Origin of the sequence: Flavobacterium notoginsengisoli, from assembly GCF_014207905.1 — a bacterium.
GTDB classification, from domain to species: Bacteria; Bacteroidota; Bacteroidia; order Flavobacteriales; family Flavobacteriaceae; genus Flavobacterium; species Flavobacterium notoginsengisoli_A.
The window spans coordinates 229,358-287,028 of record NZ_JACHLB010000007.1 but is presented as its reverse complement, the minus strand read 5'-3'; the positions used below and the strand labels follow the sequence as shown (position 1 = coordinate 287,028).

Sequence of the window (57,671 nt, the reverse complement as noted above, 5' to 3'; positions counted from 1 at the left end):
CGAGCCGAAGAAAGTTCGATAGCAGAACTAGATTCTCAAACCGTTTCTATTGCTTTAAGTGAGCCATTGGGAGTTGTCGCACAGATTATTCCATGGAATTTTCCAATCTTAATGGCAGTTTGGAAAATTGCGCCAGCACTTGCAGCAGGAAATACAATTGTTTTAAAACCAGCCGAAAGTACACCAATTTCCATTATGGTTTTAATGGAATTAATAGGAGATATTCTTCCTCCAGGAGTTCTAAATATTGTAAATGGTTTTGGTGCCGAATTAGGCCGTCCGTTAGTAACAAATAAAAAAGTTTCTAAAGCAGCATTTACAGGTTCAACCACTACAGGACGTTTGGTGATGCAGTATGCGACTGAAAATATTATTCCTGTGACTTTAGAATTAGGTGGAAAATCACCAAATATTTTCTTCCCATCTGTCGCAGATCACGACGATGATTTCTTTGATAAAGCAGTTGAAGGTGCAGTTTTATTTGCTTTAAATCAAGGTGAAATCTGTACTTGTCCTTCTAGATTATTGATTCACGAAGATATTTACGACAAGTTTATCAAAAAAGTAATTGAAAGAACAGAGGCAATTGTAGCCGGAAATCCGTTGGATAAATCGACTATGATTGGTGCTCAGACTTCGATTGTTCAGAAAGAAAAAATCATGTCTTATATCAAATTAGGAAAAGAAGAAGGAGCAGAATTGTTAACTGGTGGCGATGAAAACAAATTAGGTGGCGAATTAGAAGGCGGTTATTACATTAAACCAACTTTGTTTAAAGGGCATAACAAAATGAGAATTTTTCAAGAAGAGATTTTCGGACCTGTTTTGGCAGTTACGACTTTTAAAACTACAGAAGAAGCGATCGAAATTGCAAATGATACCATGTACGGTTTAGGAGCAGGAGTCTGGACTCGTGATGCACACGAAATTTATCAGGTTCCAAGAGCAATTCAGTCTGGTCGCGTCTGGATAAATCAATACCATTCTTATCCTGCAGGAGCTCCGTTTGGTGGTTACAAACAATCTGGAATTGGACGTGAAAACCATAAAATGATGTTGAGCCAATACCGTCAAACTAAAAACATGCTGATTTCTTATGATAAAAAGAAATTAGGTTTCTTCTAAAAAAGGAATATAAACCAGAGAATAGAATTTCGATAGATTTTCTATTCTCGTAAAACCATAGAATTATGCTTCCAAAAACAATGAAAGCCGCGGTCGTCAGAGAATTTGGATCTCTTTTAAAAATTGAAGAGGTCGAAGTAAAACGCCCAGGCAGAAATGAAATTCTTGTAAAAGTAATTGCAAGTGGCGTTTGCCATACCGATTTACATGCTGTTGACGGAGATTGGCCGGTTAAACCTAAAATGCCTTTAATTCCGGGACACGAAGCTGTAGGTTACGTTGCCGCAGTTGGACAGGATGTAAAAAACGTAAAAGAAGGTGATGCCGTTGGTGTGCCTTGGCTTTACAGTGCTTGCGGTGGCTGTGATCATTGCATTACAGGCTGGGAAACATTATGCGAAAGTCAGCAAAATGGAGGTTACAGCGTAGATGGCGGATTTGCAGAATTTGTTATTGCAGATGCCAGATATGTTGGGATTTTACCTTCGAATGTGAACTTTATCGAAATGGCTCCGATTTTGTGTGCAGGAGTTACAGTTTACAAAGGATTAAAAGAAACTGAGGTTAAACCTGGCGAATGGGTGGCGATTTCTGGGATTGGAGGTTTAGGTCACGTTGCAGTACAATACGCGAAAGCGATGGGAATGAATGTGGCTGCAATTGATATTGGAGACGATAAATTAGAACTGGCAAAAAAACTAGGTGCAGATTTGGTTGTAAATGCCAAAAATCAAAATCCTGGAGAATTCTTAAAGAAAGAAGTTGGCGGAATGCATGGGGCGTTGATTACCGCAGTTTCTCCAATCGCTTTCAAACAAGGGCTTGAAACATTGAGAAGAAAAGGTACAATGGCATTAAACGGACTTCCTCCAGGCAATTTTGATTTGTCGATTTTCGATACGGTTCTAAACAGAATCACGATTAGAGGTTCTATTGTTGGAACCCGAAAAGACATGAAAGAAGCAATTGAATTCGCAGCTGACGGAAAGGTTAAAGCAACCGTAACAACTTCTAAATTGGAAGATGTAAACACCGTTTTCGATAAAATGAAAAAAGGACAGATTGAAGGAAGAATTGTTCTGGATATCGCAAGTTCTTAAATAGTTGGTTATGTTCAGAGGCTGTTCAATAGTTTTGAACAGCCTTTTCTGATTAAGAAAGATTCGCTTCGGAGAAGCGAAATATTTATAGAAATCGTTTTTAATAATGAAGACAAAGCTCCGGAGGAGCGACATAATTTTATAATTCTATACTATTTCGCTCCTCTGGAGCTCTTTTGCAAAGATGTAATTTATTTTCTATAAATATTTCGCCTCGCTGAGGCTTGATGAAAGAAACAGAAAGATGTAAATGAAACAAAAGCCGTTTTATATATAATTAGATAGTTTTTTAATTTTTAAAGTTATGATTAAACGTATTGATGCCACAGAAAAGGCAATAGAACTTATAAATGTTCTAAAAGAAAAACACGGAGATTTGATGTTTTACCAAGCAGGAGGATGTTGCGAAGGAACACAACCGCAATGTTTTGAAAAAGGAGGTTATTATCAGCGTACCGGAGATGTTTGCATTGGTACAGTTGAAGACGTAGAATTTTGGGTAGACAAAGATCTGTTTGAATATTGGAAACATGCTCATTTTACATTAACTGTAATTGATGCATTTGGAGTGGGAGGTTTTTCGTTAGAAACGCCATTAAAAAAGACATTCCAAATCGAATATAGAATTTTCACTCCAGAAGAAGAAAAAGATCTAGAACCAGTTTTTAGGATTGAGTAGTTTTTTGTTTCAGGTTTCAGGTTTCAAGTTTCAAGTTTCAAGTTTTCAAAACTTAGAACCTTAGCTTCTCAGTATCTCAGCGTCTAAAAAAAACTTAGAACCTTAGCATCTTAGTATCTCAGAACCTTAATTTATATAAAGTAGCTGATACTGCTTCGGTGTAATTCCTTCGTATTTTTTGAATAATCTGATAAAGTAGTTAGCATCTTCAAAACCTGCTAAATAACAAACTTCATTAATTTGAAGCGTTGGGTTCTTCAATAAATTTTTGGCACATTTTATTTTTTCATTTAAAATATACTCAATCGGACTCATACCTAGTTCACGTTTGAAGAAACGATAGAAAGAAGTGGTGCTCATGCAAGCTTTTTCGCTAAGCGATTTTAAACTTATGTTTTCTTTCAAATTTTGTTTGATATATTCAGTAACTTCTTTTATTGGATTGTTTGTGTCCAGAAAATTCCCTTCGTCAATAGATTTTACGGTTTGTGTTTGAATAATTCGGATCAATAATTCTTTCAGCGTTAAATCGGCTAGAATATCTTTAGTTATCGAAGTACTCATGCATTCTTTGATCAATTTATTGATAGTTGCCGCCATTTCGACATTATTGTAAAAGAAATAATTCTGATAATTCAACTGCCAGAACATATTATTTCCTTCTTTAGGGTAATGTTCGTTTAAGAAGTTTAAAATCTCTGCAATTTTAGCTTGGTCAATAGCTAATGCCAGACATTGAGTTGGATTATTTTTGGAAGCTTCCGGAAAATCAATTTTCATTTCTACATTTGATGGAACAATTACAGTTTCACCAGGTAGATATTCAAATTCTGGATCATCAAAAAGATGCATTACTTTCTTTCCTCGAAGCATACTTGTAACTACCAAATCATTAAACTTTAACGGAACCATTTTAGTTGATTCGTAGGTCTCGAACAAGTTCAATTCACAATGGTTAAGATTGTAAATTGTTCTGTTCTCCACAAGAGTTTTCAATGATTTTTCTTGTGATAACTGAAGAGGATTAACTAGAAAACGCTGGTTGTTCATTGAAATTTAAGTTTTTGGTGAAGACTTTAAATTTAATGAAAAATAGAATATAAAATGGCAGATTTAACGTTTTATTAAATCAATTCTTCAACGTGTTTTTTGATATTTTCTGAGATTTTTTTGGTTGGAAGATCATTTTCATCATCTCCAAACGGATCTTCAATTTCTTCGGCAATAAGTTCCAAACTTGCCAACACATAAAAAATGAAAACTACGACTGGAGCAACCAAATAACCTAAGCTTACAGAATATCCAAAAGGCAGTGTCATAGTATAAAAGAAAATGAATTTTTTTATAAAAGCGCTGTAAGAGTAGGGAATAGGAGTGTTTTTAATACGTTCGCAAGCTCCACAGATATCTGTAAAAGCAACCAATTCATCATTTAAAGTAATCAGCTGTTCACCTGAAATTTTTCGATCATCATACAAATCGTTGACTTTATGATACATGATTCTTTTTAATTGATTCGGTTTGTGTTTATGCTGATCAATTTCTAGTTCTACATCTTCAAAAAGCTGCTTACTGGTATCTTCGTCTTTTAAATGTTTGTGTAAAATATCAGCATACATCGGAATGTATTTTCTGAAAAACTTCCTGTCATTTTCATCTTTTAAAATAGCCGAAAGTTTAATAGCAAAATTACGGCTGTTATTTACAAGTCCGCCCCAAAGTTTTCGACCTTCCCACCATCTGTCGTAAGCAGTATTTGTTCTAAAAACAAGTAATAGAGAAATCACAAAACCAAGCATTCCATGCATAATAGGAAGGCTATGGATATAATCATTTTTTGTAACTTTAAAATAATGAAGTTCTAGATAACATACAATTGCTGAGTAAATTCCAATTGCGATCATAATCGGAAAAAGTTTTCTTACCGTATCAGATTTATGAAAATGAAAAATAAAAGTAAACCAATCTTTGGTGTTGTACGTTATCATTTAAGTTTGTTTTTGAAACAAATTTAGATTAAAAAATATCTCATTTGTATAAAACTGAAAAAATATTTTAACTCAAAAAAGTATGTTTTTTTTAAGTTTTGGAATTTGTGTTTTAAAAAAAAATCTGCTAAATCTGCGAGAGAAAATTCAACTCGCAGATTTAGCAGATAATATAGTTTGAAGAAAAATTAAAAATTAATATTTCCAGCTAATTCTTTTAGTGCAATTTCAGAGAGTTTTGCTTCAAATTGTGCGTTACTGTAACGTACTTTAGCATTCACATAATTAAGCTGAGCTGTTCTAAAATCTAAAGTTGTGATAGTTCCGATTTTAAATTTGTCTAAAGTAATTTCTAAATTTTGTCTTGCAATAGCTTCGTTATCTTCTTCTACATCAATCAATTCTAAATTGGTTAAATACGTTTGAAAAGCCGTGCTTAATTGTGTGTTTAGAATCATATTTTGCTGTTCAATGGCAATTTGCGTGTTTTCAATTTGCATTTTTGCCACTTTTTCATTTCGATGCTGATTGAATCCATCAAAAATATTCATTGAAGCATTGAATCCGTAATTTAAACCACGAGAAGAATTTTCACTTGTAAAACCTAAACTAGACTGGCTTTCTGAAAAATTATAACCCGTTGTTAATCGGAGAATAGGATAGCGGTCAGCTTTTACTTGTTTCAATTGTAATTCGGCAATACGTTTATTAATAATTTGCGATTCTAAAGCAGGATTTTGCTTTTGTGCTAAATCGATCAAATCAGCCAAAACTAATTTGTTGTCAACATTAACTTCGTTCGTTACTTTAAAATCAATTTTTGGATCACGAGCTAAATATTGGTTCAATAAAATTTTAGCATTTGCATAAGATTCTTTTTGTCTCAGCATCGCTACTTGATCAGTATTTAAGTCAACTTGTGCATTTAAAACTTCCAATTTTGAAGCTTTTCCAATACTGAATCTATTTTGAGCTAAAGTTAATCTTTGTTTAGAAATTACAATTGTAGTATCTAAAGCCGCTAATTGATATTGTTGCTGCACCAAATCATAATAAGCAGAATTAACTTGACCTATTTTGACTAAAATAGTTCTTTTAAGTTCTGCGTCGCCTAATTTCTGAAGTTCCTGTAATTGATCGTATTTGGCAAACATTTTCATTCCGTCAAAAACGGTCCATCCTAAACTAACTCCATAAGACAAACTATTGTTTTTAGCATTATTTAATGTAGTTGTTGTGCCATCTTGACGAACTTGTGTAGAGTTGGTAAGGTTGTTATTGTCAACAATAGAGGCAGTTGCAGTAGGAAGCATTCCTGCATTTCCAATTGTTACATTTGTTTCACTGATTTTGGAATTATTCTTAGCAATTTTAATTTCAAAATTATTTTCTAAAGCTATGGTCATAGCTTGCTCAATAGTTAGAACTTCTTGTGCATTCGCCTGAATAATACATGCGAACAGAATCAATAAAGTGAAGTATATATTTTTGATATTCATGTTTATTATATTTTACCAGACAATCACGAATTTTATCCTGTAAAATTCGTGATTATTTAGGTTTCTATTTTATACTTTCTTTTTCGTATTCGTCAATATGATCAAATTCTGGATAATGTTTTCTCGCTTTTGACCACATTAAATAAATTGCAGGAATTACAAAAAGCGTTAAAGCTAATGAGAAAATTGTTCCTCCCACAATTACAACCCCCATACCGATTCTACTTGTTGACGCGGCACCTAAAGACATTGCAATTGGAAGTGCTCCTAAGGCAATGGCTAAACTCGTCATTAAAATTGGACGTAAACGTGCTTCCGAAGCTTCTAAAATAGCTTCTAATTTTGGTTTCCCTTGCTCTCTTAACTGATTGGCAAATTCTACAATCAAAATACCATTTTTAGTTACCAGACCAATTAGCATTACAGTACCAATCTGGCTAAAAATATTCCAAGTTTGATTGAATAGCCATAATGAAAATAATGCTCCCGCAACCGCCATTGGAACTGTTAAGATGATGATAAAAGGATCTATAAAACTTTCAAACTGTGCTGCAAGAATTAAGAAAATCAATAATAAAGCTAATCCGAAAGCGAAAGAAGTGTTAGAACTACTTTCTACGAAATCTCGAGATTCTCCAGCTAAATCAGTAGTGAAACTTTCATCCAAAACTTTAGCTTTAATTCTATCCATTTCTTTGATACCGTCTCCCATACTTTTTCCTGGCGCTAAACCAGCAGCAACTGTTGCTGACATATAACGATTGTTGTGGTATAATTGCGGCGGATTACTTTGTTCGTAAACTTTTACAACGTTATCCATCTGAATCAATTCGCCATTTTTGTTTTTAACAAACATCGATGTTAAATCCAAAGGTTTAGATCTGTCTTTTTGATCGAATTGTCCAATTACCTGATATTGTTTTCCGTTTTTAATGAAATATCCAAAACGTTGTCCACTTAAAGAAAGCTGTAAAGTTTGTGCAATATCTAAAATCGAAATTCCTAAACTTTCTGCTTTTGCACGGTCAATTGTCACATTGACCTCTGGTTTATTGAATTTTAAATTGACATCGGTAGTAGAAAAAACGTCACTTTTAGATACTTCATTCATAAAAAGCGGAATTTTTTCTCTTAATTTATCAAAGTTTGGAGCCTGAATAATGTACTGAATCGGCAAACCTCCACGTCTGTTTACTGCAATTGTAGGCTGCTGAATTACAGATATTTTAGCATCGGGATATTTTTTTGTCCATTTGTTTAATTTATCGGCAATATCTTTTTGAGATCTTTCTCTTTCTTCAGGTTCTGTGAGTGAAAGCCTTATGAAACCTGAGTTAGTTGCTGAACCTCCAGAACCTCCGGCAGTAATAACTAAGCTTACTTTTTTTTCTGGAATAGAATCATCAACCAATTGTGATATTTCCTGCATGAAGCGGTACGTATAATCGTAGGAAGAACCTTCTGGTGTAGTCATACGCATTGTTACAGAGCTTCTGTCATCATAAGGAGCAGTTTCTTTCGGAAGGATCGTGAAAAATAAATAAATGATTCCGAAACAAGCAATTAGAATAGGGAAGCTTATCCATTTTTTTGCCATAAATTTTGACAAAGCTTCAGCATAACTGCTATTCATTTTTTCAAAGAAAGGTTCAGTTTTAATGTAGAATTTAGATTTCTTTTGTTCTCCACCTTTCATCAAATAGGCATTCAGCATAGGTGTTAATGTCAATGAAACAAAGGCAGAAATTAATACCGCAGCTCCAATGACGACTCCAAATTCTCTAAATAACCTTCCGACAAATCCTTCTAAGAAAATCACAGGTAAAAATACCGCTGCAAGAGTAACTGAAATCGAAATTACGGCATAAAAAATTTCGTTAGAACCTTTAATCGCAGCTTCAATAGGCGACATTCCTTCTTCTACTTTTTTGAAAATATTTTCAGTAACCACGATTCCGTCATCTACCACCAGACCTGTTGCGAGAACAATAGCTAAAAGTGTCAATACATTAATTGAAAATCCGAAAAGCCACATAATGAAAAATGTTGCAATTAATGATACAGGAATATCAATTAAAGGTCTGAAAGCAATTGCCCAGTCTCTAAAAAACAAATAAATAATAATAATTACCAATATGATTGAAATTCCTAACGTTTCGGCAACTTCTAAAACAGATTTTTTAACAAATCTTGTATTATCAAGGGCAATGTTTAGTTTGATATCTTTTGGTAAATCTTTTTTTAAAGCTTCGAATTTTTTGTAAAATTCTGTTGAAATATCTAAGTAATTAGCTCCTGGCATTGGCACAATTGCCATACCGATCATCGGAAGTCCAGAAGACATTAAGGAAGTTTCTATGTTTTCTGGTCCTAATTCGGCACCTCCAATATCACTTAAACGAACAATTTTATCACCATCTGTACGAATGATAATATTATTGAATTCTTCTGGTTTAGAGAGATTTCCAACTGTTTTTACCGTTAATTCGGTATTGTTTCCCGTTAATTTTCCGGAAGGTAATTCAACGTTTTGTGCATTTAATGCCGTACGAACTTCTGCAACGGTACAGCCGTAAGCTGCTAATTTTGCAGGATCAATCCACAAACGCATAGCATAACGTTTTTGTCCCCAAATTTGTACAGCACTTACACCTGGAATGGTCTCTAATCGTTGTGAAATAACATTCTCAGCATAGTCACTCAATTCTAAAGAACTTCGTGTATCACTTTGTACAGTCATCGAAATAATAGATTCGCTATCTGCATCTGCTTTAGAAACTACAGGCGGCGCATCAATATCTTGTGGTAAACTTCTAACAGCTTGAGAAACTTTATCACGAACATCGTTTGCAGCTTCTTCTAAATCTTTATCAAGGTTAAATTCGATTGTAATGTTACTACTTCCTTGGTTACTAGAAGAAGTAATATTTCGGATTCCATCAATTGCATTTACCGCTTTTTCAAGAGGTTCTGTAATTTGTGATTCTATAATATCTGAATTCGCACCAGTATAATTGGTACGAATGGAAACCTGCGCAGGATCAATCGAAGGAAATTCTCGAACACCCAAAAAAGTATAACCAATAAAACCGAAAAGTATAATTAACAGATTCAGTACAATGGTTAAAACAGGTCTTTTTATACTTGTTGTAGATAAACTCATTTGTAATTTTAGATTTTAGATTGTTGATTTTAGATTTCAGATTTATTGCTAAATCCTACTAGCTAATTTTAAATCTATATTAAGTCTTGTGACTTTTGACTTTCGGCTTTATGACTATTTAACTTTTACTTTAATAGGTGCTTCATTTTTTAATGACATCACACCACTTGTTATTAAAGTGTCTCCAGCTTTCAATCCTGCTAAAATCAAAATAGAAGAGTCGGTTCTCGTTGTGGCGTCAACCATTACTTCTTTTGCTTTTCCGTGATCAGCGACAAAAACTTTTTTACCATCTTGAATCGGAATGATAGCCTGAGAAGGTACAACGATAGCATCTTTAATAGTATTTAATGGTAGTTTAATGTCTGCGAAAGTTCCAGGGAAAAGTTTTCCGTCTGTGTTATCAGCAATAGCACGAATTTGAAGTGTACGTGTAGCAACAGCAACTTCTGGTTCGATGGCATAAATTTTTGCCGAATAAGTTTTATCAGATCCAGAAACTGTAAAATCAATTACAGAACCAGATTTTACTTGAGATGCATATTTTTCAGGAATAGAAAATGTGATTTTTAGTTTGCCAGTATTTACCAATTTTGCTACTAAAACAGTTGGTGTAATATAAGTTCCAGGTGAAATAGAACGTAAACCGATTTTTCCTGAAAAAGGAGCTTTAACAGATGTTTTTGAAATCTGTGCTCTAATTAATTGGCTTTGTGCTTGGGCAGAAGCGTGATCTGCTCTTGCGATATCAGCTTCTTCTTGACTAATTGCTTCTTTTTGAAGAAGTAATTTTGCTCTTCTTTCGTTTTCTGCTGCGAGACCTTCTTTGGTAACAGCTTGTCTTAATTGAGCTTTTAACTCAATATCGTTTACTTTAAAAAGAACTTGTCCTTTGTTTACAAAAGTACCTTCATTAAAAAATATTCCTTCTACAATTCCAGAAACTTCACTATGGATTTCTATTTGTTCGTTTGCTTCAATAGATCCTGTAAGTGATAAATTATTGTCAAAAGTGGCTGTTTTGATTACGATTCCATTAACAGTTGTTGGAGAATCTTTATCATTAAATTTTTTAGAGTCGTCATTTTTACTCTTATTTGATATAATTCTGTAACTGATAAAACCACCAATTGCAATAATTAAAAGGGTGTAAATAAGGTGTTTTAGTTTCATAAAATTGAGGTGAATATAGATTTTAGGTTTGTATTTTTAGTAAGCTGACAAATTTAACTTTTTGTTGTGAAATCTAAAGCTGTTAGCTTTTATTTAACATTTGTATGTACAAAGGTTTGCTTTTAGACTTTAAAAGTGCACAAAGGTTTAATTAATCTTTAAATTTTTTTTAGAAATATCAAGGCTTGTAAGATTATTTCTCTATTGCAATTTGAGAAATAAGAGGTTGTAGAAGTGAGAGTTTTTCTATCCTAAAATAAAAATAATGCATTTTGTCTGATTTTTTTTGCACTTTATCGATTTTATTTGTAACATTGATATGTTAAACAAAAATACAGATTTAAGCAGAAATACTGGTGTTTGTGATTGGTGTTTATGTTAAATTGTAAGAATGGAAATTGTTTTTTAGAGTTTTTAATGAATTTGTTGATTTTTTATGTTAACAAATGTTTATTCTTTAGGTGTTTTAAATAATTAAAAAATGATTTATGAAGAAAACATTACTTTTAAGTTTATGGTTTACATTATTAGTTCTTGCAATTGGGTATTTGTTTTGGCAGAATGAATTTAAGTATAGTCTTCCAACGCCAATTCCTAAAGATTATCACGCTATAGCAATGGGTTCAAAAGTAGAATTAGGACCATGTTGCGCATTTGATAATAAACCTGTTTTTGTACATTTCTTCAACCCGGATTGTCCTTGTTCACGTTTTAATGTTCCTCATGTAAGCGATTTGATAAAAAAATATGGCGATCAAATCAATTTTAAAATCGTGGTTTTAAATAAACAAAAGAATTTTACAATAGCAGAAATTCAGGAAAAGTTTGATGCAAAAGTTCCGGTTTATTTTGATGAAGCTATTGCTAAAAAATGCGGTGTTTTCTCTACGCCACAAGCAGTTTTACTAGATCCTTCGCATAATTTATATTATCGTGGAAACTACAATAAAACAAGATATTGCACAGATGCTAAAAGCAATTACGCTGAAATGGCAATAGATTCTTTATTGAGAAATAAAACAGCCCCTACTTTTAATGCTTTGGCTCTTAAAGCCTACGGATGTTCGTTACCAAAATGCACTAAATAAATCTATCCAAAACCCAAAAACTTAAATCTATGAAACCAAAAGCTAGTTTAAACGAACAGGATTACCTGCACAGTTTTATGTCTACAATGACGCAAAAATCGGACACAATTATCAATTATGTTCTTGCTATTTATTTCCTTCTCGGAATAGGATTGTCTTTTAAATATGACACTTTCGAGATTGGTGTCGGAGTTGGAACGCTAAATCTTCTGGCGTATTATTCGGCTAAATTTTTCATGAAAAACTCCAAGTTTTATCAATATGTTCTGTCTGTTGTGCTTGCTATTTTTATGGCGCAGTACATTTACCAGATGCACGGAATGTTCGAAATGCATTTTACAGTGTTTATTGCCAGCACCATTTTGATTATCTATCAAAACTGGAAACTTCAAATTCCTCTGACTTTGCTAGTTGTCCTGCATCACGCAGGATTGGCTTACTTGCAAAATTACATTTATAATGATGCTAACGGACTTCAAGTATACTTTTCGCAAGTCAATTTTGATATTGAAACTCTTGCTATTCATACTGTTTTGGCTGCGGTTGTCTTTTTTATGAACGGTTATTGGGCTTATTATTTTAAAGAACACAGCGAAAATCACATTTCTAAAATTTCAGATGAATATGAATTAGAAAATATGAAATTGGCTTCAGCAAAATACAGTTCAATGTCAGCTACAAAAGATTATAACGATTTTATCCATAGAACAACTTTAGATCTTAAACTTCCAGTCAATTCAGTTTTAAAGCTTATAGATGTTTCAAAAGGGCATACAGACAATGATAAACTGCTGTCTTACCTTGAAATGATGAGAGAAAGCGCTAAGAAAATTGATGATTTGGTCAATGATATTCATGTAAAATCTACAAACAGCAGAAATTCAATTTAAAAAACTTCCAAACTAACATTAATTTTTAAACCTGCTGTATGTTTAAATATGATTTTCCAACTGCAGTGCCAACACTGCATAATTTGAAAAGAACTATTGATGATTTTTTAAGAGAAAGCATAACTTTAAATTCAATAGACAAAATTGGTGCAGAAACTGAATTTGCTAAAGAAGTTGCTGAAATTCTAAAAGGTCATAGAAATAATTCTCAAGTACAAAATCTAGATTTTCAATATAAAAAGTTAATTCAGATAACGAGCGATATTCACCGTCTTGATTTATTAGAAGACAATGAAATACCAGAATGGCTTGAAAATGAGTTAGAATCTGTTTTTCATAAAATCAGAAATATTCTACTCGTTTTAGAAATCGAATTAAACTAAAATATGTGTTATTGAATTGTGTATTAACTTAAATACAAAAATTTATGGATACCAGATTAAATCGTCCAACACCTTCTGATAGAGAAGTAGATTGGAATAAGAATAAAGTACTGCTTAGTAAAACCGACAAAAAAGGAACTATTTTATATGCCAATGAAGACTTTATAGATGTTTCTGGTTATGACGAATTTGAACTTATAGGTCAGCCGCATAATATTGTCAGACATCCTGATATGCCGAAAGTTATTTTTAAATTTCTTTGGGACAGTATTAAATCGAGTGAAAACATTCATGTAATTATAAAAAATATGGCTAAAACAGGCCGTTATTACTGGGTTGTAACCGATTTTAAAATTGTTGCTGATACAGATGGAGAAATAGTTGGTTTTTTCGGAACTAGAAAATCTGTTCCAAACGAAATTATTGTAAAATTTATAGAACCGTTATACAAAAAATTATTGCAAATTGAAGAAACGAGCGGTATTCAAGCCTCTGAAGAATATCTCGTTGGGTTTCTCGAAGAGCGAAAAAAAACTTATATGGAATACATTGATCATTTAATTGCTACAGGAAAAGATGATAAAAATAAAATAAGCAAAGGTTTATTTAGTGGTCTTTTTGAAAAGAAAAATGATTCCAAAAAGTAAATAGAAATAACTTCATTGTGTCAGTTGATATTCACCCCCTTAAATTTGCCCCCCAACAAATCTAAATCACCTGAATAAAACTTAAAAATGTTTGAGTCTGATGCAGTGAAGTTTTTTTTTAAGATGCTAAGTTACTAAGATGCTAAGGTTCTAAGTTTTTTTATATTGAAACTGTTCAAAATCTATTTAACTGTAAATTTTATTTGTACTCATATTTTTTGACCTCGTCAAAAAAAACACAAAGCAGAACCTCAGAACCTCAGAACCTCAGAACCTCAGAACCTCAGAACCTCAGAACCTCAGAACCTCAGAACCTCAGAACCTCAGAACCTCAGAACCTCAGAAATTAAGAAATATAATTCCAAATATTTTTCTTCTTAGTCAATTCTATAAAAATAGCTCTTAAAATAGCGTTTTCTGGTTTTTGAAGCGCAGAATCTTCTTTTAAGATTTTCATAGCATAATTACGGGCTAAAGACAAGATCTCTCTATCTTTTACGATATCAGCAATTTGAAGGTTTAGAACACCACTTTGCTGCGTTCCCATTAAATCTCCTGGACCGCGAAGTTTAAGATCTACTTCTGCAATCTCAAAACCATCATTAGTTTGCACCATAGTTTCCATTCTGGTTTTGCTGTCTGAGCTTAATTTATGTCCAGTCATTAAAATGCAATAACTCTGTTCGGCGCCACGTCCAACGCGCCCGCGTAATTGGTGTAATTGAGAAAGACCAAATCTTTCAGCGCTTTCAATAATCATCACACTGGCATTTGGTACATTTACTCCAACTTCAATTACTGTCGTGGCAACCATAATATTGGTTTTTCCTTCCGAAAAACGCTTCATTTCAGAATCTTTATCGGCTGGTTTCATTTTTCCGTGAAGAATAGAAATAGCATATTGCGGAAGCGGAAAATCACGAGAGATACTTTCGTAACCGTCCATTAAATCTTTATAATCCATTTTTTCGGATTCTTGAATTAACGGATAAACGATATAAATTTGCCTGCCTTTTGCAATTTCATCGCGAAGAAATTTCCACACTTTCAAACGATTCGTATCATAACGATGAACGGTTTGAATTGGTTTTCTTCCTGGAGGTAATTCATCAATTACAGAAATATCTAAATCACCATATAAACTCATTGCCAAAGTTCTCGGAATTGGCGTTGCAGTCATAACCAAAACGTGTGGCGGAATATCGTTCTTTTTCCACAATTTTGAGCGCTGTTCTACACCGAAACGGTGCTGCTCATCAATTACTGCTAGACCTAAATTCTGAAATTGCACTTTATCTTCAAGTAAAGCGTGCGTACCAATTAGAATTTTTAGTTCACCGCTTTCTAATTCTTCATGAATAATCTTTCTTTCTGAAGTTTTAGTAGAACCAGTGAGAATTCTAATATTGATGTTTAAAGTTTTAGCAAATTCAGACAAACCCAAAAAATGCTGATTAGCCAGAATTTCGGTTGGTGCCATCAAACAAGCTTGAAAACCATTATCAATCGCAAGCAACATACTCATAAAGGCAACAATGGTTTTTCCAGAACCAACATCACCTTGCAAAAGACGATTCATTTGGGCATTACTACCCATATCTGTTCGGATTTCTTTGATTACTCTTTTTTGAGCATTTGTCAAATCAAATGGCAAATGATTTTTATAGAATTCATTAAAAAGTTCTCCAACTTTCGTAAATGGATGCCCTTTTATTTTATGTTTTCGAATAAGATTTTTGGTAATTAATTGAAGTTGAATGAAAAACAATTCTTCAAACTTTAATCGAAATTGTGCTTTCGCTAAAATATCGGCGCTTTTTGGAAAATGAATATTAAATAAAGCCGCTTTTTTCGGAATCAGTTTTAATTCTTCAATCAAAAAAGGCGGAAAAGTTTCTGTAAACAAAGCTTGTGTTTCTAAAAAAAGCTGTTCCATTATTTTATTAATGGTTCGATTAGAAATACCTTTATTTGCCAAAGCCTCAGTTGAAGGATATACTGGCTGCATTGCAGAACGAAGACTTCTTTCGTGCTCGCTCAATAATTCAATTTCAGGATGTGCCATGCTAAATTGGCTTCCATAAAGGGAACATTTCCCAAAGATTACTATCGTTTCGTTGAGTTTTAAACTTTCTCGAATCCATTTATGACCTTGAAACCAGTTTAGATCAATTTGACCTGTATCATCTACAAAAGTAGCAACAAGACGTTTTTTGTTTTTAGCAAATTCGACCGTCTTTATATGAATTATTTTTCCAATAATCTGAACCTCAGAACCTGTATTCTGCAATTCATTAATCTTATAATAGCGTGTTCTGTCAATGTATCTATTCGGAAAAAAATTCACCAAATCTCCATATTTATGAATACCCAATTCCTTACGAAGAAGCTGACCACGAGTCGGACCAACACCTTTTAAGTATTCTATTGGAGTTTCGAGAAGATTATTAGACATTCGAAGTTTTAGATTTTATAGAGCTAAGATTAAAAGAGACAAGAAGAAAGAAAAAAGACAACGCATTATCTTTTTTCTTTCTTCTATATTCTTTTTTCTTTAGAAAGCGAAGATAGATTTTAATTGGGAAATTTGAAAATGAATTATAGTTTCAGGCATTTGAAATTTTCTGAAGTTAAATTTTAATTTTTGACGCAACCATTTTAGAAAAACAGAATCTTTACAACGAATATTATTTTAAACAATGCTTACTAATTCAAATTGTTTAAGGCTCCGTCGGTTTTCTGGCGGAGTTTTTTTTATTAATTTGAAATTTAAAAGCATTTTCAACTGCTTGAATATTATCTTATTGTTAAGTCGCAATAAGATAACGCAACTATTTTAAGGAAGTAAAATCTTAATAATAAACGAACCCTTAAAACTAGTAAAAATGAAAAAAATTGGACTTTTAATTATGTTGCTTATTTCGCTTGCTTCTTGTTCTAATGATGATGAAAATAGAACAAAAGAAGCTTATCATGGGAAATGGAACCTTACATATATGAGTAGAAATAAAAATCCTGCAGCAAATTCAATAGATATTATGGAATGGCAGGAAAGCTATATTTTTAGTTCTAGCGGTAAGTTTGCTAAAACAAGAATTAAAGACAATAAAAAATCTACTGTTTTTGGCACTTATTCTGTTGTTGAAACTTCAGAACAAACTCAATTTACTTTAGTTTATGGTGCGCAAAACGATATAATAGGAACGTGTACAGGAAATTTAACAGAAAATTTATACATCATTAAAACTATTGGAAAACTTTATAGCGCTTGGGGAGCTTGTGATGGACCATTGCTTAGTTATGATAAATCAAAATAATATTTGTAAATGTTTACTAATTGAAATTATTTGACTCCGTTGGTTTACTGACGGAGTTTTTGTTTTAAAGAAATTGATTGGATTTTAATAGATTTTGAGAAGGAAGAATAGTCGTGTAAATTAAATGAATTTTTATCTTTGGATAAAATTAAAAAAATGAAAACACACTTAGCGCTTTTACGCGGAATTAACGTTTCGGGACATAATATGATGAAAATGGAGGCTTTGAAAACAATGTTGGAAAATATTGGATTTCAAAATGTTCGCACCTATCTACAATCTGGAAATGTTTTTATTGATAGTGAAGAAGAAGCTTCCAAAGTGGGTTTTATGATAAAACAGGAAATTTTTAAAGTTTTCGGGCACGAAGTTCCTGTAGTTATGATTACCAAAGAAAATCTGGAATCTTGTTTTGCTAATAATCCGTTTTTGAAAGAAAAAGATATAGATACAAAGAGGTTATATGTAGCTTTTGTTTCTACTAATTTAAAAAAAGAAAATATAAACGATTTAAAAATAAGTCAGTTTAAGCCAGATGAAGCAAGTATTGATGAGAATAGAATTTTTATTAAATATGCTGTCGGAGCAGGAAAAACCCGTTTTGATCAAAAATATATTGAGAAAAAATTGAATGTAATTGCCACAATCAGAAACTGGAATACAGTCACTAATTTGCTTAAAATATATTCAGAATAATGAAGAAATTAATCGTGTTATTTGGCTTATTTCTTTTTGTTAATCCAATTCTTTCTCAAACTAAAACTGCGGTAATTGATGAAAGTTTTAGTTCATTTTTAAAGAAATTCACCTCAGATAAAAGCTTTCATTTAAGTAGAATTAATTTTCCATTGACTGTAAAACTAAACAATGATGATTTTGAATTAATTAATTACATAATCGTTAAAAATGACTACGTTCCGATTCAATTAAATGATAAAGGAAGCAGTTATCAGCATCAAAATAATCCCAAAAACAACACTTATATCATTAAAAGAAGAGGGGTTGATAATGGAATTTTTGTAGATTACATTTTTACAAAAAGAAAAGGATTATGGTACTTAAAAACTTGGATTGACGAATCGACTTAATTTATTTTTTGATCAAATCACAATACCAAAAGCCAAAATCAAAAGCAGTTTCGTCATTATTGTCACAAGCAGAATTCGTTGATTCTGTTTTTGGTTTTTCATATTTTCGATACACAATTTCGCCAATTTCAAAATCAATTGGTTTTGAAAATATCGGGCCGTCAAAAGCAAAGGTGTGAAATTCGCCATTTTCGCCACAGACATCTACATTTTCAGGCAAATCATTTATAAAATCTTGATCGATTATTCTGCCCACAAAACTCTTGTCTAGATATTTTTCATTTACACAAACCACAATTGTTTTGAATCCTAATGAAATAAATTCCTGAATTAAATCTTTGGTCGGAATTTTCCAAATCGGAAAAACACCTTTAAAATCAATTTTGGCTAATTGATTTTCGCGATATTGTCGTAAATCTTCCAAGAAAATATCACCAAAAACAGAATGTGTTACGCCGTTGTTTTTTAATTGAGACAATGTTTCAGTCATTACATTTTCATAAACTTCCATCGTTGGCATTTCTGGAATTTCCATTATTTTTAGTGGAATTCCAATGCTTTCTGCCTGCGCTTTCAATAATTCAACGCGAACACCATGCATCGAAATTCGCTCATGCTTTTGGTTTACGCTAGTTAATAAACATTCAATTTTATAATCTGGATTCTGAAGTATTTTATATAAGGTAAGTGCAGAATCTTTTCCGCTACTCCAATTAAATAAGGCTTTTTTAGGTGTAGACACAATTTGGTGTTTTAATGCGGTAAACTTACAAATTTCATTCTAATTGTTGGGGAAAGGTTTGTAACTTTGGAATTTCGCCTTCAAAATTGATTTCAATGAAATACCTATTTTTATTATTTACCAGTTTTCTTTTTGCTCAGCAAACCCAATATGTCGATTTTAAATCGGTTTCAGGACAATTGTCTTTGAATTCAAAAGAAAAAACAATTTCGGGTGCTGTTGATTTTCAATTTGAAGTTTTAAAAGATTGCGATACGATTTCTCTTGATGCAAAAAACATGGAATTTTCGAATGTAAAAATCAACGATAGAGAGATTGTTTTTATAAATACAACCAAACAATTAAAGATAATTTTCCCGTTTAAAAAAGGGCAAAATAATTTGACTTTTAATTATAAAGCAAAACCAAAACAAGCTTTGTATTTTGTTGATATTGAAAATAATGAAGTGCAAATATGGACACAAGGGCAGGGCAGATATACCAGCAATTGGTTTCCTAGTTTTGATGATGTAAATGAAAAACTAATTTTTAATCTAGGAATTTCGTACGACAAGGAATATCAAGTTGTTTCGAACGGGCTTCTAAAAGAAAAAACAACAAAAGGAAACGAAATTTTTTGGCAATATCAAATGCAGAAACCGATGAGTTCTTATTTGCTAATGCTCGCAATTGGAAAATTTGATAAAAAAGAGTTTAAGTCAAAAACCAAAATTCCGTTAGAATATTATTATGAACCTAAAGATTCAAATCGTTTTGAACCGACATATCGCTATTCTAAACGAATTTTTGACTTTTTAGAGAAAGAAATCGGCGTAAAATATCCTTGGCAAATTAATAGACAGCTTCCTGTTAGAGATTTTTTATATGCCGGAATGGAAAATACTACAGCGACACTTTTTGCGACTCGTTACGTTGTAGACTCTATCGGATTTTGCGATCGAAATTATACCAATGTCGATGCACACGAATTGGCACATCATTGGTTCGGAGATTTAATTACGGCAGAAAGCAGTACGCATCATTGGCTTCAGGAAGGTTTTGCAACTTATTTTGCTTTGCTTGCAGAAAAAGACATTTATGGCGAAGATTATTTTTACTCCAAATTATACGATACGGCACAACAAATAAAATTTGCATCAAGAACCGATACGATTCCGGTTTTAAATGCTAAGGCAAGTTCGCTTACTTTCTATGAAAAAGGTGCGTGGACGTTATTTGTCCTTCACCAATCAATTGGCGATAAAGCATTTAAAAAAGCTATTAAGAGTTATTTAAATAAATATGCTTATCAAACAGTAAACACTCAAAATTTCTTTGATGAAATAAAAAAAGTTTCAGATTTTGATGTGGAGCAATTTCAAAAAACTTGGTTAGAATCTACAGCTTTTGATACTCCAACAGCCAATGCGTTATTGAGTAAAAATAAAACGATTCAGAAACGATTAGAAATCGATAAATTGAAAAAAACACCTTTGGCAGAAAAAATAGATGTTTTGCGAAGTGTTTTAGAATCTGATTTTTATGAATCTGTAAAACAATCTGTTGTTGATCAGTTGGAGAATGAAAAATACGAAGCTAAGAAACCTCTTTTGCTTCTAGCTTTAGCAACTAATAATATCAAAGTTCGTCAGAATGTGGCAGAAACAATGGCTAAAATTCCAGAAGATTTTAGACAGAATTACGAAACTTTATTGGATGATAAATCCTATCAGACACAAGAAATTGCTTTGTATTGGCTCTGGAGAAATTTTCCAGATCATAGAACAGAATATCTAAATAAATCGAAAAACTGGATTGGATTTAACGATTATAATTTGAGAACTTTATGGCTTTCTTTGGCGCTCTCAACAACAAATTATAGCAATGATTCTGAGTCTTTAATAAATGAATTAATAGCGTTTTCGTCTACAAAATATGAAGCCACTACAAGACAAAACGCATTAGAGAAATTGATTGCTTTTAAAATTATTAACGATCAGGTTTTGACCAATTTAGTTAGCGCTACAACGCATCATATGTGGCAGTTTTCTAAGTTTGGAAGAGATACAATTCGACTTCTTTTAAAAAATCCTGAAATGCGTGCTTCATTTAATAGAATTTTGCCTAATTTGACACCCGATGAACAATTTCAATTAGATCGTTTGTTGAAAGAGTAATATGAAGATGGAAGAAGCAAGAAGAAAGATTGTTATTTAAGATTTAGTCTTGTTTCTTGCTTCTCACATCTTTCCTCTTAAAATAAAAATCCAAAAACAAAACCTACATTATAATTTATGAGAGCATTGGTTATTTCAGGTGGTGGTAGTAAAGGCGCTTTTGCCGGCGGTGTTGCCCAGTATTTAATAGAAGAAAAAAAGCACGAATACGATTTGTTTTTAGGAACTTCAACAGGTAGTCTTTTAATTCCGCATTTGGCTCTCGGACACATCAAGAAAATTCATTCAGTTTATACCAATGTGACCATGGCAAGTATTTTTAATATTTGCCCTTTTGTGGTTAAAAATAAAGATGGAGTTGATATTGTCACAATAAATCACTTTAATGTTTTGCGTCAGTTTTTTAAGGGAAAGCGAACTTTTGGAGAAAGCAAAGGATTAAAGAAATATATCCAGAATAACTTTTCACTTTCTGATTTCAATAAACTTAAAAAATTGAAGACAGATGTTATCGTTACAGTGACTAATTTCACTAAAAACGAATCAGAGTATAAATCGGTTAAAGATTGCACTTACGAGGAGTTTTGTGAATGGTCTTGGATATCAAGTAACTATGTTCCGTTTATGAGTTTGGTAGAAAAAAACAATTGCGAATACGGCGACGGGGGATTTTCAAGTTTGGTTCCAATTCGTGAAGCAATTAACAGAGGCGCTACAGAAATTGATGTAATTGTTTTAGAAACAGAGGTAAATACAACCAAAACTGTAATTGGAAAAAACCCATTTTCACTAATGATAGATTTGTTTAGAATCGCATTAGATCAAGTCGAAAAACATGATATTGCTATAGGAAAACTTATGGCAAGCAATAAGAATGTTAAACTTAACTTATATTACACTCCCATAAAATTGACTGATAATGCCTTGATTTTCAATAAAGATGTTATGAAAGAATGGTGGGAACAAGGTTATGAATATGCCCAGAATAAATCGGAAGTTATGAGTGATAATAAAATTTTAATTTAAGATTCAAGCTTCTCCCATTCTATTAATCTTTTTAAAACTAGAATACAGATTGCGTAGAAAACTAGAATAAAACCGAATTCGTATCTAGCGTTTAAAAGTTTTAAATGATTAAATTCTGTTTCGGTAATCTTTCTAATAATTTCGCCTCTGTATTTTAGAACAAACTCATTGTTTATAAAAACCGGATCTCCACTCTCCATATTGAACATAAAAGCTGCACTGCTTGCTGTTCCAATAAAACTAACAAAGAGTATTGCCAAGAGCCAATTAGGGCAATTTTCAATAAATGGAATTAATGAAATTGAGTTTGAATTAAAAAAGGTATCACTATTGTTTTCGTTGTATTCTACGATGTGAGAATTGTTTTTGGCTAAAAAAAAGGATGGGATAAAAACCGCAAAAACTGCTGGAAGTAAAATCAAGAGAAAAGGCATCGTTTTCAACAAATTAATATTTAGAAAACTTAAGGCAACTATAATAATGCATAGTGACCAACCAATAATTGAGATTAAGAAAAGCGTTTTTTTCATTTTTGTTTAATACCAAAGATCAGCAACTTCATTTTTAATAAAACTCAAAGCGGCATTACTTGGAGATTGTTTTTCTAATAAATCGTTCAGAATAACTTCACGTAATTTATCAGCATTGTCAACTTTGTCGCTCATGGCAGCTTTACGAATCATTTGTATTGTGGCATTTTTAGCCGTTGTAATGATCGTCCAGCATTCATCAGACATATAGATCTGCTGTGTTAAATTGTGCTCGAATTCTTGTTCGATTTGATCGATTACATAATTTTCGTAATCGTGTTTATTTTGTGAAATAGGAGAAACTCTAATTAATAGTTTAGTCAAATTGATGCGTTCCAAAAATAAAGTCATACGCTCGTAAGCTTGTAAACGCACCGGAAGAGATTCTTTATGTGCCTGTTTGTTTAATAGAAAAGCACGTTTTTTATCATTGTTTTTTATATGTAGTTCGAAAAAACGATATGCTACAACTCCTGTAACTAATGCTGGTAAAGTATAACTTGCAAGCTCGATAATCTTGTTGAAATCCATTTGAATAATTTTTAAGCAAAAATATACTTTTTGCTGAGAAATCCACTTTAAATTTATACTAATAAACAAAAAGGAAACTGTACTTTTGCGACTTGTTTTTTATTATGATTGAAATTTATTTTAATGGACTTGTATATCATATTTTTTCTTTGTTTAGCGGCTTTTGCAGCCGGATTTATTGATGCTATTGTTGGCGGTGGCGGTTTAATCCAAACTCCTATGGGATTAATTTTATTGCCTAATCTTCCGGTTTCGACGGTTATTGGAACTTTAAAAATTCCTGCTTTTAGCGGTACAGCTTTTGCGGCTTTTCAGTATTTGAAGAAAGTCGTAATTCAATGGAAATTGTTGATTATAATGATGTGTTTGGCAGTTCCTTCTGCATTTTTAGGTTCAACAATTTTAACGCTTGTTAGTAATGATTTTATGAAACCTCTATTATTAGTTGTCTTATCATTATTGTTTATTTATACCTATGCCAAGAAAAATTTTGGACAACATGTGGCTAAAGATCATTCAGAAACAACTCAAATTATTTATGCCGTTGTAATTAGTATAATCGTTGGCTTTTATGACGGATTTATCGGTCCAGGAACTGGAAGTTTTTTTGTAGTTGCTTTTATTGCGCTTTTAGGGTTTGATTTTCTTCATGCTTCCGCGAATGCTAAAATGGTCAATTTGGCAACAAATTTTGGTTCAATTTGTCTTTTTATGATTAAAGGGAAAATCATTTGGACAATTGCAATTCCAATGGCAATTAGTAACGGACTTGGCGGTTGGATTGGCGCTAAACTGGCAATTAATAAAGGAAATGGTTTTATTCGAATTTTCTTTTTAGTTGTTGTAGTTGGGACTTTGATTCGATTTGCTTATGATGTGTTTTATAAATGAAGACGCTAAGTTGCTAAGATACTCAGGTTCTAAGTTTTCTTTTTTGAAATTATGAGCTAACGTTGTTTTTTTGTTGCTATAAAATGATTATTTTTGTATCATTATTTGAGAATTAAAGTTTTGTGTAATGATAGAAATAGTTGAAAATTATGAAAAGTATATTAATTCATTGCCAGAATTAATTAATAAATCTTATTATAAAGCCGAATTCTTTATTCAAAAATTAGGTTTAAAACATGCAACCTATTATAGAAAATTAAAATCAAATAGTTTTACACATCAAGAAGTGAAGCTTATCACTTCTTTATTATTTCCAGAAGAAATTTTGATGCAGGAATTACAAAAAAGTGAAGAAGACATCAAGGCTGGGAGAACAATCAATTTTGAGGATTTTAAGCAAAAATTAAGAGCTAAGTATAACATCTAGTTCTAAAGGGTTTCTTTTATTGTCCCAGAATGTGATAATATATATAGTTTGTTTTTCGATTTTATAAAATAAATATACTTGATTTGATACTAGAAACTTTCGAAAGGAAGTTTTTTTATATTTTGAACCAATATAATTGTTTTGAAGAATCATTTCGATTGTGCTGATAGTTTGATTTGAAAACTTAGCGGCTTTGAAATCACTATATTTATTTATTATTTGAGAAAACGTTTTTTCAGCATTTTCAGTTAATTTGACATTCATTTATGTTAAAATAGAATTACGCAAATATAAGACAAATTTAAAGAATTTTCTTTCATTTTTTTTAAAGCCAATTTTTTGTTTCTTAGCCCCGATTGAGGCGGTATCCTTGCAGCGGAGCGGAGAGATAAAGCCGAAAGCGGGAACCCATGCTTATAAAATGCCTATTGCTTGGCTTCAAAAAAAAAACTTAGAACCTTAGCGTCTTAGTATCTTAGAACCTTTCAAAAGCATCTTAGGAACTTTCTTTTTTAATTCTTATTTTTGCATAAAAGGAGAAAAATTACATGCAGAAATATATTGACCAGCTCAACGAAGCGCAGAGAGCGCCTGTTTTAAAGAAAGACGGGCCAATGATTATTATTGCTGGTGCAGGTTCGGGAAAGACCCGTGTTTTAACAATTAGAATTGCTTATTTGATGCATCAAGGAATTGATGCGTTTAATATTTTATCGCTGACTTTTACTAATAAAGCGGCGAGAGAAATGAAACACAGAATCTCTGATATTGTGGGAGCATCTGAAGCAAAGAATCTTTGGATGGGAACTTTTCACTCTATTTTTGCGCGTATTCTTCGTGCAGAATCTGATCATTTGGGATATCCTTCCAATTTTACTATTTACGATTCGCAAGATTCGGCGAGACTGATTTCTTCTATTATTAAAGAAATGCAGTTAGACCGCGATATTTACAAGCCAAAACAGATTTTAGGCCGTATTTCGAGTTATAAAAACAGCTTGATTACGGTAAAAGCGTATTTCAATAATCCAGAATTAGTTGAAGCCGATGCAATGGCGAAAAGACCAAGATTGGGAGAAATTTATCAGCAATATGTTGAGCGTTGTTTTAAAGCTGGTGCAATGGATTTTGACGATTTATTGCTGAAAACCAATGAATTGTTAACTCGTTTTCCTGAAGTTTTAGCGAAGTATCAAAATCGTTTCCGTTACATTTTGGTTGATGAGTACCAAGATACAAATCACTCTCAATATCTGATTGTTAGAGCTTTGTCTGATAAGTTTCAGAATATTTGCGTGGTGGGTGATGATGCGCAGAGTATTTATGCTTTCCGTGGTGCGAATATTAATAATATTTTGAACTTTCAAAAGGATTATGAGGGAGTTGTAATGTTTCGTTTGGAGCAAAATTATCGTTCAACACGAAATATTGTAGAGGCGGCCAATACTGTTATGGACCATAATAAAACGAAACTGGATAAAGTAGTTTGGACAGCAAACGAATTTGGTCCAAGAATTAAAGTCCACCGAAGTTTGACAGATGCAGAAGAAGGACGTTTTGTGGCGAGCACCATTTTTGAGCAGAAAATGCAAAACCAATTACATAATGGTTCTTTTGCTATTTTGTATCGTACCAATGCGCAATCACGTGCTATGGAGGATGCTTTGAGAAAAAGAGATATTCCGTATAGAATTTATGGAGGTTTGTCTTTTTATCAGCGTAAAGAAATTAAAGATGTTTTATGCTATTTGCGTTTGGTTTTAAATCCGAAAGATGAAGAAGCTTTGATTCGTGTAATCAATTATCCAGCACGTGGAATTGGAGATACAACAATAGAAAAACTTACCATAGCAGCCAATCATTACAAACGCTCTATCTGGGAAGTAATGGTTAATATCGATAAAATTGACTTGAAATTAAATGCTGGTACTAAAAATAAGCTGAAAGATTTTGTAACAATGATTCAGAGTTTTCAGGTTATTGATCAGAATCAAGATGCGTTTTATATTACAGATCACGTTGCGAAGAAAACTGGTTTAGTTCAGGAATTAAAAAAAGATGCTACTCCAGAAGGAATGGCAAAAATCCAGAATATCGAAGAACTTTTAAACGGTATTAAAGATTTTACAGAAGGACAGAGGGAGATTGACGGAGCGAGAGGAGCACTTTCTGAATTTATGGAAGATGTTGCTTTGGCTACAGACTTGGATAAAGATACGAATGATGAAGATCGCGTTGCTTTAATGACTATTCACTTAGCAAAAGGATTAGAGTTTCCTCACGTTTTTGTGGTTGGTATGGAAGAAGATCTGTTTCCTTCTGCTATGAGTATGAGTACTAGAAGTGAATTGGAAGAGGAACGACGTTTGTTTTATGTGGCTTTGACTCGTGCGGAACATCAGGCGTATTTAACTTATGCGCAATCTCGTTATCGTTGGGGTAAATTGACAGATAGCGAACCATCTCGTTTTATTGAGGAAATCGATGGTCAATATTTAGAATATTTAACGCCTTCTGAAACTAATTACCGATACAAATCACCAATTGATGGTGATATTTTTGGAGATGTAGATAAATCTAAATTAAGATTATCTAAGCCAGTTGGTGGAACTCCTCCAAAACATATTACGGACAATAGTCCGAAACCAGATTTGAATATTAGAAAATTAAAACCTGTTGCAGGAACTAATCCAAATGCAAGCGCACCAAACCTGTTTGATGGTAAATTGACAATTGGAAATATTGTCATGCACGAACGTTTTGGGAAAGGTGAAGTTATTAATATGGAAGGTGTTGGTCCAGATAGAAAAGCAGAAATTAAATTTGAAGTTGGCGGAATCAAGAAATTGTTGTTGAGATTTGCTAAATTGGATGTTATAGGTTAGTCTGAAATAGTAGGATTATGAGAAATATATTTTGTATCTTAATGTATTCAATTTTATTAAATTCTTATGGTCAATCTGATAATTTAAAAAAAAATGATAAAATTCTGCTAGGTTTCTGGAAAGGTGCAGAATTTGATGAAGTAACACTTGATATAAAAAAGCATTGGCTAATTAATAGATTAGAGAATGGCACTTATATTATTTTAGGCACATCATTAGACAATTGCAAGGTCAAGTTCTCTAATGAAAAAGGTACTTGGTGGACTGATAATGGAAAACTTTATCAATTAAATGATAATTCAAAAGTTTTAAAAATTTTTAATTATAGGACAACAGACCTAGGTAGTGTTGAGATTTTTTTTTCAGAAAACCCATGTAAACATATAAAAGATTGCGGTAAATTTTTTTATGAAAATAAATGGGAATAAAAAAAGTTAATTTGAAATCTAAAGCGTAAAAATGGCTGAATTTATAAAAATATATCCCGATAAACCTAGTGAAGCGGCAATTGCTAAAGTGGTAAAAGTGCTTCAAAATGGAGGTTTGGTAATTTATCCGACAGATACTGTCTACGGTTTAGGTTGCGATATTACCAATTCTCGTGCATTAGAAAAAATTGCTAAAATAAAGGGAGTAAAATTGGAGAAAGCAAATTTCTCATTTATTTGTCACGATTTGAGTAATTTATCAGATTATGTGCGTCAGATTGATACTTCGACTTTTAAGATTTTGAAGAGAGCGTTGCCAGGGCCTTATACTTTTATTTTGCCAGGTAACAATAATTTGCCAAAGGAGTTTAAAAAGAAAACAACGGTTGGTATTCGTGTACCTGATAATAATATCATTTTGGAAATTGTTCGTCAGTTAGGAAATCCTGTAGTTTCTACTTCTATTCGTGATGAAGACGATGTAATCGAGTATACTACAGATCCAGAATTAATTTTTGAGAAATGGCAAAACCTTGTAGACTTGGTAATCGATGGAGGATATGGTGATAATGTTGGTTCAACAATTATTGATCTTTCTGAACATGAACCTGTAATTGTCAGAGAAGGAAAAGGGGATGTGGATATTTTGTAAAAAAATACTTTAATTGTATTACAGTTTAAAAATTATGCCTAACTTTATTATAGTTAAAATTTAGTTAGTTAATTTAAAATAATGTTATTCTTGATTTGTATTTAATTGGTTATTAAAAGGAGAATTAAGAATACAAAAAAAGCAGGTCAACCGACCTGCTTTTCTGTTTTTAATGCTATTTAAAAACAAGAATTATTTAGCTTGTTTTTTCATTTCTTTTTCAATCATATCATAGAATTGATCGATTTTTGGCATAACTACGATACGAGTTCTTCTGTTACGAGCTTTATCCTCAGCAGTATCATTAGCAACTAATGGCACGTAAGAGCTTCTACCTGCAGCAATTAATTTAGCTGGGTTAACACCAAGATCGTTTGTTAATACACGAACGATAGAAGTAGAACGTTTAACACTTAAATCCCAGTTGTCTAAGATAATTCCGTTGCTTTTGTAAGGTACGTTATCTGTGTGACCTTCAACCATACATTCGAAATCTGGTTTATCGTTTACAACTTTAGCAACTTTAGCTAAAACAGTTTTAGCTTTATCACTTACGTCATAGCTTCCGCTTTTAAATAACAATTTGTCAGCGATAGAGATAAATACAACTCCTTTTTCAACATTTACTTCGATGTCTGGATCGTTAATTCCAACTGCACCTTTTAAGCTTGTAACTAATGCTAAAGTAACACTGTCTTTTTTAGTTAAAGCATCTTGAAGTCTAGAGATTTTTAAATCTTTTTCTTTCAAGCTTTCAAGAGATTTTTCAAGGTTTTCAGCACCTTTAGTTGTTAAGATTGTTAAGTCTTTTGAACTGTTGATTAAGTCTTGATTATGTTGTTTGTAGCTTTCAGCAGTAGCAGCTAATCCAGCTTTTTCTTCTAAGCACGTATTTAATTTTACAGTACAAGAGTTTAACAAATCTTGAGTCTCTTTGTTTTTTGCTTCCAACTCAGCATATTTCTTTTTAGAAACACATGATGTTAGGGCCATTAATACTGATAGTGCGATAACTATTTTTCTCATAAATTTAATTTTAATTAGACTTGATTACAAATTTAGTTTTTAATATTTTGAATACTGTTAAAGATTTCTTTAAAAAAGGTCATTTTCCTTATATAGTAAAGGAAAACGATGCTTTTTACCATATAGTATTGCTGTATTTGAAAATCTTTTCTTTTTTTCAAATAACTTAAAGATAAGCAATAAAATGAAAAATGTGCCTTTAAAATGGCAAAAGTATGCCCAAATTTTCCCTGTGTAAGAAAACGGATACCTGCAATTCCGTCTAAAACCATTCTGAAGAAAATTACCCAAAACAATCCTCTTTTCGGCAGATTTTTGACAAGCATTAATAGTGAATTTCTAAAATTCAAATAGGTTTTTCTCGGATTTCCTTGTTGTAAAGTTGCTCCTCCAACATGGTAAACAACAGATTGGGAATTGTATTTTATAACGTGTCCTTCGTTAGAAGCTCTCCAGCATAAATCAATTTCTTCTTGATGCGCAAAAAAACTTTCATCAAATCCGCCAAGTTCGTGATAAACATTTTTTCTAATAAAAAAGCAAGCGCCAGAAGCCCAAAACAATTCAATATTGTCATTGTACTGTCCGTTGTCTTTTTCTATGGTTTCGAATACTCTTCCTCTACAAAAAGGAAAACCATATTTATCTATAAAACCACCTGCAGCACCAGCATATTCGAAATATTCCTTGTTTTTAAAGTCAAGAATCTTTGGTTGAATAATGGCGGTTTGTTTTTCGTTTTCGAAATTTTCTAGAATTGGTTTCAGCCAATTTTCAGTGACTTCAATATCTGAATTTACTAATGCGTAAATTTCAGCATCAATATGTTTTAAGGCGTCATTATAACCTTTTGCAAAGCCATAATTGCCTGAGTTTTTAACAATTTTAACGGTAGGGAAATTTTGATTGACAAATTCTACTGAATTATCTGTAGAATCATTATCTGCAACATAAATTGCTGCACCTTCTGAAAATTGAATAACAGATGGTAAAAACTGCTCAAGCAATTTTACTCCGTTCCAATTTAAAATGACAACTGCTATCTTATCCAAAAGTATTCTTAGTTATTTATTTGTTTTTAGTGGTTTTCTTTATAGTCAGGCAGGTTTCTTAAAAACTCATATTTTTCGTTTTCAAAATCCATTTGACAATAAAAATGGTTTAGTCCGTTTGTGACATTCAAAAACCGTGCCTGCATTGTCATATTATAACGTGCAATTTGATCAAAAGTTGCTTGAGAGATTCTAACTTCGGGTGCTTTGCACTCTACCAATATATGTATAGAGCCATCTGAGTTAAAAACGACAACATCATATCTCTTTCTTAATCCATTGACTTTTAAAACTTTCTCTACATTTATTAGAGATTTTGGATATTTTTTTTCGTAAATTAAGTAATGAACAACGTGCTGACGAACCCATTCTTCGGGAGTAAGAATTATAAATTTTTTTCTTATTTCATCAAAAATAGACACTTTATTTTCGCTATTTTTGAATCGAAAACTATAAGTTGGGAAGTTAAGTTTAAGCATAAAGCAAAAATATAAAATAGTTTCAGGTTTCAAGTTTAAAGTTTCAAGTTTTGAAACAGAGCTTGAAACTTTAAACTTGAAACAAAAAGATTAATGGACGAAGTTGTAAAAATCGTTAATGATATAAAAGCTGGAAATATTAAGCCGATTTATTTTTTAATGGGGGAAGAACCTTATTATATAGATAAATTATCTGAGTATATTGAACAAAATGTGTTAGCAGAAGAAGAGAAAGGATTTAATCAAACTGTTCTTTATGGTAGAGATGTTTCTGTAGATGAAATAGTTTCAACGGCTAAACGTTATCCAATGATGGCTGACCGTCAGGTTGTTATTGTTAAGGAAGCACAAGATTTATCAAGAACAATCGATAAGATTGAATCTTATGTAGATAATCCGATGGAAACTACCGTTTTAGTTTTTTGCTATAAATACAAAACTCTCGATAAACGTAAAAAAGTTACTAAATTATTAGCACAAAAAGGAATAGTTTACGAAAGCAAAAAACTGTATGAAAATCAGGTTGGTGACTGGATTAAGCGTGTTTTAGCTGGAAAGAAATATACCATAGATCCTAAAGCAAATGCAATGTTAGTTGAATTTTTGGGGACAGATTTGAGTAAAATCAATAACGAACTTGAAAAACTCCAGATTATTTTACCGCAAGGCACAATGATTACTGCAGAACATATTGAAGAGAATATCGGTTTTAGTAAAGATTATAATGTTTTCGAACTTAGAAAAGCAATTGGAGAACGTAATCAGTTGAAAGCGTATAAAATAGCAGAAAACTTTGCTCATAATCCTAAAGAATATCCACTTGTAATGACTACGGGTTTAGTATTCGGATTCTTTGTTCAACTTTTAAAATATCATGGATTAAAGGATAAAAATCCTAAAAATGTCGCTGCTGTACTTGGTGTAAATCCGTTTTTTCTAAAAGAATATGATTTAGCTATAAAAAATTACCCAATGAGAAAGGTAAGTCAGATTGTTGGAGCGTTGAGAGATATTGATGTAAAGAGTAAAGGTGTGGGAGCCAATGCTTTGCCGCAATCAGATTTACTAAAAGAAATGCTTTATAAAATATTTAATTAAGCCGTTAAAATTCACGATATTTGCCTTTCTAAAATTTTACTACTTAAAATAATTACACAATTATGGGAATGAATAAAAATACCATTTTAGGATGGGCTACTTTTATAATGGTACTTATGGGATTGTTACTTATCGCTTTGGGAATCTTCAGATACAGTGATGTTTCTGGCTGGGGATTTGGTGCTGTTGGTGTTGGTTTTTTTGCTAATGCATGGGTATTCAATGCATTGAAGGGAAGGGTTTAATTTAGATAAAATTTAAAATTATAATAATTTAATATAATAATATAAAAATGTCAGACGATAAGAAAGTAATTTTCTCAATGCAGAAATTGAGTAAAACCTATCAAGGAGCAGACAAACCAGTACTTAAAAATATTTATTTGAGTTTCTTTTATGGAGCAAAAATTGGTATTTTAGGTCTTAACGGTTCTGGAAAATCTTCACTTTTAAAAATTATTGCAGGAGTTGATAAAAATTATCAAGGTGATGTGGTTTTTCAACCTGGTTATACAGTTGGATATTTAGAGCAAGAGCCAATTCTTGACGATTCTAAAACTGTTATCGAAATTGTACGTGAAGGTGCAGCTGAAACTATGGCAGTTTTAGAAGAATATAATCAAATTAATGATTTATTTGGTCTTGAAGAAAATTACTCAGATCCAGATAAAATGGATAAGTTGATGGATCGCCAAGCAGCTTTACAAGATAAAATTGATGCTCTTGGTGCTTGGGAAATCGATACAAAATTAGAAATTGCGATGGATGCATTGCGTACTCCAGATGGTGATACGCCAATTAAAAACCTTTCTGGTGGAGAGCGTCGTCGTGTTGCTTTATGTCGTTTGTTGTTGCAACAGCCTGATGTATTGTTACTGGATGAGCCTACCAACCACCTTGATGCTGAGTCAGTTCTTTGGTTAGAACAGCACTTAGCACAATATGCAGGAACTGTAATTGCTGTAACGCACGACCGTTATTTCTTGGATAACGTTGCGGGATGGATTTTAGAATTGGATAGAGGAGAAGGTATTCCTTGGAAAGGAAATTATTCTTCTTGGTTGGATCAAAAATCGAATCGTTTAGCTCAAGAAGAAAAAGTTGCTTCGAAAAGAAGAAAAACTTTAGAGCGTGAGTTGGAGTGGGTTCGTCAAGGAGCAAAAGGTCGTCAGACAAAACAAAAAGCTCGTTTACAGAATTACGACAAATTATTGAACGAAGATCAAAAACAATTGGACGAGAAATTAGAGATCTACATTCCAAATGGTCCTCGTTTAGGAACAAATGTTATTGAAGCTAAAAATGTTGCCAAAGCATTTGGTGATAAATTATTGTATGACAATTTGAATTTTACTTTGCCACAAGCTGGTATTGTTGGAATTATTGGACCAAACGGTGCTGGTAAATCTACTATTTTCAAAATGATCATGGGTGAACAAGCTACTGATAGCGGTGAATTTACAGTTGGTGAAACAGTAAAAATTGCTTATGTAGATCAGTCTCACGCTAATATCGATCCTAACAAATCAATCTGGGAGAACTTTGCTGATGGTCAGGAATTGATTATGATGGGAGGAAAGCAAGTAAACTCAAGAGCTTATTTATCACGTTTCAACTTTGGTGGCGGCGAGCAGAACAAAAAAGTTTCAATGTTATCAGGTGGTGAGCGTAACCGTTTGCACTTGGCAATGACTTTAAAAGAAGAAGGAAACGTACTTTTACTGGATGAGCCTACGAATGATCTTGACGTAAATACACTTCGTGCATTGGAAGAAGGTTTAGAGAATTTTGCTGGTTGTGCGGTAATTATTTCTCACGACAGATGGTTCTTAGACAGAATCTGTACGCACATCTTAGCTTTCGAAGGGGATTCTGAAGTTTATTTCTTTGAAGGAAGTTTCACAGAATACGAGGAAAATAAAAGAAAACGTCTTGGTGGTGACTTAACTCCAAAACGTATTAAATACAGAAAATTGATTAGATAAGTTTAGTTAATTTACAATTTTAAAAATCCCAAATTCCAAATTTTATCGGAGTTTGGGATTTTTTATTCTATGAAGCTTTTTGCATTGTTTGTCATTTCTCCTTCGTAGAAATGGCAAGATTACGCTAAACTGGAATTTGGAATTTAAAAATTTGGAATTTTATAAAAACTTAGCTTTCAATTCTGGAGTAGGAATCATACAGCTTTCTTTTTTGCCGTACCAATTATATCTATTTTTTGCGACATAATCATAAATTCTGTCACTAATAAAAATAGGTACAATTCTAAAGATTAAAAGTAATTTCCAAAAACCACCAAAACTTTTTGCAATTTCGATAACAGCAGAAGATTTGTAAAAATAGGCTGTTCCAGGATTATATAAAATAATGCTGTCCATTTTTGAAAAACTAATTCCAAGGTGTTTGCAAATTTTAAGACCTAATTCTGATTGTAATGCTACAAATCTGAAGACATCTTTTTTGTCATGTTTGATAATAAACTGAACCGCGGAATCACAGAGGTTACAAACTCCATCAAAAAGAATTATTTTTTTATCTTTTGGAAGACTTTCCATCAAAAACGAGATTTTAAATTTAATATTTCAAGTTTTAATACATGCAAAATGTACTAAAATGAGCGAGAAAACCGGCTTATAGAGTATTTATTTGTATTATCTATTGAATTTTAATTTTTAATAAATTTAATATATTAAAATCGGCTTCTATAAATTGATTTTAATATGTTTTTAAAAATAACCGACCTCTTTTGTTGTTCGTTTTTTTATCGTTTCTTAAATCGCTTTATTTTAATTTTGACTATTTTTTAGTTTTTTTTTAGACTAAAAATTATATCTACGACTGAAAACTTTATTTTTTAACTGCTTCCACTAATTCCAATTCGTCCAAACTTACTTTCGAAGTAAAAATACCATAATTAACAGTTGCTTTATTTTTTTCTATCGAATCAATACTTCCAACAGATCTTCCATCAAGCATTCGTACTCGGTCGCCAACTTTTAAAATTGGTTTCGGTTTTTCGACAACAGGTTTTAGTTTTTTCTCTTTTTTCTCTTTTCGAATTTCTTCTACTTTTACTTGAACTTCAGCAATAATTTCTTTTTGCTTTTCGACTTTTGCTTTGACTTCTTTTGGACTCGCTTTTTTTCGTTTAGAATTTTCGATCTCAACAATTTTCAAAAATTCACCAATCAATTCTTTTTTGTTTTTGTTGTTGAAATATTTTTCAGCAATGTCATCAATTTTTTGTCCGATGTAAATTATTTTTTGGTTGCTGTCATATAATTCCTGATAGCTCTCTAATTTCTGTTGGATTCTAGTATTGATATTTTCCATCTTTTTACTTTCTTCGCGAGCACGTGTTTCTTCTTCTTTTAAATTCAAAGAAGTTTTTTCCAGTTTCGAACGCTCTTTCTGAAGAGTTGCAATCGTTTTGTCAAAACGAACTTTTCCAACTTCAATTTTCTTTTTCGCACGATTGATCAATCCAAACGGAATTCCATTTTTCTGAGCCACTTCAAAAGTAAACGAACTACCGGCTTGACCTAAAGCCAATTTGTACATTGGTTCAAGAGATTTTTCGTCGAACATCATATTCGCATTTGTGGCGTATGGCAATTCGTTTGCTAAAATTTTCAAATTAGAATAATGTGTTGTAATAATTCCGAAAGCTTCACGATGGTAAAATTCTTCTAAGAAAATTTCTGCCAAAGCTCCTCCCAATTCAGGATCAGAACCTGTACCAAATTCGTCAATTAAAAACATGGTTTTTTTATTACATTTCTTTAAAAAGTAATTCATGTTTTTTAAACGATATGAATATGTACTTAAATGATTTTCAATAGATTGATTGTCGCCAATATCAGTTAATATTCTGTCAAACAAGAAAGTCTCACTTCTTTCGTGAACCGGAATTAAGATTCCCGATTGCAACATCAATTGTAATAAACCAACTGTTTTTAAGGAAATAGTTTTTCCTCCAGCATTTGGTCCGGAAATTACAATAATTCTATTTTCTTGTTTTAACTCAATTGTTTGCGGATAAGTAACTTCCTTTTTTTGTTTATTATTCAAATACAAAATTGGATGATATGCTTCTCTAAAGAATAATCTTCTTTCTTCGGTAATTGTCGGTAAGATTGCATTAATTCGATTTGCATATTTTGCTTTACCAGCAACAACATCGATATCACTTAAAAAATCCTGATATTCAATTAATAAAGGAAGATAAGGACGAATTACATTTGATAAGTTTTTTAGAATTCTTGTAATTTCTTCCTTTTCTTCATATTCTAGATTTGCTAATTCACGAGAATATTTTAAAGTAGCTTCTGGTTCAATGTAGGCTATGCTTCCAGTTTTAGAACTTCCTAAAATAGACCCTTTTACCTTACGACGATACATTGCTAAAACCGCCAAAACTCTACGGTTTTGAACAAAGCTTTCTTTAATATCATCTAAATATCCTAAACTATTATATTGTGTTAATGCAGAACCAAAACTCTGATTCACTTTTCCGCGAACCAAATTCATATTCTGGCGAATGCCAGCGAGGGCGGGAGAAGCATTGTCTTTTATCTCTCCGTATTTATCTACAATAGCGTCAATTGCAGAAATAATATCTTTTGTCAATTCAACGCGAGAAGCTCTTGCATTAAGATTGGGATAATAATCGTCGAATTTTCTTAAGAAATTCAGTAAGACATTTGTGGTTGCTGAAAGATTGGCAATTTTTCTAAAACTACCTACTTCAAGGAAACTGTCCTCAATTGCCAGAAATTTAATTTCATGAGAAATCGCATCAAATCCGTGATTCGGAATTGCGTTATTATTTTGAAAAGAAGATACATATTCTGATGTCTGCATTAAAGACTGCATCAACTCTTCTTTGTCTCGGATTGGTTTTATTTGTAAAGCTTTTTCTTTTCCAATATCGGTGTTACATCCATCTGAAATGGTTTCGAGAACGGTTGGAAATTGTAAGTCTTGTAATGTTTTTTCGGTAATACTGATCATTTATTCTCTTTCTGAAAGTACAGACAAAAGTACGAAAACATTCATCAATTGTGAATTGTTAATTATTAATTATGAGTTAGAAGTTAGAAATTATGAGTTTTATTATTTGCTTTCATTTTTATTTCGACTTTTGACTTTTTGATTTTTAGTATTAATTCCTGAAATTCGCAAAAAAAAAAGTTATGGACGTAAAAATGCATTCTTCTTGGAAACCAGTTTTAAATGAAGAATTTGAAAAACCATATTTTAGTGAGTTGATTGATTTTGTGAAATCGGAATACGCTACAAAAGTATGTTATCCAAAAGGGAATCAGATCTTTTCAGCTTTTGATCATTGTCATTTTGATCAGGTTAAAGTGGTTATTATTGGGCAGGATCCTTACCATGGTCCAAACCAGGCTAACGGATTGTGTTTTTCTGTAAATGACGGAATTCCATTTCCACCTTCTTTATATAATATTTTTAAAGAAATAGAAACTGATTTAGGAAAACCGCTTCCGAAAACTGGAAACTTGGAACGTTGGGCAGATCAGGGAGTTTTTCTTTTAAATGCTACTTTAACAGTAAGGCAATCTGAAGCAGGAAGTCATCAAGGAAAAGGTTGGGAAAAATTTACGGATGCGGTGATAAAGCAAATTTCTGCTGAATCTGAAAATGTTGTTTTTTTACTTTGGGGTGGTTTTGCTCAAAAGAAAGCTTCTTTAATTGATGCATCAAAACATCATATCTTAAAATCTGGTCATCCATCTCCGTTAAGCGCAAATAGAGGTTTTTGGTTTGGAAATAAACATTTTAGTCAGACAAATGATTTTTTAAGATCGAAAGGATTGAAAGAAATTGAGTGGTGATTTTTTTTAAGTTACAAAGGTTCGGAGTTGCAAAGTGACAAAGGGAAAAACTTTGTGTTTTTTCTCAATTTTGTCATTTCGACTGAAAGGAGAAATCGCACTAGAAACTCTACAAAGATTGGATTTTACTTTGCGGAAATTCTAGTGCGATTTCTCCTTTCAGTCGAAATGACAGAAATATTATTTTTTTATAATTTCTTCTAAAACAGCTTTGTTTTCGTAATTCACCACTTTTAAAATAATTGGCTGATTTTTTACAGTTTTACCTTCAATAATATAAAGTTTTCCTTTTTGGAAAGGTACATTGCTTTGATCAAAATCAACATCTCCGTAAGTTAATGTGTTTTTAATATCTGCTGTATCAACCCATTTTTCATTTAAAGTTTGAATAGCTTTTTCAGAGTATTGAAATGGTTTTGTTCTAAGATTATTTAAGACTCTGGCATTTGGAAAATAATTACAACGAGTGTCTTTTCCGCTAAAAATAGCTGCTACAACAAAACATCCCATTACAAGACCAATCAAATAATATGCAAAACGGTGTACGAACTTCATGAAATAATTTTTTTGCAAAGGTACATTAAAGTTCCCTTAAAATACAAGTAAATTAATATCGTTATCAGGTAAATCGAACCAGTCGCCAATAGCTTTATTTGTTAAGATTCCGTGATAAAGATAAATTCCATTTTTTAGTCCTTTGTTGCATCGAATAGCACTTTCGATACCACCGTCTTCAGCTATCTGATGAAGATAAGGAGTTAGTATGTTACTAATTGATAATGAAGCAGTTTTAGAATATCTTGAAGGTATATTCGGTACACAATAGTGCAAAACATTACTTTTTATAAAGGTTGGTTTTTCGTGTGTTGTAACTTCAGAAGTTTCAAAGCAACCTCCAGTATCGATGCTGACATCAACAATTACGGCTCCTTTTTTCATATGTTCCACCATAGTTTCATTAACTACGATTGGGCATCTTTCTTTTCCACGCATCGCGCCAATAGCAACATCGCAACGTCTTAAAGCTTTTAGTAAACCTTTTTGTTGAATTGTTGAAGTGAAAATTCTTTGATTTAAATTATTCTGCAAACGGCGTAATTTTGTAATCGAATTATCAAAAACTTTTACGTTTGCACCTAAGCCAATGGCAGTTTTGGCAGCAAATTCACCAACAGTTCCTGCGCCTAAAATGACAACTTCGGTAGGAGGTACGCCAGTAATGTTTCCAAATAAAAGACCTTTTCCGAATTCATCCGTTATCATTAATTCGGCTGCAATTAAGATCGATGCAGTTCCGGCTATTTCGCTCAAAGATTTGACAGCAGGATAAGACCCGTCTTCATCCTTAATATATTCAAAAGCAAGTGCTGTAATTTTTTTTTGCGCTAAAGCTTCAAAGTATTCTTTCTTTTTTGTCTTTAGCTGAATAGCAGAAATAATAACCGTTTCAGGATTTATCATTTCTATTTCTGATAATGTTGGTGGTTCTACTTTTAGTAAAAAAGGACAGCCAAAAACTCTTTTCGCATCTTTTGTTATTTCCGCACCAGCATCTGCATATTCCTTGTCAGTGTAACTTGAACTTTCTCCAGCTCCAGACTCAATCATAACGCGATGTCCAGCATAGGTAAGTGAATTTACAGCATCGGGAGTTAGGCAAATACGACGTTCTTGGTAACTAGTTTCCTTAGGGATTCCTATAAAAAGTTCTCTTTTAAAACGACCCACCTCAAGTTTTTCTTCCTGCGGTATTAATTGTTGTTTTGTAAATGGAGTTAAGGTAATTGACATGGATTGCGCAAAAAATTAAAAGTACAAATTACGTAAAAAGATTTAAATTTAGTGCAAAAATTCTGCTAATACTGCAGAGTTAAATGTTAAGAAATTCTTCTTCTTGTAAAAAAGAGACATTTTTAAACTAAAGTTAATTGTCTTTTTCCGTCTGCTAATAATTCAATATTTATGGTAGAATGTTCTTCAGGAATTAAGTTAGCAATTTTTTCAGACCACTCAATAAAACACCAATTTCCAGAATATAAGTAATCATCAACACCCATATCAAGTGCTTCTGTTTCTTTATTTAATCTATAAAAATCAAAATGATAAACTATTTGATTGTCAAGTGTGTAGTATTCATTAACTAAAGAAAAGGTTGGACTACTTGTAGCGTCCTGAACTCCAAGAGTTTTGCAGAGTTGCTTGATTAAAGTAGTTTTTCCAACTCCCATTTCTCCATTAAACAAAATGATTTTTTTGGGATTTGTAGCAATAATTTGTTCTGCAACTTCTTTGATTTGATCTAATGAAAAAACGATGTTCATTTTGTGTTTGTTTAGTTTAGTTTCAATCACAGTTTTCAGTTATTGACTGCGACTGAAAACTGTGACTTAAAACTTTATTTAGGATTAAATACCAAAAACGGAATAATCATTTCTTCTAAAGAAATTCCGCCATGCTGATAAGTATTTTTGTAATAACTCACATAATGGTTGTAATTATTCACATAAGCTAAAAAGAAATCATTTTTTGCGAAAATGAACGAACTGCTCATATTTATTGCTGGAAGGCCAATTGTTTTTGGTTCTTTAACAACATAAACATCTTTTTGCTCGTATGTTAAACTACGACCGGTTTTGTAACGCAAATTTAAGCTTGTATTTTTGTCCCCCACAACTTTTGATGGATTTTTTACATTAATTGTTCCATGATCTGTCGTTAATATTAATTTAAATCCTAAAAGTTGTGCTTGTTGAATAATTTCTAATAAAGGAGAATTCTTAAACCAACTTAAAGTTAATGAACGATATGCTTTATCATCAGAAGCTAATTCTTTAACCACTTCCATTTCTGTTTTAGCGTGTGATAGCATATCTACGAAATTGTAAACTACAGTTACCAAGTCATTGCCTTTTAATGCTTTGAAGTTTTCTGCTAATTTTTTACCTCCAGAATAATTGGTGATTTTAAAATAATCTTCCTTAATATTTAATCCTAGTCTTTTTAGTTGAGCAGTCAGGAATTCAGCTTCGTAAAGGTTTTTTCCTCCGTCTTCAACGTCGTTTTTCCAATATTGGGGAAATTGTTTTTCCATTTCAGCAGGCATTAAACCTGAGAAAATTGAATTTCTTGCATATTGTGTAGCGGTTGGAAGAATAGAATAATAAGGAACTTCTTTTTCTAATTTGTAGTAATTTGCCACGACAGATTCAAAAGATTTCCATTGATCATATCTAAGGTTGTCAATTACCACAAAAAGAATAGGTTTGTCTTTCTTCTTAATTTCAGGTATAACTAACTCTTTAAATAAAGTGTTAGATTGTATAGGTTTATCTGCTTTTGGAGCAAACCAATCTTCGTAGTTTCGTTCTATAAACTTTCCGAATTGAGAATTGGCTTCTACTTTTTGAGATTCTAGAATTTCAATCATAGCCGTATCATTGATGTCTTCAAGTTTTAATTCCCAAAAAAGCAATTTTTTGTATAATTCAATCCAATCTTCATAAGAATTAACCATCGCTAATTCCATTGCAATTTTTCTAAACTCTTTCTGATAATCTAATGTTGTTTTTTCGGTAATCAATCTAGAATCATCTAGATTTTTTTTCAGACTTAATAAAATCTGATTTGGATTTACTGGTTTGATTAGATAATCAGCGATTTTAGAACCAATGGCTTCTTCCATAATGTATTCTTCTTCGCTTTTGGTAATCATAATCATTGGGATGGCAGATTTTTTTTCTTTCATTTCAGAAAGTGTTTCCAAACCGCTCATTCCGGGCATGTTTTCATCCAAAAAAACAATATCAAAGTTGTTTTCTTCAAACAATGCGATAGCATCAAGACCATTATTGGAGGTTGTAACTTCGTAATTCTTTTTTTCTAGAAATAATATGTGGGGCTTTAAAAGATCGATTTCATCATCGACCCAAAGTATTTTTATCTTATCCATAAATCAATTATAATTTTTACTGCAATTTAAAGTTATAGAACTTAAAAAGTATTAAAAATAGTATAAAGTTCTGAAAGTGTAGCTATGATTTTATTTTAAATTTTAACATTTTTTAGTCTATTTTATTGATAATCATCATAATTTCGACTTTCATTTTTAAATAAAAAACACCAATCTCTTTATACTTATTTACTTATATTTGTTGACCTAAAAAATATCGCAATAGTGACTCAGATTAACAAACTTAAAATATTCAACGATCCCATATATGGTTTTATTACGATTCCGAATGAGCTTGTTTACGATTTAATACAACACCCGTATTTTCAGCGTCTTCGTCGAATTTCACAAATGGGATTGTCATATTTAGTGTATCCAGGAGCAAATCATACCCGTTTTCATCATGCATTAGGATGTATGCATTTGATGAAAAAAGCAATTGATACGCTTCGTTTTAAAGATGTTGTGATTTCTGATGAAGAAGAAAACGCTTTACTGATTGCGATTTTGTTACATGACATTGGACATGGACCATTTTCTCATGCAATGGAAAAGAGTATTGTAGAAGATGTTCATCATGAAGCTATTTCGTTACTGTTTATGAACCAGCTTAACGAAGAGTTTGATGGGAAGTTAAGCTTGGCAATTCAAGTATTTAAAGGTGAATACCATAGGAAATTTATGTTGCAATTGATTTCAAGTCAATTGGATATGGACCGAATGGATTATCTAAAACGAGATAGTTTTTATACTGGAGTTGCAGAAGGAAATGTAAATTCTGAACGTTTGATTCAGATGATGAATGTTGAAAATGATGTTTTAGTTATTGAAGAAAAAGGAATTTATTCTGTAGAAAAATTTCTGCTTTCAAGAAGATTGATGTATTGGCAGGCTTATTTGCATAAAACGAGTTTAGTAGCAGAATTAATTTTGATGAAAGTTCTGAAAAGAGCAAAAGAATTAACTTTAAAAGGAGTTAAATTACCTTGCAGCGAGCCACTTTCGTATTTTATGCACAATAAGATAACGCTAGAAGATTTTGATGCTGAAAAACTGGATTTGTTCTCTCAGTTAGATGATTTTGATATTATAAGCGCTCTAAAAGCTTGGCAAAAACACAATGATTTTATACTTTCCACTTTAAGTAAAATGATCATTAACAGAGATTTATTGAAAATTAAATTAAGTGCAGAAAAAATTCCGGTAGAAGAGTCACAATCTTTAAAAGAAGAATTTGCAGAAGCGCATCATATCTCGGCAGTAGATGCGGGTTATTTTATTTTTAGAGGAAAAATTAAAAATCAGGCTTATAGCAAAGAAGCGGAACCTATTCGAATTTTGAAAAAAGATAAAACAATTGAAGATGTTGTTGAAGCTTCTGACCAGCTGAATTTGAAATCGTTATCTAAATTGGTGACAAAATATTACATCTGTTTTCCAAAACAACTTATCTAAAATTAACATTTAAAACCTATTTTTTATATTTTTGTCGCGATGAAATTTACAGCAGAACAAATAGCAGGAATTTTAGAAGGAGAAGTTGTTGGGAATCCCAATGCAGAAGTTTCTAAGCTTTCCAAAATCGAAGAAGGTGAAAATGGGTCGCTTACTTTTTTGGCTAATCCCAAGTATATCAATTATATATATAGTACAAAAGCTACTGTTACAATAGTTAATGATAGCTTTGTTCCTGAGCAAGAAATTACCACTACACTTATTAAAGTAGAAGATGCTTATGCGGCGTTTTCTAAACTTTTACATTTTTATAATCAAGTTAAATTAAACAAAACTGGTATAGAGCCTCAGTCGTTTATGTCTGAAGGAACTAAATATGGAGAAAATCTTTATTTAGGAAGTTTTAGCTATATTGGCCAAAATGTTGTTTTAGGAGATAATGTAAAAATTTATCCAAATAGCTTTATTGGTGACAATGTTGTTATAGGTGATAATGTATTCATTTTTGCTGGAGCAAAAATTTATTCAGAGACCGTTATCGGGAATAATTGTACAATTCATTCTGGTGTTATAATTGGTGCGGATGGTTTTGGGTTTGCTCCAAATGAAAATGGAGAATATAGTAAAGTACCACAAATTGGAAACGTTATCTTAGAAGATAATGTTGACGTTGGTGCGAATACAACAATTGACAGAGCAACTCTTGGTTCTACGATTATAAGAAAAGGAGTGAAATTAGACAATCAGATTCAGATTGCTCATAATGTAGAAATTGGAAAAAATACCGTGATAGCTGCTCAAAGTGGCGTTGCTGGTTCTACTAAAATTGGAGAAAACTGTATGATTGGAGGGCAAGTAGGTATCGCAGGTCATTTAATTATAGGTAATAATGTTAGACTTCAGGCACAGTCAGGAGTTGCTAGAAACATAAAGGATGATGAAGTTTTACAAGGAACTCCGTCACTTGGATATACTGATTTTAATAAATCGTACGTTCATTTTAAGAATCTGCCTAAAATTGTGGCCGAAGTTGAAGAATTAAAAAAACAAATAATAAACCCAAAAAATGGAAATAATGGTTAAACAGAAGACCATCAAGAATGAAATTTCACTAACAGGAGTTGGTTTACATACTGGAAAAGAAGTTACAATGACTTTTAAACCTGCACCCGTTAATAATGGTTTCACTTTTGTAAGAGTAGATTTGCAAGGTCAACCAGTCATTGAAGCTGACGCTAATTATGTTGTTAATACTCAAAGAGGTACTAATCTTGAGAAATTAGGAGTGAAAATTCAGACTCCAGAACACGTTTTAGCTGCAGTAGTTGGATGTGATTTGGATAATATTATTATTGAATTGAATGCCTCTGAACTTCCAATTATGGATGGTTCATCAAAATATTTTGTTGAAGCTATTGAAAAAGCAGGTATTGAAGAACAAGACGCTCAACGCAACGTTTATGTAGTAAAAGAAGTTATTTCATTTACTGACGAAGCTACAGGAAGTGAAATTCTTGTTATGCCAAGTGATGAATATCAAGTTACAACAATGGTAGATTTTGGTACAAAGGTTTTAGGTACACAAAATGCTACTCTTAAAAGTTTAGCAGATTTTAAATCTGAAATTGCAAGTTCTAGAACTTTTAGTTTTCTTCATGAGTTAGAGTCTTTGTTGGAACATGGTCTAATTAAAGGTGGAGATTTAAATAATGCAATTGTTTATGTAGATAAAGAAATCTCTGAATCTACAATGGAGAATTTAAAGAAAGCATTTGGTAAAGATGAAATTTCTGTAAAACCAAATGGTGTTTTAGACAACCTAACATTACACTATCCAAATGAAGCTGCAAGACACAAATTACTTGATGTAATTGGAGATTTATCTTTAATTGGTGTTAGAATTCAAGGAAAAATTATTGCTAATAAACCAGGTCACTTTGTAAATACTCAATTTGCTAAGAAACTGGCTAAAATTATCAAAATAGAACAGAGAAATCATGTTCCTACTTATGATTTACATCAAGAACCATTGATGGATATTCATAAAATTATGGCAATGCTTCCTCACAGACCTCCATTTTTGTTAATTGATAGAATTATCGAAATGTCTGATCGTCATGTGGTTGGATTGAAAAATGTTACTATGAATGAGAATTTCTTTGTAGGACACTTTCCAGAAGCTCCAGTTATGCCGGGTGTATTAATTGTAGAAGCAATGGCACAAACAGGAGGAATTTTAGTTTTAAGCACTGTTCCAGATCCTGAAAATTATTTGACTTACTTTATGAAAATTGATAATGTTAAATTCAAGCATAAAGTATTGCCAGGTGATACTCTAATATTTAAATGTGAGTTAATTTCTCCTATCAGAAGAGGAATTTGTCATATGCAGGCAAATGCCTATGCAAACGGTAAATTAGTAACTGAAGCAGAATTAATGGCACAAATAGCAAGAAAACAATAATAATTTATCAAAATTATTGTTTAGGTTTGTTGCCTCAAATCGAAATATTTTAATTAAAAATATAAAACATACAGATGAATCAACCATTAGCATATGTTCATCCAGGCGCGAAAATCGCTAAAAATGTTGTAATAGAGCCATTTACAACAATCCACAATAATGTTGTTATTGGTGATGGTACTTGGATTGGTTCAAACGTGACCATTATGGAGGGAGCTCGAATTGGTAAAAATTGTAATATTTTTCCAGGAGCTGTAATTTCTGCAGTGCCGCAAGATTTAAAATTTGGTGGCGAAGATTCTCTTGCTATAATTGGCGATAATTGTACTATAAGAGAATGTGTAACTATCAATAGAGGTACAATTGCTTCTGGTCAAACGGTTATTGGAAACAATTGTTTAGTAATGGCTTACGCTCATATTGCACACGATTGTGAGATTGGAAATAACGCTATTATTGTAAATGGTGTTGCTTTGGCAGGTCACGTAGTTGTTGGAAATCATGCGGTTATAGGTGGTTTAGCAGCAATTCACCAATTTATTCATATTGGAGATCATGCTATGATTTCTGGTGGATCTTTGGTGAGAAAAGATGTTCCTCCTTTTACAAAAGCAGCAAAAGAGCCATTGTCTTATGTTGGAATTAACTCTGTTGGTTTAAGAAGAAGAGGGTTTAGTACTGAGAAGATTAGAGAAATTCAGGAAATCTATAGAATTTTATACCAAAAGAATTACAATACAACTCAAGCCTTAAGTATTATTGAGGCAGAAATGGAAGCGACTCCTGAAAGAGATGAAATTCTTGATTTTATCAGAAATTCTTCTAGAGGAATTATGAAAGGTTACTCAGGGAATTATTAATTATTTTAGAGTTTAGATTTCTGATTTTAGATTTCTAAACTTTGAATTAAATTTTAAATAAATAAAAAAAGATGAAGATTGATTCTTTATATAAGAATCTAAAATCAACATTCTAAAATCTAAAATAAAAAAACAAAATGGCATCTACATCAGATATTAGAAACGGATTGTGTATTAAATTTAATCACGATATCTATAAAATTATTGAGTTTCTTCACGTAAAGCCTGGAAAAGGCCCAGCTTTCGTAAGAACAAAATTGAAAAGTTTAACTTCTGGAAAAGTATTAGACAATACTTTCTCTGCAGGTCACAAAATTGACGTTATTCGTGTTGAAACACACACATTTCAATATCTATATCCAGAAGGAGATGAATTTCACTTCATGAATGCTGAGACGTTTGAGCAAATTTCTTTGAACAAAAATATTTTGGATGCTCCAGATTTATTAAAAGAAGGAACAAACGTAATGGTTCAGATTAATACTGAAACAGATTTGCCTTTATCAGTTGATATGCCTGCATCTGTAATTCTTGAAGTTACTTATGCTGAGCCAGGAGTAAAAGGAAATACTGCTACAAATGCTACAAAAAATGCAACAGTAGAAACTGGTGCAAACATCAACGTTCCTTTGTTTATCAATGAAGGAGATAAAATTAAAATTGATACAGCTTCAGGTTCTTACATGGAGCGTGTAAAAGAGTAATTTCTTAATTAAGATAAATTTGACAATGAGTCAGTTAGATAACTTGTGAATCGCATTTTTTTTGTATATTCATATTCTAATTGACTCATTTTCTAATTGACAAATTTTCTAATTATAACATATGAAATTTCAAAAGAGTCATTCTTTACAAGAAATTGCGAATTTGCTTAATTGCAAATTTATTGGTGACAAAGACTTTCAAGTTTTAGGCATGAACGAAATACATGTCGTGGAGCCTGGTGATATTGTTTTTGTTGATCATCCAAAATACTACGATAAAGCTTTACAATCTGCTGCTACGATTGTTTTAATTAACAAAGAAGTAGAATGCCCAGAAGGTAAAGCACTTTTAATCTCTGATGATCCATTCAGAGATTTTAATATTCTAACGAGACATTTTAAACCTTTTCAATTTGCAAATGTTGCAATAGCTCCTTCGGCAGAAATTGGAGAAGGAACAATTATTCAGCCAAACACTTTTGTTGGTAATCATGTTAAAATTGGAAAAAATTGTCTTATTCATTCTAATGTTTCTATTTATGATCACACTGTAATTGGTGATAATGTAATTATTCATGCAGGAACTATTTTAGGAGCGGATGCTTTTTATTATAAAAAACGTCCAGAAGGCTTTGATCAATTAATTTCGGGCGGAAGAGTTGTTATCGAAGATAATGTTGGTATTGGAGCACTTTGTACTATTGACAAAGGAGTTACGGGAGATACCACAATTGGCGCAGGAACAAAATTAGACAATCAAGTACATGTTGGCCATGATACCGTTATTGGTAAAAAATGTTTAATTGCTTCGCAAACTGGTATTGCAGGATGTGTGATCATTGAGGACGAAGTGACTATGTGGGGACAAGTTGGTACAACTAGCGGTATTACTATTGGTGCAAAAGCGGTAGTAATGGGGCAGACTGGTGTTACTAAATCTGTTGAAGGAGGAAAATCTTATTTTGGTACTCCAATTGAAGAATCTAGAGAAAAATTAAAGCAATTAGCCAATATCAAGAAGATTCCTGAAATTTTAAGTAAATTGAAGTAATATGTCTATCAAAGAGTTTGTTCAGAAATTTTATAAGTCAGATGCCTTAATCGATAGTGAAATTTTAAAAACATATCTGCATCCTGACGTTAAACTTGAGTGGAACAGCAGTAAAGGTTTCATTCAAATGGATTATGATTCTATAGTAGAAATGGCAAATGATCTGAGTCGTGCCTATGTTCGTTCTAAGGTTAGAATTAGCCATATTATTAGCGAAGATGATTTAGTATCAGTGCGTTACTCTCATTTTGTAAAAACCATTGAGAATCCAAGAGAAGAGATGCTTTTAGCACATTTTGCAACAATTTGGCAGATTAAAGATGATAAACTTTATAGAGGTTATCAGATGAGTCAATTTTCTTAATATTTTTTTGACAATAAAAGAGGCAAAATACATTACAAAACCTTATTTTTGCAACACAAATTTAAAAACTACATAAAATATATATCATGAGTGTTTTAGTTAATAAAGATTCCAAAATAATTGTTCAGGGATTTACAGGGAGCGAAGGAACTTTCCACGCTTCTCAAATGATTGAGTACGGTACTAATGTTGTTGGTGGTGTTACTCCAGGAAAAGGAGGGACTAGCCATTTAGATCGTCCAGTTTTTAATACAGTAAAAGATGCTGTTGATCAAGCTGGAGCTGATACTTCTATCATTTTTGTTCCGCCAGCTTTTGCTGCTGATGCAATTATGGAAGCTGCTGATGCTGGAATTAAAGTAATTATTGCTATTACAGAAGGAATTCCTGTAGCAGACATGATTAAAGCAAATAATTATGTTAAAGAAAGAAATTCAAGATTAATCGGTCCAAACTGTCCAGGTGTAATTACTCCAGGTGAAGCTAAAGTTGGTATTATGCCAGGTTTCGTTTTCAAAAAAGGAACTGTTGGTATCGTTTCTAAATCAGGAACTTTAACTTACGAAGCTGCTGACCAAGTTGTAAAACAAGGTTTAGGAATCACTACAGCAATCGGAATTGGTGGAGATCCAATTATTGGAACTACAACTAAAGAAGCTGTTGAATTATTAATGAACGATCCTGAAACTGAAGCTATCATTATGATTGGTGAAATTGGTGGTCAACTTGAAGCTGATGCTGCAAGATGGGTAAAAGCTGATGGTAACCGTAAGCCAGTTATTGGTTTTATCGCTGGAGAAACTGCTCCTGCTGGTAGAACAATGGGTCACGCAGGTGCTATCGTTGGTGGTTCAGATGATACAGCTGCAGCTAAAAAACAAATCATGAGAGACAACGGAATTCACGTTGTTGATTCACCAGCTGAAATTGGTAAAAAAGTAAAAGAAGTACTTGGATAATTCTTCATCCCGAAGTTTCGGGACAAAATAATAAATTCAAAAAAAAAGTCTCAATATTTGTTGAGACTTTTTTACATTTTAAAGACTGAGGCGTAAATAGAAAAAACTTAGCATCTTAGTGCCTCAGCATCTTAGAAGCTTAAAAAGAAATATGAGTAAAGATTTAGAAAAATTTAAAGTAAGCAATAGTTTTACTTTTACAATTGAGGATAGTTTAGAACAAGCTTGCAACGCTCCAGAAGGAAGTGCAGGAATTTTTGTTGTTTATGCTGTTGAAGGTGATGAAAAAGAACTAATTATGGTTGGTTCTACAGGAACTGTTCAAAACGACGGAACATTAAAAAGCAAAAATGGTGGACTTTATGATAAAATCGTAAATGGACATCAGTTTGCTAAAACAGGAAGAAAATATTCTTGGCCGGCTCAAATGAAATTAGAGAACATTTCTGAACTTGAAGTGGTTTGGTATGAAACTTTTACTGGAGATGTAAAAGCAATTCCAACTGCTGTTGAAGGGCAAGTTTTGCAAAATTTCTTAGATGAAAACGGAAAATTACCAAGATGGAATGTAGCTTTTTAGAACTACTCTAAAACTAAAAACAAAAGAAAGCCTTGCTAAATTATTAGTAAGGCTTTTTTTATTAAGTACTAGGTTTTGATTTTTTGACTTAATATATTTATGGCCCAAAAACAAAACTATAACTATGATAAAAAACTACTTGCTTTTACCACTAATTTTACTTTTTTCATCTGTAAATGCACAAGTTATAAATATACCTGATACTAAGTTAAAAGAAGCATTATTAAGATCTGATCCATACAATGCTGTTGCAAAAGACTTATCTGGAAACTCTATTAAAATTGATAAAAATAATAACGGATCTATTGAAGTAAGCGAAGCATTAAATATAAGTTATTTAGATATCAGCAATTCACAGATTACTTCATTGCAAGGAATCTCAAATTTTACCAATCTTGTAACTTTCAATTGCCAAGGTAATTTACTAACGAGTTTAGATTTGAATAGTTTAAAGAAACTTAAAACTATAAGTTGTTCCAGTAATACTATTACTACTTTGGCTATAAATGAATTAATAGGTTTAGAATCTTTTAATTGTTCTTATAATAGACTTCAAATTTTAAATTTAGATGGTTTTACAAAACTGAATACATTGTCTTGTAGCAGTAATGCCTTGACAAAATTATCTGTTGCAAATTGTGAAAGCCTTGTCAATGTGGATTTTATTTATAATCCTATTGCAGAAATGAATTTTTCAAACTGTAAAGCATTGACTAGTTTGTATTGTAATGATTTACAGTTAGAAAAACTAAATGTAAGTGGATGTTTGTCTTTAACTCTTTTAAATTGTTCAACTAATAAATTGACAAATTTAAATCTAGCAGGTTTAAATAAATTACAAAACCTCTATTGTGCAAATAATCAGATTAAAAATCTAGATGTTAGTAATTTGCCTGCTTTGCAATTAATTGATTGCCATTATAATGAAATGGAAAGTTTAACTGCTGCTAATTGCATTAATCTAAAGCAACTTAATTTTATAATTAATCCCGTAAAGACTTTAAATCTCTCTGGATGTAAATCATTAACGAGTTTTACAGGTAGCAATGGAAAAATAACCGATTTGAATATGTCAAATTGTACCGCTCTAACTAACTTGGATTGTGGCAATAATGATATCTCTGTAATTAATTTAAATGGACTAGATAATCTTTTAACTCTTAGCTGTTATAATAATAACCTAAGCAATCTTGATATTTCTAATTTGCTAAAACTTGAAACACTAGCATGTGCGGGAAACAATTTGACGTCGCTGGATTTTAGTAAATCGCTTAATTTAAAAGCTGTTGATGTTGATGGAAATTATTTTACATCATTAGAAATTAAAAATTTACCAAAGCTTGAAACATTTGATTGTACTTATAGCACTCAGCTAACAAAGTTGGAATTAAGTAATCTTCCAAAACTTAGCAATTTGTATTGTTATAAAAGCAAAATAGAAAAATTAATTTTAGATAATTTACCAGATTTATTCGGTTTGTATTGTGAAGATAATAAAATCAGAGAATTGGATCTTTCACAATACCTTAAGTTAGATCGTATATACATATCAAACAATCCAATTGAATTTTTGAATTTAAAAAACGGCAAAAAAGCTAGTGAATTAAGAGCAATGAATCTTTCTTCTGTTAAATATGTATGTATTGACGATTTTGAGATAGATTTTGTAAAATATGAATTGAATTCCGCTAAATATGAAATTAATACCTATTGCTCTTTTACTCCTGGAGGAAAATTTTACACGATTAAAGGAAATCAAAAAATCGATTTAGATAATCAAGGTTGTGCTAAATCTAATGTTGTTTATCCTAATTTAAATTTTAGTATTTCTGACGGTACCAATACAGGAAATATAATTTCTGATATTTCTGGAAATTATACTATTGCTGTGGGAGAAGGAATTCATACCGTAAAACCAATAATTGAAAACTCAAATTATTTTTCTGTTTCGCCAGAATCATTTACAGTTAATTTTCCGGTTGAAGCAAGTCCATTTACTCAAAACTTTTGTATAACACCTAAGGGAGAACATCAAGATATTGAAATTTCTATGTTAAGCATTCTTCCTGCAAGACCTGGATTTGATGCAACGTATAAAATAGTTTATAAAAATAAGGCTAACAAAACAGTTTCTGGCGATGTAACATTAGATTTTAATGATGCTATTTTGGATTATGTTTCTTCGAAACCGGAAATTGCAAGTCAAGCATCAAATAAGTTAGTTTGGCACTATGCTGATTTAAAAGCTTTTGAAACAAGAGAGATTGAATTGACTTTAAATCTCAATTCACCAACTGAAACTCCTGCAGTCAACATGGGAGATTTTTTAAGTTTTAATGCTGTAATTACTCCTTCTTTAGGAGATGAAAACCAAGCAGATAATTCTTTTGCAATGCGTCAAACTGTTGTTGGTTCGTTTGATCCAAATGACAAAACTTGTTTGGAAGGAGATGTAATAAAACCAGAATTAATAGGCGAGTATGTCCATTATTTGATTCGTTTTGAAAATACTGGGACATATCTGGCCGAAAATATTGTAGTGAAAGATATGATCGATTTGTCAAAATTCGATATTGCAACATTGGTTCCAACAAGTTCAAGTCATAATTATACAACCAAAATTTCTAATGGAAATAAAGTAGAATTTATATTCGAAAAAATAAATCTTCCATTTGATGATGCTAATAATGATGGATACATTGCTTTTAAAATTAAAACACTTCCAACTCTAAAAGTGGGAGACACTTTTACAAATGACGCTAGTATTTATTTTGATTATAATTTTCCAATTGTAACAAATAAAACAGCTTCAACCTTTAAAATCTTAGGCACTTCAGATTTTGAGTTTTCGAAATACTTTAATATTTATCCAAATCCGGTGAAAGACGTACTTAATATTAACTCAAATACTTCAGTGGAGAAAAAGTCAATATATATTTATGATGTTTTAGGGCAAATTGTAATTGCTGTACCAAATGCAGAAAATAATTCTAATATAGATGTTTCAAAACTTTCTAAAGGAAATTATATTATAAAAATTAAAACCAACTCTGGTTTTACAGCTACGAAGTTTATTAAAAACTAGAAATAATATCAAATAGATTTTTAAACTTTTTTAAATAGAAAAATAGGAAGCTTTGCCCAAAAATGGCAAAGCTTTTTTATTTGAATGAAATTTAAATTTCGAATTACAATTTTTGTAAGACTAATTTAGTAGAGTTTAAAAAGCGAAAAAATGGAATCTAAACTTTTCAGAATAGTTAATTAAAACTTAACGTATGGTAAATTTAAGATTAAGCAAAAAAAATACGGCAATTACTGATAAATTTAGAAAAAGACACTTTTTTTTAGTGCTAATTGGTTTTTTATCATTTGCTTTTCTATATTTATCACACAAAAACAAAAAATATTGTTAAAATTTGATTCGTTTTTGTATGAATTTGTAATGCTTCTAGATGTAAAAATCTTGTTTAATTTTTGTTAAATTATTGGTTGCATTTTTTAAATTCGAATCTAAAATTTTATCAGCTTTAATCTCTACTATAGTGATATTTTATTTTGAGAAAAGCATTTTTCAAATAAATTGATTTTACACCTCAAAGTTGAATTTGATATGAGCCAAATTTTAAAAAACAAGATGTTAGATGATTTTATTCTTTGGAATAATCTGAAAAATGGTGATGAACGATCTTTCTCATTGCTTTTTGAAAAATACTATCGTGATTTAATTAATTACGGTAATTCACTTTGCCCATTTGCTGAAAAGGTTCAAGATTGTATCCAAGATGTTTTTGCGGATATTTGGCTTTATCGTAATTCGTTGCAAGATAATGTTATAGTAAAAGCTTATTTGCTTTCTAGTGTTAGAAAAAGAATTGCTCGTTTGCACGAAAGAGATCATGTTTTTAGAAAAACTACAACAACAGATGTTTTAGAATTTCTATTTGATTTTTCTATAGAGAATAATTTAGTAGAAGATGAAATAACAGCAGAACGAGTTTTACATCTTAATAAATTGCTGAACGATTTACCTGGACGTCAGAAAGAAGCATTGTATTTACGTTATCATCAAGGACTAAGTGTGGATCAAATTGCGGACTTATTAGATGTTAATTATCAATCTGCAAATAACCTGTTACATCGCGGTTTATTAAGTTTACGTAAAGAATGGAAGGGAAGTATTCCGTTGTTAATCCTTATATCTTCAGGGGTTTTGTAAAATTTTAAGAAAAAATCAAAAAAAAATCTTAAATAAGTGAGTATATAATATAAAAAGTGTCCTCTATGTTTTTGTAACCTTAATAATAAGATGCAAAAACGTAACAATTATACCGAAATAGAAGACTTCTTAGCTGATGATTCGTTTCAATTATGGATTTTATCTAAAGTTGACGAGCAGGGTTGGGAAGAATGGACATTAGAAAATCTTGAAAGGGCCAAATTGGTCGAAGATGCAAGACTTTTATTGTTGGCAATGAAAGTCCCAAATTCTAAATTAACTTCAAATGATGTTCACGAAGCTCTAAAGGAGACTTGGCTGAAGATCGAACAAAGAGAATTAGTTTCTCTAAATACTTTAAAAATTAAAAAACAAAAAATTCAGCGTTACTGGATTAGTGGTATTGCTGCTGCTATTCTTGTGGGTATTTTTTCAACATGGTTTTTCAAGAGCAATATGTTACCACAAGATAATGTAGTGACCTATAAAGAACTTGTTGAAGAAGACAATGAAGGTTTGGTAGAACAAACCAATAACACTGAAAAATCTCAAATTGTGACTTTATCTGACGGAAGCTCAGTTTTGTTACAGCCAAATAGTAAATTAAGTTACCCTAAAATCTTTACCGGGAACGAAAGAAAGGTGTATTTATCCGGCGAAGGTTTCTTTGAAATTAGTAAAAATCCTAAAAAGCCTTTTTTCGTTTATGCTAACGAAATAGTAACAAGGGTTGTTGGTACAAGTTTTAGAATTAAAGCTTTTCCAGACCAGCAAAACGTGGAAGTTCTAGTTCGTACCGGTAAAGTAAGGGTAAAATCAAATGACTTAGTTGGTTCTGATAAAGGCGAAGAAATTGTTTTGCTTCCTAATCAAGCCTTGAGATTTGCTCGTAAAGAATTAGTATTTAGTAAAATAACTAATATTACTGAAGACCCTATTTTAGTTAATAGTGTTAGAAATATTGAGCAGTTAAGCTTTGAATTTACTGATATTCCAGTATCACAAATTCTAGAAACCATCGAACAGGCTTATGTAGTGGAGATAGATTATCCAAAAGACAAATTAAAAGAATGCCGATTGACCACATCTTTAAGCGATCAACCATTAGCAGAAAAGCTTAAAATTATTTGCAAAAGTATAGGTGGTGATACTAATTATGAAATGAATGGAAATCAAATTGTAATTACTACTTCTGGTTGTAATTGATTTTTGAATTCAATAAAAATAAAGAAACCAAAACCGAACTGATTGTCCAAAAAAATATGTAACTGCCTATGTAAAAAATGAATGCATAAAAAAAGTGCCGAAAATGCTGTAACATGATCGACACTTAAATAGATTAAATCACTCTCTGTAAAGGGTAATTTATGATGTTTCTTAAAATACACTCGAATAGTATTAATCAAAACAAACCAAAATTATGAAAAAACCTGTTGTCAAGCAACGATTACTTCACCAAATCATGAAAATAACGCTGTTTCAGTTTGTGTTAGCACTTGTGTTTTCAAGTGTTACATTTGCAAATAATGTAAACGGGCAGAAAAAACTAGATACCAAAGTTACAATTACAGTAGAAAATCTAACTTTAGATAATGCTTTGTCGAAAATCGAAAAATCTGCTCGTGTAAAATTTTCTTACAATTCTAGACTTCCTCAACTTGCAGAAAAAGTAAGTATAGAAGCTAATCAAGAAACTTTATCTAGTATTCTAAGCAGAATATTAGTGCCATTTAATATTACTTTTTCAGAAGTAAGCAATCAGATTGTGCTTCAAAAAAGCGCTGGTGCTTCTTTCTCAAATACAAATAATCATGATTCGTTGTTCGAATTATTGACTTTTGGTCCAATTATTAAAGGAAAAGTTACAGATCAAACAGGTAGCCCGCTTCCTGGTGCAACTGTTATGGCAAAAGGAACTAAAACTGCTGTATTGACAGACTTTGATGGAAATTTCGTTATCGAAATGCCAGCAAATGTTACACGTCTTGTAATTTCTTACGTAGGTATGGAAACCAAAGAAATTGGAATTGAAAACAATACACCAACTGTTGTTTTAACTGAAGCAGGTCAAGATCTTAAAGAGGTAGTAATTACTACTGGTTACGAAAAAACTTCAAAAAGAACATTTACTGGAGCTATCAGTAAAATTTCTGGAGCTGAATTAAAAGTAGATGGAGTAGTAGATGTTAGTAGAATGATTGAAGGTAAAGCGGCTGGGGTTACTGTACAAAACGTTACAGGATCTTTTGGTGCGACTCCAAAAATTACGGTTCGTGGATCTTCTTCTATTTTTGGAGATACAAAACCTTTATGGGTAATTGATGGTGTTGTTCAAGAAGATATCATCAATGTTACATTTGCTGATTTGGCTTCTGGTAACTCAGCAACATTGTTAAGTTCTGCTGTTGCAGGATTAAATGCAAATGATATTCAAAGTATTGAAATTCTTAAAGATGCATCTGCTACCTCAATCTATGGTTCAAGATCTTTAAATGGAGTTGTTGTTGTTACAACAAAACAAGGAAGAAGAGATTCTCCTTTAAAAATTAATTACTCTGTAGAAAATACAGTTAGAACTGTACCAAGTTATACGCAATATGATATCTTAAATTCTCAGGAATCGATGAGTGTTTTCCAAGAAATGAGAGCAAAGGGATATCTTGATCAGAGTTCTTCTTTAACAGCTAGATTTAGCGGTGTTTATGGAATTTTAGCAAAACAAATAAATCTATACGATAGTTCTAATGGTCAATTTGGTGTTAGAAATGAGCAACCTTATATCAACGAATTTCTAAAAAAATACGAATTAGGAAATACAGATTGGTTTAAAGTTTTATTCAGACCTTCTATTACTCAAAACCATTCATTAAGTTTCTCTGGAGGAGGAAAAAACAATACTTTTTATGCTTCTCTAGGTTATTATACAGATCCGGGATGGACTTTGGCAGATAATGTTAAACAATTATCATCGAATATTAAAGGTACATTCTATATCAATGATAGATTAAACATTACATTATCTACATTAGGTTCTATTCGTGATCAAGAAGCTCCTGGTACTTACGAAAGTAAAAATGATGTTGTTTTTGGTAAAATTACCAGAGATTTTGACATCAACCCATTCAATTATGTTTTAAGTA

53 protein-coding genes (2 of these 53 running past the window's edge) are annotated in these 57,671 nt (G+C 31.8%); 34 read left to right on the top strand and 19 right to left on the bottom strand.

Features of this window, described 5'->3' with window-relative positions:
• The 3 genes from HNP35_RS20450 to HNP35_RS20440 form a co-directional block, all read left to right on the top strand.
• Positions 1-1,125 carry the 3' portion of an aldehyde dehydrogenase family protein gene (locus HNP35_RS20450; protein ID WP_184165844.1) on the top strand. 381 nt of this gene lie to the left of the window's left edge, so the window shows 1,125 of its 1,506 coding nt (coding positions 382-1,506); the start codon falls outside the window, past its left edge; its stop codon occupies positions 1,123-1,125.
• Positions 1,126-1,205: 80 nt separating this feature from the next.
• A complete protein-coding gene (adhP, locus tag HNP35_RS20445) occupies positions 1,206-2,225 on the top strand; it encodes an alcohol dehydrogenase AdhP (RefSeq protein WP_240622580.1) in 1,020 nt (339 codons plus the stop codon).
• A 304-nt stretch (positions 2,226-2,529) separates the two neighbouring features.
• Positions 2,530-2,904, top strand: coding sequence for a DUF779 domain-containing protein (locus HNP35_RS20440; RefSeq protein WP_184165846.1), 375 nt, complete (start codon positions 2,530-2,532; stop codon positions 2,902-2,904).
• Between the two features lie 126 nt (positions 2,905-3,030).
• On the opposite strand, the gene HNP35_RS20435 is transcribed toward HNP35_RS20440, so the two are convergent.
• The 5 genes from HNP35_RS20435 to HNP35_RS20415 all read right to left on the bottom strand — a co-directional run bounded on the left by HNP35_RS20435 (position 3,031) and on the right by HNP35_RS20415 (position 10,727).
• On the bottom strand, positions 3,031-3,954 hold the full coding sequence (locus HNP35_RS20435) for an AraC family transcriptional regulator (protein WP_184165848.1): 924 nt from the start codon (positions 3,952-3,954) through the stop codon (positions 3,031-3,033).
• Between the two features lie 74 nt (positions 3,955-4,028).
• Positions 4,029-4,892: a bestrophin family protein gene (locus HNP35_RS20430; RefSeq protein ID WP_184165850.1), complete on the bottom strand. Its 864-nt coding sequence runs from the start codon at positions 4,890-4,892 to the stop codon at positions 4,029-4,031.
• Between the two features lie 188 nt (positions 4,893-5,080).
• Positions 5,081-6,391 (bottom strand): TolC family protein, encoded by a 1,311-nt coding sequence (locus HNP35_RS20425; protein WP_184165852.1) that lies wholly within the window; start codon positions 6,389-6,391, stop codon positions 5,081-5,083.
• 64 nt (positions 6,392-6,455) lie between these two features.
• Entirely contained in the window at positions 6,456-9,554 is a 3,099-nt protein-coding gene (locus HNP35_RS20420; RefSeq protein ID WP_184165855.1) for an efflux RND transporter permease subunit, read from the bottom strand.
• Between the two features lie 114 nt (positions 9,555-9,668).
• Positions 9,669-10,727 (bottom strand): efflux RND transporter periplasmic adaptor subunit, encoded by a 1,059-nt coding sequence (locus tag HNP35_RS20415; RefSeq protein WP_184165858.1) that lies wholly within the window; start codon positions 10,725-10,727, stop codon positions 9,669-9,671.
• A 488-nt stretch (positions 10,728-11,215) separates the two neighbouring features.
• Between HNP35_RS20415 and HNP35_RS20410 the strand changes: the two genes are divergently transcribed.
• Genes HNP35_RS20410 through HNP35_RS20395 form a run of 4 tightly spaced genes read left to right on the top strand, consistent with a single transcriptional unit; the run spans position 11,216 to position 13,735 of the window.
• On the top strand, positions 11,216-11,815 hold the full coding sequence (locus HNP35_RS20410) for a thioredoxin fold domain-containing protein (RefSeq protein WP_184165861.1): 600 nt from the start codon (positions 11,216-11,218) through the stop codon (positions 11,813-11,815).
• Between the two features lie 29 nt (positions 11,816-11,844).
• Entirely contained in the window at positions 11,845-12,705 is an 861-nt protein-coding gene (locus HNP35_RS20405) for a hypothetical protein (protein WP_184165864.1), read from the top strand.
• 38 nt (positions 12,706-12,743) lie between these two features.
• Positions 12,744-13,088 carry a hypothetical protein gene (locus tag HNP35_RS20400; protein ID WP_184165866.1) on the top strand — a complete coding sequence of 115 codons (345 nt, stop codon included), beginning with the start codon at positions 12,744-12,746 and terminating at the stop codon, positions 13,086-13,088.
• 44 nt (positions 13,089-13,132) lie between these two features.
• A complete protein-coding gene (locus HNP35_RS20395; RefSeq protein ID WP_184165869.1) occupies positions 13,133-13,735 on the top strand; it encodes a PAS domain-containing protein in 603 nt (200 codons plus the stop codon).
• Between the two features lie 346 nt (positions 13,736-14,081).
• Here HNP35_RS20395 and recG read toward each other — a convergent pair whose 3' ends face one another.
• Positions 14,082-16,190 (bottom strand): ATP-dependent DNA helicase RecG, encoded by a 2,109-nt coding sequence (recG, locus tag HNP35_RS20390; protein ID WP_184165872.1) that lies wholly within the window; start codon positions 16,188-16,190, stop codon positions 14,082-14,084.
• A gap of 430 nt (positions 16,191-16,620) precedes the next feature.
• On the opposite strand from recG, the gene HNP35_RS20385 reads away from it, so the two are divergent.
• The 3 genes from HNP35_RS20385 to HNP35_RS20375 all read left to right on the top strand — a co-directional run bounded on the left by HNP35_RS20385 (position 16,621) and on the right by HNP35_RS20375 (position 18,140).
• Positions 16,621-17,052 (top strand): hypothetical protein, encoded by a 432-nt coding sequence (locus tag HNP35_RS20385; RefSeq protein WP_184165875.1) that lies wholly within the window; start codon positions 16,621-16,623, stop codon positions 17,050-17,052.
• A 156-nt stretch (positions 17,053-17,208) separates the two neighbouring features.
• Positions 17,209-17,748 (top strand): DUF1697 domain-containing protein, encoded by a 540-nt coding sequence (locus HNP35_RS20380; protein WP_184165878.1) that lies wholly within the window; start codon positions 17,209-17,211, stop codon positions 17,746-17,748.
• Complete coding sequence (locus HNP35_RS20375) at positions 17,748-18,140, top strand: DUF4348 domain-containing protein (protein WP_184165881.1); 393 nt, start codon at positions 17,748-17,750, stop codon at positions 18,138-18,140. Before HNP35_RS20380 ends, HNP35_RS20375 begins: the two co-directional genes overlap by 1 nt.
• 1 nt (position 18,141) lies before the next feature.
• On the opposite strand, the gene HNP35_RS20370 is transcribed toward HNP35_RS20375, so the two are convergent.
• Positions 18,142-18,882, bottom strand: coding sequence for a diphthine--ammonia ligase (locus HNP35_RS20370; protein WP_184165884.1), 741 nt, complete (start codon positions 18,880-18,882; stop codon positions 18,142-18,144).
• A gap of 95 nt (positions 18,883-18,977) precedes the next feature.
• Between HNP35_RS20370 and HNP35_RS20365 the strand changes: the two genes are divergently transcribed.
• Entirely contained in the window at positions 18,978-21,038 is a 2,061-nt protein-coding gene (locus HNP35_RS20365) for a M1 family metallopeptidase (protein ID WP_184165887.1), read from the top strand.
• Positions 21,039-21,155: 117 nt separating this feature from the next.
• The gene (locus tag HNP35_RS20360) at positions 21,156-22,064 is read left to right on the top strand and encodes a patatin-like phospholipase family protein (protein WP_184165890.1); all 909 of its coding nucleotides are present in this window, start codon (positions 21,156-21,158) and stop codon (positions 22,062-22,064) included.
• On the opposite strand, the gene HNP35_RS20355 is transcribed toward HNP35_RS20360, so the two are convergent.
• Positions 22,061-22,594 (bottom strand): hypothetical protein, encoded by a 534-nt coding sequence (locus HNP35_RS20355; RefSeq protein ID WP_184165893.1) that lies wholly within the window; start codon positions 22,592-22,594, stop codon positions 22,061-22,063. The genes HNP35_RS20360 and HNP35_RS20355 overlap by 4 nt on opposite strands.
• Positions 22,595-22,600: 6 nt before the next feature.
• On the bottom strand, positions 22,601-23,125 hold the full coding sequence (locus HNP35_RS20350) for a hypothetical protein (protein ID WP_184165896.1): 525 nt from the start codon (positions 23,123-23,125) through the stop codon (positions 22,601-22,603).
• 123 nt (positions 23,126-23,248) lie between these two features.
• Here HNP35_RS20350 and HNP35_RS20345 point away from each other — a divergent pair, with 123 nt between their 5' ends.
• Entirely contained in the window at positions 23,249-24,016 is a 768-nt protein-coding gene (locus tag HNP35_RS20345; RefSeq protein ID WP_184165899.1) for a sulfite exporter TauE/SafE family protein, read from the top strand.
• Positions 24,017-24,143: 127 nt separating this feature from the next.
• Entirely contained in the window at positions 24,144-24,443 is a 300-nt protein-coding gene (locus tag HNP35_RS20340; RefSeq protein ID WP_184165902.1) for a hypothetical protein, read from the top strand.
• Here the strand turns inward: HNP35_RS20340 and HNP35_RS23980 are convergent.
• Entirely contained in the window at positions 24,420-24,707 is a 288-nt protein-coding gene (locus HNP35_RS23980; RefSeq protein WP_343069221.1) for a type II toxin-antitoxin system RelE/ParE family toxin, read from the bottom strand. The genes HNP35_RS20340 and HNP35_RS23980 overlap by 24 nt on opposite strands.
• Positions 24,708-24,991: 284 nt before the next feature.
• Between HNP35_RS23980 and HNP35_RS20335 the strand changes: the two genes are divergently transcribed.
• From HNP35_RS20335 to HNP35_RS20325, 3 genes are read left to right on the top strand one after another with little or no spacing between them, the layout of a single operon-like run.
• Positions 24,992-27,328: an ATP-dependent helicase gene (locus HNP35_RS20335; protein WP_184165905.1), complete on the top strand. Its 2,337-nt coding sequence runs from the start codon at positions 24,992-24,994 to the stop codon at positions 27,326-27,328.
• A 17-nt stretch (positions 27,329-27,345) separates the two neighbouring features.
• Positions 27,346-27,756 (top strand): hypothetical protein, encoded by a 411-nt coding sequence (locus HNP35_RS20330; RefSeq protein ID WP_184165907.1) that lies wholly within the window; start codon positions 27,346-27,348, stop codon positions 27,754-27,756.
• A 31-nt stretch (positions 27,757-27,787) separates the two neighbouring features.
• Entirely contained in the window at positions 27,788-28,408 is a 621-nt protein-coding gene (locus tag HNP35_RS20325) for an L-threonylcarbamoyladenylate synthase (RefSeq protein ID WP_184165910.1), read from the top strand.
• A gap of 192 nt (positions 28,409-28,600) precedes the next feature.
• Here HNP35_RS20325 and HNP35_RS20320 read toward each other — a convergent pair whose 3' ends face one another.
• From HNP35_RS20320 to HNP35_RS20310, 3 genes are read right to left on the bottom strand one after another with little or no spacing between them, the layout of a single operon-like run.
• Positions 28,601-29,434, bottom strand: coding sequence for an OmpA/MotB family protein (locus HNP35_RS20320; protein WP_091497649.1), 834 nt, complete (start codon positions 29,432-29,434; stop codon positions 28,601-28,603).
• Between the two features lie 32 nt (positions 29,435-29,466).
• Complete coding sequence (locus HNP35_RS20315) at positions 29,467-30,486, bottom strand: glycosyltransferase family 2 protein (protein WP_184165912.1); 1,020 nt, start codon at positions 30,484-30,486, stop codon at positions 29,467-29,469.
• Positions 30,487-30,512: 26 nt separating this feature from the next.
• Positions 30,513-30,965, bottom strand: a complete 453-nt coding sequence (locus tag HNP35_RS20310) for a type I restriction enzyme HsdR N-terminal domain-containing protein (RefSeq protein WP_184166600.1) — start codon at positions 30,963-30,965, stop codon at positions 30,513-30,515.
• A 93-nt stretch (positions 30,966-31,058) separates the two neighbouring features.
• Here HNP35_RS20310 and holA point away from each other — a divergent pair, with 93 nt between their 5' ends.
• The 3 genes from holA to ettA all read left to right on the top strand — a co-directional run bounded on the left by holA (position 31,059) and on the right by ettA (position 34,047).
• Positions 31,059-32,063 carry a DNA polymerase III subunit delta gene (gene holA / locus HNP35_RS20305; RefSeq protein WP_184165914.1) on the top strand — a complete coding sequence of 335 codons (1,005 nt, stop codon included), beginning with the start codon at positions 31,059-31,061 and terminating at the stop codon, positions 32,061-32,063.
• A gap of 62 nt (positions 32,064-32,125) precedes the next feature.
• On the top strand, positions 32,126-32,308 hold the full coding sequence (locus tag HNP35_RS20300) for a CAL67264 family membrane protein (RefSeq protein WP_184165917.1): 183 nt from the start codon (positions 32,126-32,128) through the stop codon (positions 32,306-32,308).
• A gap of 47 nt (positions 32,309-32,355) precedes the next feature.
• Positions 32,356-34,047, top strand: a complete 1,692-nt coding sequence (gene ettA / locus HNP35_RS20295; protein ID WP_184165920.1) for an energy-dependent translational throttle protein EttA — start codon at positions 32,356-32,358, stop codon at positions 34,045-34,047.
• Positions 34,048-34,206: 159 nt separating this feature from the next.
• Here ettA and HNP35_RS20290 read toward each other — a convergent pair whose 3' ends face one another.
• Entirely contained in the window at positions 34,207-34,620 is a 414-nt protein-coding gene (locus HNP35_RS20290) for a thiol-disulfide oxidoreductase DCC family protein (RefSeq protein WP_184165923.1), read from the bottom strand.
• Positions 34,621-34,912: 292 nt separating this feature from the next.
• Complete coding sequence (locus tag HNP35_RS20285; RefSeq protein ID WP_184165926.1) at positions 34,913-37,078, bottom strand: endonuclease MutS2; 2,166 nt, start codon at positions 37,076-37,078, stop codon at positions 34,913-34,915.
• A 182-nt stretch (positions 37,079-37,260) separates the two neighbouring features.
• Between HNP35_RS20285 and HNP35_RS20280 the strand changes: the two genes are divergently transcribed.
• Positions 37,261-37,926 (top strand): uracil-DNA glycosylase, encoded by a 666-nt coding sequence (locus tag HNP35_RS20280; RefSeq protein ID WP_184165928.1) that lies wholly within the window; start codon positions 37,261-37,263, stop codon positions 37,924-37,926.
• Between the two features lie 180 nt (positions 37,927-38,106).
• On the opposite strand, the gene HNP35_RS20275 is transcribed toward HNP35_RS20280, so the two are convergent.
• From HNP35_RS20275 to HNP35_RS20260, 4 genes are all read right to left on the bottom strand, one after another.
• Positions 38,107-38,481, bottom strand: a complete 375-nt coding sequence (locus tag HNP35_RS20275) for a DUF4258 domain-containing protein (protein ID WP_184165931.1) — start codon at positions 38,479-38,481, stop codon at positions 38,107-38,109.
• A 36-nt stretch (positions 38,482-38,517) separates the two neighbouring features.
• Positions 38,518-39,717: an alanine dehydrogenase gene (locus tag HNP35_RS20270; RefSeq protein ID WP_184165934.1), complete on the bottom strand. Its 1,200-nt coding sequence runs from the start codon at positions 39,715-39,717 to the stop codon at positions 38,518-38,520.
• A 122-nt stretch (positions 39,718-39,839) separates the two neighbouring features.
• Positions 39,840-40,247 (bottom strand): tRNA (adenosine(37)-N6)-threonylcarbamoyltransferase complex ATPase subunit type 1 TsaE, encoded by a 408-nt coding sequence (gene tsaE, locus HNP35_RS20265; RefSeq protein ID WP_184165942.1) that lies wholly within the window; start codon positions 40,245-40,247, stop codon positions 39,840-39,842.
• 74 nt (positions 40,248-40,321) lie between these two features.
• Entirely contained in the window at positions 40,322-41,875 is a 1,554-nt protein-coding gene (locus HNP35_RS20260; protein WP_184165945.1) for a bifunctional response regulator/alkaline phosphatase family protein, read from the bottom strand.
• A gap of 225 nt (positions 41,876-42,100) precedes the next feature.
• On the opposite strand from HNP35_RS20260, the gene HNP35_RS20255 reads away from it, so the two are divergent.
• The 13 genes from HNP35_RS20255 to HNP35_RS20195 all read left to right on the top strand — a co-directional run.
• Entirely contained in the window at positions 42,101-43,330 is a 1,230-nt protein-coding gene (locus HNP35_RS20255) for an HD domain-containing protein (protein ID WP_184165948.1), read from the top strand.
• A gap of 39 nt (positions 43,331-43,369) precedes the next feature.
• The gene (gene lpxD, locus HNP35_RS20250) at positions 43,370-44,413 is read left to right on the top strand and encodes a UDP-3-O-(3-hydroxymyristoyl)glucosamine N-acyltransferase (protein ID WP_184165951.1); all 1,044 of its coding nucleotides are present in this window, start codon (positions 43,370-43,372) and stop codon (positions 44,411-44,413) included.
• Positions 44,406-45,794: a bifunctional UDP-3-O-[3-hydroxymyristoyl] N-acetylglucosamine deacetylase/3-hydroxyacyl-ACP dehydratase gene (locus HNP35_RS20245; RefSeq protein ID WP_184165954.1), complete on the top strand. Its 1,389-nt coding sequence runs from the start codon at positions 44,406-44,408 to the stop codon at positions 45,792-45,794. The genes lpxD and HNP35_RS20245 overlap by 8 nt, the downstream gene beginning before the upstream one ends.
• Positions 45,795-45,868: 74 nt before the next feature.
• Positions 45,869-46,654, top strand: a complete 786-nt coding sequence (gene lpxA / locus HNP35_RS20240) for an acyl-ACP--UDP-N-acetylglucosamine O-acyltransferase (RefSeq protein ID WP_095951251.1) — start codon at positions 45,869-45,871, stop codon at positions 46,652-46,654.
• A gap of 137 nt (positions 46,655-46,791) precedes the next feature.
• A complete protein-coding gene (gene efp / locus HNP35_RS20235) occupies positions 46,792-47,358 on the top strand; it encodes an elongation factor P (RefSeq protein WP_095929274.1) in 567 nt (188 codons plus the stop codon).
• 121 nt (positions 47,359-47,479) lie between these two features.
• Positions 47,480-48,409, top strand: coding sequence for a UDP-3-O-(3-hydroxymyristoyl)glucosamine N-acyltransferase (locus tag HNP35_RS20230; protein ID WP_184165957.1), 930 nt, complete (start codon positions 47,480-47,482; stop codon positions 48,407-48,409).
• 1 nt (position 48,410) lies between these two features.
• Complete coding sequence (locus HNP35_RS20225; RefSeq protein WP_184165960.1) at positions 48,411-48,773, top strand: nuclear transport factor 2 family protein; 363 nt, start codon at positions 48,411-48,413, stop codon at positions 48,771-48,773.
• Between the two features lie 86 nt (positions 48,774-48,859).
• A complete protein-coding gene (gene sucD, locus HNP35_RS20220; protein ID WP_057118027.1) occupies positions 48,860-49,732 on the top strand; it encodes a succinate--CoA ligase subunit alpha in 873 nt (290 codons plus the stop codon).
• Between the two features lie 151 nt (positions 49,733-49,883).
• Positions 49,884-50,312 carry a hypothetical protein gene (locus HNP35_RS20215; RefSeq protein ID WP_184165963.1) on the top strand — a complete coding sequence of 143 codons (429 nt, stop codon included), beginning with the start codon at positions 49,884-49,886 and terminating at the stop codon, positions 50,310-50,312.
• Positions 50,313-50,436: 124 nt separating this feature from the next.
• On the top strand, positions 50,437-53,397 hold the full coding sequence (locus tag HNP35_RS20210) for a DUF7619 domain-containing protein (RefSeq protein WP_184165965.1): 2,961 nt from the start codon (positions 50,437-50,439) through the stop codon (positions 53,395-53,397).
• A 528-nt stretch (positions 53,398-53,925) separates the two neighbouring features.
• A complete protein-coding gene (locus HNP35_RS20205) occupies positions 53,926-54,531 on the top strand; it encodes an RNA polymerase sigma factor (protein ID WP_184165968.1) in 606 nt (201 codons plus the stop codon).
• Positions 54,532-54,621: 90 nt separating this feature from the next.
• Positions 54,622-55,737, top strand: coding sequence for a FecR family protein (locus tag HNP35_RS20200; protein WP_184165971.1), 1,116 nt, complete (start codon positions 54,622-54,624; stop codon positions 55,735-55,737).
• A 214-nt stretch (positions 55,738-55,951) separates the two neighbouring features.
• A protein-coding gene (locus tag HNP35_RS20195; protein WP_184165973.1) for a SusC/RagA family TonB-linked outer membrane protein crosses the window boundary here: on the top strand, positions 55,952-57,671 show its beginning. It continues 1,994 nt past the right edge of the window; only the first 1,720 of its 3,714 coding nucleotides appear in the window; the start codon lies at positions 55,952-55,954; its stop codon lies beyond the right edge, outside the window.

Bases quoted from the DNA above. Each gene is read 5' to 3' on its own strand.
- adhP (WP_240622580.1), top strand. From the start codon at position 1,206: ATGAAAGCCGCGGTCGTCAGAGAATTTGGATCTCTTTTAAAAATTGAA.
- HNP35_RS20440 (WP_184165846.1), top strand. From the start codon at position 2,530: ATGATTAAACGTATTGATGCCACAGAAAAGGCAATAGAACTTATAAAT.
- HNP35_RS20435 (WP_184165848.1), bottom strand. From the start codon at position 3,954: ATGAACAACCAGCGTTTTCTAGTTAATCCTCTTCAGTTATCACAAGAA.
- HNP35_RS20430 (WP_184165850.1), bottom strand. From the start codon at position 4,892: ATGATAACGTACAACACCAAAGATTGGTTTACTTTTATTTTTCATTTT.
- HNP35_RS20425 (WP_184165852.1), bottom strand. From the start codon at position 6,391: ATGAATATCAAAAATATATACTTCACTTTATTGATTCTGTTCGCATGT.
- HNP35_RS20420 (WP_184165855.1), bottom strand. From the start codon at position 9,554: ATGAGTTTATCTACAACAAGTATAAAAAGACCTGTTTTAACCATTGTA.
- HNP35_RS20415 (WP_184165858.1), bottom strand. From the start codon at position 10,727: ATGAAACTAAAACACCTTATTTACACCCTTTTAATTATTGCAATTGGT.
- HNP35_RS20410 (WP_184165861.1), top strand. From the start codon at position 11,216: ATGAAGAAAACATTACTTTTAAGTTTATGGTTTACATTATTAGTTCTT.
- HNP35_RS20405 (WP_184165864.1), top strand. From the start codon at position 11,845: ATGAAACCAAAAGCTAGTTTAAACGAACAGGATTACCTGCACAGTTTT.
- HNP35_RS20400 (WP_184165866.1), top strand. From the start codon at position 12,744: ATGTTTAAATATGATTTTCCAACTGCAGTGCCAACACTGCATAATTTG.
- HNP35_RS20395 (WP_184165869.1), top strand. From the start codon at position 13,133: ATGGATACCAGATTAAATCGTCCAACACCTTCTGATAGAGAAGTAGAT.
- recG (WP_184165872.1), bottom strand. From the start codon at position 16,190: ATGTCTAATAATCTTCTCGAAACTCCAATAGAATACTTAAAAGGTGTT.
- HNP35_RS20385 (WP_184165875.1), top strand. From the start codon at position 16,621: ATGAAAAAAATTGGACTTTTAATTATGTTGCTTATTTCGCTTGCTTCT.
- HNP35_RS20380 (WP_184165878.1), top strand. From the start codon at position 17,209: ATGAAAACACACTTAGCGCTTTTACGCGGAATTAACGTTTCGGGACAT.
- HNP35_RS20375 (WP_184165881.1), top strand. From the start codon at position 17,748: ATGAAGAAATTAATCGTGTTATTTGGCTTATTTCTTTTTGTTAATCCA.
- HNP35_RS20365 (WP_184165887.1), top strand. From the start codon at position 18,978: ATGAAATACCTATTTTTATTATTTACCAGTTTTCTTTTTGCTCAGCAA.
- HNP35_RS20360 (WP_184165890.1), top strand. From the start codon at position 21,156: ATGAGAGCATTGGTTATTTCAGGTGGTGGTAGTAAAGGCGCTTTTGCC.
- HNP35_RS20355 (WP_184165893.1), bottom strand. From the start codon at position 22,594: ATGAAAAAAACGCTTTTCTTAATCTCAATTATTGGTTGGTCACTATGC.
- HNP35_RS20350 (WP_184165896.1), bottom strand. From the start codon at position 23,125: ATGGATTTCAACAAGATTATCGAGCTTGCAAGTTATACTTTACCAGCA.
- HNP35_RS20345 (WP_184165899.1), top strand. From the start codon at position 23,249: ATGGACTTGTATATCATATTTTTTCTTTGTTTAGCGGCTTTTGCAGCC.
- HNP35_RS20340 (WP_184165902.1), top strand. From the start codon at position 24,144: ATGATAGAAATAGTTGAAAATTATGAAAAGTATATTAATTCATTGCCA.
- HNP35_RS23980 (WP_343069221.1), bottom strand. From the start codon at position 24,707: ATGAATGTCAAATTAACTGAAAATGCTGAAAAAACGTTTTCTCAAATA.
- HNP35_RS20335 (WP_184165905.1), top strand. From the start codon at position 24,992: ATGCAGAAATATATTGACCAGCTCAACGAAGCGCAGAGAGCGCCTGTT.
- HNP35_RS20330 (WP_184165907.1), top strand. From the start codon at position 27,346: ATGAGAAATATATTTTGTATCTTAATGTATTCAATTTTATTAAATTCT.
- HNP35_RS20325 (WP_184165910.1), top strand. From the start codon at position 27,788: ATGGCTGAATTTATAAAAATATATCCCGATAAACCTAGTGAAGCGGCA.
- HNP35_RS20320 (WP_091497649.1), bottom strand. From the start codon at position 29,434: ATGAGAAAAATAGTTATCGCACTATCAGTATTAATGGCCCTAACATCA.
- HNP35_RS20310 (WP_184166600.1), bottom strand. From the start codon at position 30,965: ATGCTTAAACTTAACTTCCCAACTTATAGTTTTCGATTCAAAAATAGC.
- holA (WP_184165914.1), top strand. From the start codon at position 31,059: ATGGACGAAGTTGTAAAAATCGTTAATGATATAAAAGCTGGAAATATT.
- HNP35_RS20300 (WP_184165917.1), top strand. From the start codon at position 32,126: ATGGGAATGAATAAAAATACCATTTTAGGATGGGCTACTTTTATAATG.
- ettA (WP_184165920.1), top strand. From the start codon at position 32,356: ATGTCAGACGATAAGAAAGTAATTTTCTCAATGCAGAAATTGAGTAAA.
- HNP35_RS20290 (WP_184165923.1), bottom strand. From the start codon at position 34,620: ATGGAAAGTCTTCCAAAAGATAAAAAAATAATTCTTTTTGATGGAGTT.
- HNP35_RS20285 (WP_184165926.1), bottom strand. From the start codon at position 37,078: ATGATCAGTATTACCGAAAAAACATTACAAGACTTACAATTTCCAACC.
- HNP35_RS20280 (WP_184165928.1), top strand. From the start codon at position 37,261: ATGGACGTAAAAATGCATTCTTCTTGGAAACCAGTTTTAAATGAAGAA.
- HNP35_RS20275 (WP_184165931.1), bottom strand. From the start codon at position 38,481: ATGAAGTTCGTACACCGTTTTGCATATTATTTGATTGGTCTTGTAATG.
- HNP35_RS20270 (WP_184165934.1), bottom strand. From the start codon at position 39,717: ATGTCAATTACCTTAACTCCATTTACAAAACAACAATTAATACCGCAG.
- tsaE (WP_184165942.1), bottom strand. From the start codon at position 40,247: ATGAACATCGTTTTTTCATTAGATCAAATCAAAGAAGTTGCAGAACAA.
- HNP35_RS20260 (WP_184165945.1), bottom strand. From the start codon at position 41,875: ATGGATAAGATAAAAATACTTTGGGTCGATGATGAAATCGATCTTTTA.
- lpxD (WP_184165951.1), top strand. From the start codon at position 43,370: ATGAAATTTACAGCAGAACAAATAGCAGGAATTTTAGAAGGAGAAGTT.
- HNP35_RS20245 (WP_184165954.1), top strand. From the start codon at position 44,406: ATGGTTAAACAGAAGACCATCAAGAATGAAATTTCACTAACAGGAGTT.
- lpxA (WP_095951251.1), top strand. From the start codon at position 45,869: ATGAATCAACCATTAGCATATGTTCATCCAGGCGCGAAAATCGCTAAA.
- efp (WP_095929274.1), top strand. From the start codon at position 46,792: ATGGCATCTACATCAGATATTAGAAACGGATTGTGTATTAAATTTAAT.
- HNP35_RS20230 (WP_184165957.1), top strand. From the start codon at position 47,480: ATGAAATTTCAAAAGAGTCATTCTTTACAAGAAATTGCGAATTTGCTT.
- HNP35_RS20225 (WP_184165960.1), top strand. From the start codon at position 48,411: ATGTCTATCAAAGAGTTTGTTCAGAAATTTTATAAGTCAGATGCCTTA.
- sucD (WP_057118027.1), top strand. From the start codon at position 48,860: ATGAGTGTTTTAGTTAATAAAGATTCCAAAATAATTGTTCAGGGATTT.
- HNP35_RS20215 (WP_184165963.1), top strand. From the start codon at position 49,884: ATGAGTAAAGATTTAGAAAAATTTAAAGTAAGCAATAGTTTTACTTTT.
- HNP35_RS20210 (WP_184165965.1), top strand. From the start codon at position 50,437: ATGATAAAAAACTACTTGCTTTTACCACTAATTTTACTTTTTTCATCT.
- HNP35_RS20205 (WP_184165968.1), top strand. From the start codon at position 53,926: ATGAGCCAAATTTTAAAAAACAAGATGTTAGATGATTTTATTCTTTGG.
- HNP35_RS20200 (WP_184165971.1), top strand. From the start codon at position 54,622: ATGCAAAAACGTAACAATTATACCGAAATAGAAGACTTCTTAGCTGAT.